At 56.7% G+C, this 57671-nt stretch carries 49 protein-coding genes, 1 tRNA gene and 1 pseudogene (2 of these 51 running past the window's edge); 28 read left to right on the forward strand and 23 right to left on the reverse strand.

Annotation, left to right across the window (positions count from 1 at the left end; all coding sequences use genetic code 11):
* Window positions 1-1329, reverse strand: a pseudogene (locus H6G07_RS02080) (phycobilisome rod-core linker polypeptide); its annotated part reaches 1341 nt to the left of the window's first position; the annotation flags it as partial.
* A gap of 549 nt (window positions 1330-1878) precedes the next feature.
* On the opposite strand from H6G07_RS02080, the gene H6G07_RS02085 reads away from it, so the two are divergent.
* The 9 genes from H6G07_RS02085 (at window position 1879) to H6G07_RS02125 (ending at window position 9303) form a co-directional block, all read left to right on the forward strand.
* Window positions 1879-3105 carry a class I SAM-dependent methyltransferase gene (locus tag H6G07_RS02085; protein WP_073606648.1) on the forward strand — a complete coding sequence of 409 codons (1227 nt, stop codon included), beginning with the start codon at window positions 1879-1881 and terminating at the stop codon, window positions 3103-3105.
* Between the two features lie 128 nt (window positions 3106-3233).
* Window positions 3234-3719 carry a hypothetical protein gene (locus tag H6G07_RS02090; RefSeq protein WP_073606647.1) on the forward strand — a complete coding sequence of 162 codons (486 nt, stop codon included), beginning with the start codon at window positions 3234-3236 and terminating at the stop codon, window positions 3717-3719.
* A gap of 70 nt (window positions 3720-3789) precedes the next feature.
* On the forward strand, window positions 3790-4539 hold the full coding sequence (gene atpB / locus H6G07_RS02095) for a F0F1 ATP synthase subunit A (protein ID WP_073606646.1): 750 nt from the start codon (window positions 3790-3792) through the stop codon (window positions 4537-4539).
* A 150-nt stretch (window positions 4540-4689) separates the two neighbouring features.
* Window positions 4690-4935, forward strand: a complete 246-nt coding sequence (gene atpE / locus H6G07_RS02100; RefSeq protein WP_073606645.1) for an ATP synthase F0 subunit C — start codon at window positions 4690-4692, stop codon at window positions 4933-4935.
* A gap of 115 nt (window positions 4936-5050) precedes the next feature.
* Complete coding sequence (locus H6G07_RS02105; RefSeq protein WP_073606644.1) at window positions 5051-5542, forward strand: F0F1 ATP synthase subunit B'; 492 nt, start codon at window positions 5051-5053, stop codon at window positions 5540-5542.
* A gap of 66 nt (window positions 5543-5608) precedes the next feature.
* Window positions 5609-6130 carry a F0F1 ATP synthase subunit B gene (locus H6G07_RS02110; RefSeq protein WP_073606643.1) on the forward strand — a complete coding sequence of 174 codons (522 nt, stop codon included), beginning with the start codon at window positions 5609-5611 and terminating at the stop codon, window positions 6128-6130.
* A 2-nt stretch (window positions 6131-6132) separates the two neighbouring features.
* Window positions 6133-6690, forward strand: a complete 558-nt coding sequence (gene atpH, locus H6G07_RS02115; protein ID WP_073606642.1) for an ATP synthase F1 subunit delta — start codon at window positions 6133-6135, stop codon at window positions 6688-6690.
* A 75-nt stretch (window positions 6691-6765) separates the two neighbouring features.
* Window positions 6766-8283, forward strand: coding sequence for a F0F1 ATP synthase subunit alpha (gene atpA / locus H6G07_RS02120; RefSeq protein WP_073606641.1), 1518 nt, complete (start codon window positions 6766-6768; stop codon window positions 8281-8283).
* Between the two features lie 69 nt (window positions 8284-8352).
* Window positions 8353-9303 (forward strand): F0F1 ATP synthase subunit gamma, encoded by a 951-nt coding sequence (locus tag H6G07_RS02125; protein WP_073606640.1) that lies wholly within the window; start codon window positions 8353-8355, stop codon window positions 9301-9303.
* 128 nt (window positions 9304-9431) lie between these two features.
* Here the strand turns inward: H6G07_RS02125 and galE are convergent, their stop codons facing one another.
* Window positions 9432-10430, reverse strand: coding sequence for a UDP-glucose 4-epimerase GalE (gene galE / locus H6G07_RS02130; protein ID WP_073606639.1), 999 nt, complete (start codon window positions 10428-10430; stop codon window positions 9432-9434).
* 306 nt (window positions 10431-10736) lie between these two features.
* On the opposite strand from galE, the gene H6G07_RS02135 reads away from it, so the two are divergent.
* The 4 genes from H6G07_RS02135 (at window position 10737) to H6G07_RS02150 (ending at window position 17019) form a co-directional block, all read left to right on the forward strand.
* Window positions 10737-14735: a choice-of-anchor I family protein gene (locus H6G07_RS02135; RefSeq protein WP_073606638.1), complete on the forward strand. Its 3999-nt coding sequence runs from the start codon at window positions 10737-10739 to the stop codon at window positions 14733-14735.
* Window positions 14736-15294: 559 nt separating this feature from the next.
* On the forward strand, window positions 15295-16257 hold the full coding sequence (locus tag H6G07_RS02140; RefSeq protein WP_073606637.1) for a sensor domain-containing diguanylate cyclase: 963 nt from the start codon (window positions 15295-15297) through the stop codon (window positions 16255-16257).
* Between the two features lie 129 nt (window positions 16258-16386).
* A tRNA-Glu gene (locus H6G07_RS02145) sits at window positions 16387-16459 on the forward strand.
* A gap of 152 nt (window positions 16460-16611) precedes the next feature.
* Window positions 16612-17019, forward strand: a complete 408-nt coding sequence (locus H6G07_RS02150; protein WP_073606636.1) for a hypothetical protein — start codon at window positions 16612-16614, stop codon at window positions 17017-17019.
* Between the two features lie 34 nt (window positions 17020-17053).
* Here H6G07_RS02150 and H6G07_RS02155 read toward each other — a convergent pair whose 3' ends face one another.
* Window positions 17054-17479: a VOC family protein gene (locus tag H6G07_RS02155; protein ID WP_242026578.1), complete on the reverse strand. Its 426-nt coding sequence runs from the start codon at window positions 17477-17479 to the stop codon at window positions 17054-17056.
* Between the two features lie 4 nt (window positions 17480-17483).
* On the opposite strand from H6G07_RS02155, the gene nagA reads away from it, so the two are divergent.
* On the forward strand, window positions 17484-18710 hold the full coding sequence (gene nagA, locus H6G07_RS02160) for an N-acetylglucosamine-6-phosphate deacetylase (protein WP_084172832.1): 1227 nt from the start codon (window positions 17484-17486) through the stop codon (window positions 18708-18710).
* A gap of 410 nt (window positions 18711-19120) precedes the next feature.
* Here nagA and H6G07_RS02165 read toward each other — a convergent pair whose 3' ends face one another.
* A complete protein-coding gene (locus H6G07_RS02165; RefSeq protein WP_139296889.1) occupies window positions 19121-19510 on the reverse strand; it encodes a hypothetical protein in 390 nt (129 codons plus the stop codon).
* Between the two features lie 378 nt (window positions 19511-19888).
* Between H6G07_RS02165 and H6G07_RS02170 the strand changes: the two genes are divergently transcribed.
* Window positions 19889-20638, forward strand: a complete 750-nt coding sequence (locus H6G07_RS02170; RefSeq protein ID WP_073606632.1) for a response regulator transcription factor — start codon at window positions 19889-19891, stop codon at window positions 20636-20638.
* Window positions 20639-20923: 285 nt separating this feature from the next.
* Window positions 20924-21886 carry a quinolinate synthase NadA gene (gene nadA, locus H6G07_RS02175; RefSeq protein WP_073606631.1) on the forward strand — a complete coding sequence of 321 codons (963 nt, stop codon included), beginning with the start codon at window positions 20924-20926 and terminating at the stop codon, window positions 21884-21886.
* Between the two features lie 12 nt (window positions 21887-21898).
* Here the strand turns inward: nadA and H6G07_RS02180 are convergent, their stop codons facing one another.
* The 6 genes from H6G07_RS02180 to H6G07_RS02205 form a co-directional block, all read right to left on the reverse strand.
* The gene (locus H6G07_RS02180; RefSeq protein ID WP_171972931.1) at window positions 21899-22387 is read right to left on the reverse strand and encodes a tellurite resistance TerB family protein; all 489 of its coding nucleotides are present in this window, start codon (window positions 22385-22387) and stop codon (window positions 21899-21901) included.
* Window positions 22388-22508: 121 nt separating this feature from the next.
* Complete coding sequence (locus tag H6G07_RS02185; protein ID WP_073606630.1) at window positions 22509-23192, reverse strand: Crp/Fnr family transcriptional regulator; 684 nt, start codon at window positions 23190-23192, stop codon at window positions 22509-22511.
* 106 nt (window positions 23193-23298) lie between these two features.
* Window positions 23299-24189: a 3'(2'),5'-bisphosphate nucleotidase CysQ family protein gene (locus H6G07_RS02190; RefSeq protein ID WP_073606629.1), complete on the reverse strand. Its 891-nt coding sequence runs from the start codon at window positions 24187-24189 to the stop codon at window positions 23299-23301.
* 188 nt (window positions 24190-24377) lie between these two features.
* Window positions 24378-24728, reverse strand: coding sequence for a DUF1257 domain-containing protein (locus H6G07_RS02195; RefSeq protein ID WP_073606628.1), 351 nt, complete (start codon window positions 24726-24728; stop codon window positions 24378-24380).
* 136 nt (window positions 24729-24864) lie between these two features.
* Window positions 24865-26397: a stress-responsive protein Ycf46 gene (gene ycf46 / locus H6G07_RS02200; RefSeq protein WP_073607034.1), complete on the reverse strand. Its 1533-nt coding sequence runs from the start codon at window positions 26395-26397 to the stop codon at window positions 24865-24867.
* Between the two features lie 78 nt (window positions 26398-26475).
* On the reverse strand, window positions 26476-26832 hold the full coding sequence (locus H6G07_RS02205) for a slr0373 family blue light stress response protein (RefSeq protein WP_073606627.1): 357 nt from the start codon (window positions 26830-26832) through the stop codon (window positions 26476-26478).
* Window positions 26833-27273: 441 nt separating this feature from the next.
* On the opposite strand from H6G07_RS02205, the gene H6G07_RS02210 reads away from it, so the two are divergent.
* A complete protein-coding gene (locus H6G07_RS02210) occupies window positions 27274-27651 on the forward strand; it encodes a tetratricopeptide repeat protein (RefSeq protein WP_084172830.1) in 378 nt (125 codons plus the stop codon).
* A gap of 83 nt (window positions 27652-27734) precedes the next feature.
* On the forward strand, window positions 27735-29951 hold the full coding sequence (gene recQ / locus H6G07_RS02215) for a DNA helicase RecQ (RefSeq protein ID WP_073606625.1): 2217 nt from the start codon (window positions 27735-27737) through the stop codon (window positions 29949-29951).
* A 12-nt stretch (window positions 29952-29963) separates the two neighbouring features.
* Here recQ and H6G07_RS02220 read toward each other — a convergent pair whose 3' ends face one another.
* From H6G07_RS02220 to carA, 3 genes are all read right to left on the reverse strand, one after another.
* On the reverse strand, window positions 29964-30452 hold the full coding sequence (locus H6G07_RS02220; RefSeq protein WP_216277805.1) for a Mini-ribonuclease 3: 489 nt from the start codon (window positions 30450-30452) through the stop codon (window positions 29964-29966).
* Window positions 30453-30486: 34 nt separating this feature from the next.
* Window positions 30487-30834 (reverse strand): STAS domain-containing protein, encoded by a 348-nt coding sequence (locus H6G07_RS02225; protein ID WP_338420668.1) that lies wholly within the window; start codon window positions 30832-30834, stop codon window positions 30487-30489.
* A gap of 253 nt (window positions 30835-31087) precedes the next feature.
* The gene (gene carA, locus H6G07_RS02230) at window positions 31088-32251 is read right to left on the reverse strand and encodes a glutamine-hydrolyzing carbamoyl-phosphate synthase small subunit (RefSeq protein WP_073606623.1); all 1164 of its coding nucleotides are present in this window, start codon (window positions 32249-32251) and stop codon (window positions 31088-31090) included.
* 215 nt (window positions 32252-32466) lie between these two features.
* On the opposite strand from carA, the gene H6G07_RS02235 reads away from it, so the two are divergent.
* The 4 genes from H6G07_RS02235 to H6G07_RS02250 all read left to right on the forward strand — a co-directional run bounded on the left by H6G07_RS02235 (window position 32467) and on the right by H6G07_RS02250 (window position 38096).
* Window positions 32467-33306 carry a retropepsin-like aspartic protease family protein gene (locus tag H6G07_RS02235; RefSeq protein WP_199311844.1) on the forward strand — a complete coding sequence of 280 codons (840 nt, stop codon included), beginning with the start codon at window positions 32467-32469 and terminating at the stop codon, window positions 33304-33306.
* Between the two features lie 67 nt (window positions 33307-33373).
* The gene (locus H6G07_RS02240; protein ID WP_073606622.1) at window positions 33374-34276 is read left to right on the forward strand and encodes an alpha/beta fold hydrolase; all 903 of its coding nucleotides are present in this window, start codon (window positions 33374-33376) and stop codon (window positions 34274-34276) included.
* A gap of 181 nt (window positions 34277-34457) precedes the next feature.
* Window positions 34458-37343, forward strand: coding sequence for an aminomethyl-transferring glycine dehydrogenase (gene gcvP, locus H6G07_RS02245; protein ID WP_242026602.1), 2886 nt, complete (start codon window positions 34458-34460; stop codon window positions 37341-37343).
* Between the two features lie 90 nt (window positions 37344-37433).
* Complete coding sequence (locus H6G07_RS02250; protein WP_073606620.1) at window positions 37434-38096, forward strand: HAD-IA family hydrolase; 663 nt, start codon at window positions 37434-37436, stop codon at window positions 38094-38096.
* Between the two features lie 40 nt (window positions 38097-38136).
* On the opposite strand, the gene dapF is transcribed toward H6G07_RS02250, so the two are convergent.
* A complete protein-coding gene (gene dapF, locus H6G07_RS02255) occupies window positions 38137-38985 on the reverse strand; it encodes a diaminopimelate epimerase (protein WP_073606619.1) in 849 nt (282 codons plus the stop codon).
* Between the two features lie 210 nt (window positions 38986-39195).
* On the opposite strand from dapF, the gene H6G07_RS02260 reads away from it, so the two are divergent.
* Window positions 39196-39408, forward strand: a complete 213-nt coding sequence (locus H6G07_RS02260; protein WP_073606618.1) for an Hfq-related RNA-binding protein — start codon at window positions 39196-39198, stop codon at window positions 39406-39408.
* A gap of 160 nt (window positions 39409-39568) precedes the next feature.
* Complete coding sequence (locus H6G07_RS02265; protein ID WP_073606617.1) at window positions 39569-40114, forward strand: late competence development ComFB family protein; 546 nt, start codon at window positions 39569-39571, stop codon at window positions 40112-40114.
* A gap of 101 nt (window positions 40115-40215) precedes the next feature.
* Here H6G07_RS02265 and H6G07_RS02270 read toward each other — a convergent pair whose 3' ends face one another.
* The 7 genes from H6G07_RS02270 to H6G07_RS02300 all read right to left on the reverse strand — a co-directional run bounded on the left by H6G07_RS02270 (window position 40216) and on the right by H6G07_RS02300 (window position 50245).
* Complete coding sequence (locus H6G07_RS02270; protein WP_073606616.1) at window positions 40216-42141, reverse strand: SLC13 family permease; 1926 nt, start codon at window positions 42139-42141, stop codon at window positions 40216-40218.
* A gap of 303 nt (window positions 42142-42444) precedes the next feature.
* On the reverse strand, window positions 42445-43869 hold the full coding sequence (locus tag H6G07_RS02275; protein WP_073606615.1) for an amidase: 1425 nt from the start codon (window positions 43867-43869) through the stop codon (window positions 42445-42447).
* A 2-nt stretch (window positions 43870-43871) separates the two neighbouring features.
* Entirely contained in the window at window positions 43872-45191 is a 1320-nt protein-coding gene (locus H6G07_RS02280; protein ID WP_073607031.1) for a dihydrolipoamide acetyltransferase family protein, read from the reverse strand.
* 128 nt (window positions 45192-45319) lie between these two features.
* Entirely contained in the window at window positions 45320-45769 is a 450-nt protein-coding gene (locus H6G07_RS02285) for a YlqD family protein (protein ID WP_073606614.1), read from the reverse strand.
* 113 nt (window positions 45770-45882) lie between these two features.
* Entirely contained in the window at window positions 45883-47853 is a 1971-nt protein-coding gene (locus tag H6G07_RS02290) for a long-chain fatty acid--CoA ligase (RefSeq protein WP_073607030.1), read from the reverse strand.
* 245 nt (window positions 47854-48098) lie between these two features.
* On the reverse strand, window positions 48099-48467 hold the full coding sequence (locus H6G07_RS02295) for a cupin domain-containing protein (protein ID WP_073606613.1): 369 nt from the start codon (window positions 48465-48467) through the stop codon (window positions 48099-48101).
* 41 nt (window positions 48468-48508) lie between these two features.
* Window positions 48509-50245, reverse strand: coding sequence for a putative bifunctional diguanylate cyclase/phosphodiesterase (locus tag H6G07_RS02300; protein WP_084172828.1), 1737 nt, complete (start codon window positions 50243-50245; stop codon window positions 48509-48511).
* A 357-nt stretch (window positions 50246-50602) separates the two neighbouring features.
* On the opposite strand from H6G07_RS02300, the gene H6G07_RS02305 reads away from it, so the two are divergent.
* A complete protein-coding gene (locus H6G07_RS02305) occupies window positions 50603-52510 on the forward strand; it encodes a serine/threonine-protein kinase (protein ID WP_084172827.1) in 1908 nt (635 codons plus the stop codon).
* An 86-nt stretch (window positions 52511-52596) separates the two neighbouring features.
* Here H6G07_RS02305 and H6G07_RS02310 read toward each other — a convergent pair whose 3' ends face one another.
* A complete protein-coding gene (locus H6G07_RS02310; RefSeq protein WP_073606611.1) occupies window positions 52597-53460 on the reverse strand; it encodes a transglutaminase family protein in 864 nt (287 codons plus the stop codon).
* Window positions 53461-54250: 790 nt separating this feature from the next.
* Between H6G07_RS02310 and codA the strand changes: the two genes are divergently transcribed.
* Together codA and H6G07_RS02320 are read left to right on the forward strand one after the other, a co-directional pair.
* Window positions 54251-55576 carry a cytosine deaminase gene (gene codA, locus H6G07_RS02315; protein ID WP_338420676.1) on the forward strand — a complete coding sequence of 442 codons (1326 nt, stop codon included), beginning with the start codon at window positions 54251-54253 and terminating at the stop codon, window positions 55574-55576.
* 190 nt (window positions 55577-55766) lie between these two features.
* Window positions 55767-56324, forward strand: coding sequence for a CAP domain-containing protein (locus tag H6G07_RS02320; RefSeq protein ID WP_084172826.1), 558 nt, complete (start codon window positions 55767-55769; stop codon window positions 56322-56324).
* Between the two features lie 285 nt (window positions 56325-56609).
* Here H6G07_RS02320 and H6G07_RS02325 read toward each other — a convergent pair whose 3' ends face one another.
* Window positions 56610-57374 (reverse strand): SDR family NAD(P)-dependent oxidoreductase, encoded by a 765-nt coding sequence (locus H6G07_RS02325; RefSeq protein WP_084172825.1) that lies wholly within the window; start codon window positions 57372-57374, stop codon window positions 56610-56612.
* A 190-nt stretch (window positions 57375-57564) separates the two neighbouring features.
* Between H6G07_RS02325 and H6G07_RS02330 the strand changes: the two genes are divergently transcribed.
* Window positions 57565-57671, forward strand: partial view of a CAB/ELIP/HLIP family chlorophyll-binding protein gene (locus H6G07_RS02330; RefSeq protein WP_073606608.1) — the 5' portion only. 106 nt of this gene lie beyond the right edge of the window; 107 of the gene's 213 nt are visible here — the first part of the coding sequence; it begins with the start codon at window positions 57565-57567; its stop codon lies off the right edge, out of view.

Raw genomic sequence — 57671 nt, forward strand, 5'->3', positions numbered from 1 at the left:
GTAGGCCGCAAACAGCGTGATGAACTGCGGCTTCTTGCGGAAGGGAGCGCTGTAGTTAAACAGGTCAAACTGAGGTCCCCAGTTGCGGCATTCCTGAGCTTCTTGACCCAAACCGCGCAGGTAGGGAACGGTTTCCTCGCCGAAGTAGTCGCCGTACTCTTTTGAATCGACCAGAGCATCAACTAGAGCCGCCAGACCGCCGCTGGAGACGATGGAGAAGTAGTTGCGCACCTCTTCGCGAGAGCTAGGTGCCCGACCGAGAATGTGGCGGAAGGCCAGTTCTAGCGCACGGCTGTTGATATAGGGGTCGAAAAAGTTCTTGCGATACAGGGGCGACTTGGCCAGGCGACGCACAAACTCCTTCATGGAGATTTCGCCGTTCTTCACCTTCGACTCTAGGTCGGAAACCGACAGGGAGTAGGCACGGGTGATATCGCGCTCGAAGATCTGACGGTACGCAGCCTTCACAACATCGTTCTTTTCGCCCGCCGACAGCCCTGGCTTCATAGCGTACTTGGGTCGACGCTCAGCAGCGTTGAAATAGATCTGAGGTAGCTGTAGACCTTGCAGATCGCTAGAAGGACGCTGTCGTACCTTATTTGACGGGGTAGGCGCCTTAAACTCGCTCAGCAGCACGTCAAAATACTGATCGACAATGGCCTGAGCTTCAGGATCGCCATTCAGGTAGCGCAGAGACCCGGCCTTCATGGTTTGAATGGCGACGATCGTTGCCGCTGAAGAACAGGCCGTCTCAATGATTTCGCGGAGACCGCGGACGTTGACCGCGATGATGTTGGGGTCACCCGCCACAATGGCGTAGGTCACATAGCGCAGGAACCAGCTCATATCGCGCAGAGACTTCTGCATGTTGCTGGGGCCATAGCGAGACACGCTAATGGGGCGAAACCCAGCGGGCACAGGCCCAGTGGGAGTAGAGCTGAATAGGTTTTGGAACAGACCGCCACCACCGCTGCTCTCGATAAAGGTCGAGGTGCCCAGCCGAGAAGCCTCTGTTTCGTCTAAAACGGTGCCAGCCCGAGTTTTTTCGACGGGTGATTCGCTATCAACTCGCTCCAGGTAGGCCAGAGGAGACCCTCCGGTAAAGATGCGGTTGGCCGCCTGGGAGACAATCAACTCGGAGTAACGGGTCAAGGTTTCGGCAATCTGAACCCGCTTAAGACCAGAACTAAAAAAGCCCGATAGCTCATCTAGCTCTCCGCGGCCCATGTAGCGGTCTTGCTGCTCGGCCTGGGAAATCGTGGCCACCGGCAGAGTTTGGTAGAGCTGGGGCCGCGCCGGTGCACTTCCACCACTTGCTTTAACACTCATGCGTTTTCAAAGGCTCCCTATGCGGACAATGACGGCATCAAAAAAGAATCTATCAATCGGGTTGGAGGGCGTAGGACTCGGCAATGCTCAGGAACGCTCCCTGAACTAGCGCAAAATCACTGAACCCATTTGAAGGTAAAGCGTTGTTAACCTCACCTGCCATGCATTCAAGCAGGGCACCGAATGCGGTATCTATGAATGGCGGGCTGTTCGCTGAACCTGGAATCAGATTAAACCGTTTCAGGACAGCAACACAGATTATTAAAAAGTGTGTAACATCCAACCGGGCAAATGCCTTTGGTCATCATAGAGGATGGCCACGACACCCCTGAGAAGGCGGATAAGTTTTGTAACGTTTCGTGATAAAGCTGAGGCGACTGAGGCTCTAAAGCCGCTTCTGGAGAGGGACTTGCTTGGCTGGCCAACTGTAACGATCGCCCGTCATGCAGCCCCAGCCCCCAGAGCGAGTTTTTTCTAAACCCCCCATCGCAGGGCAGCGCTTTTCTAATGTTTGACCCAACTACGTGAATTGAACCGACAAAATTAGCTATGGACGACTCGATAACAACCCAGGCAGTCAGCGATGCAGTAGCCAGCCTATACAACACCTACCCTTTTCCTCCAGAACCCATTTTGGACGAAGCGCCGCCAGGGTACAACTGGCGCTGGTACTGGCCAACGGTGCACAGCTTTTGCACGGGGGCAGCCCCAGCCAGCAGCAAGGTGCGGGTACTGGATGCGGGATGCGGCACTGGGGTGAGTACTGAATATATCAGCCACCTAAACCCGGAGGCTGAGGTGCTGGGGATTGATCTCAGTGAGCGGGCGATCGCCACTGCCACAGAGCGCTGTCGCCGATCAGGTGCCAACAATGTTCAGTTTCGCCAGCTCAGTATCTATGACGTCGATAAAATCGAAGGCGAGTTCGACTGGATTAATTGCGTCGGCGTCATCCACCACATGCCCGACCCGCTAAAAGGGCTACAGGCTCTGGCTACCAAGCTGGCCCCCGGCGGCTTTATTCATCTATTTGTGTACGCCGCTATTGGTCGGGCCGAAATCTCGCTGATGCAGCGGGCGATCGCCCTGGTTCAAGGCAGCCAGCGCGGCGACTACCGCGACGGCGTGCAGGTGGGGCGGCAGATCTTCGCTAGCTTGCCTGAGGGGAATCGGCTGAAGCAGCGAGAGCGCGATCGCTGGGCCATGGAGAACCACCGAGACGAATGCTTCGCCGACATGTACGTCCACCCGCAAGAAGTGGATTACACCTTAGATAGCCTATTTGAACTCATTGATGCCTCGGGTCTAGAATTCATCGGCTTTTCCAACCCTCAGGTCTGGCAGCTCGATCGCCTACTAGCCTCAGACCCAGAGCTGCTCGATCGCGCCAAGCAGCTACCTGAGAAAGATCAGTATCGCCTAGTAGAACTACTGGATCCTGAGATCACTCACTTCGAGTGGTTCCTAGCTCGCCCCCCCTACCCACAATTCAGCTGGGACGAGGACGCCGCTCTGCTATCCGCCATTCCTACCCGCAACCCCTGCATGGAAGGCTGGCCTAGCCAAAGCATCTTCGACCACAACTATCAGATCATCTCTTTAGATCAGACAGAGTTTGAGTTTTTACAGGCCTGCGATCGCCACAATGGCCCCGCTGCCGATCAGTCCCAAGCCAGCGTTGCCGATCTGCTATCCCAAAGCGGAGGAAGCCTTGAGGCGGTGCGACAGATGCAGCAGCGGCAGCTCATTTTAGTAAAACCATCCCAGCAGACTTGATCAAGATTGGCTGAGGAAAGCGGATTTACTTTTGAGAAGCGTCTATTAAGTATTATTGCCGTGATATTATCGTCTATGGCTCGTTTAGGCGGGCGAAACCCTTTAACGGCTAAGGATTAGGCGCTTTCGTGGCCCCATTGCCCTCCGAACCCACTGACCCTGTTGAGCAGGTCGAGGCAGAAGTAGACCCCGGTAAAACCGAAGGTCAAAGTCTTCCTCCGGCTTCAACGACAGCGATGGAAGAGTATTACCAGCTACAGCAAAATCTGCTGCTGACCACGCTGGCATTTACCGGCGTCATCTTTTTTAGCGTCTGGTTAGCCTACTCTCTTGCAATTGCTCTGAATTATTTAATAGGAGCGTGCGGCGGTGTGGTTTACTTGAGGATGTTGGCAAAAAGCGTGGCCAACATTGGGCGCGGAAGCTCAAGGCTAGGCAGCGGCCGACTGGCCCTAGTGGTTGGTCTGGTTTTAGTGGCTACTGAGTGGCAGCAGCTTCAGGTCGTACCCGTTTTTCTAGGGTTTTTGACCTACAAGGGGGCGTTAATTGCTTACACCCTCTGGACTGCGGTGCTGCCAAAATCACCATCGGGATCTTCCCAGGCGTCTGGTTAACCTAGATCGGTGGTTCCCAAGCATAGCATGCTTTTTCCTGGCAGGTCTTAAGGAGAAGTTGATTTAAGAGATGGCGCTCAATATGCTAATGATTCATCCCTTAGTCCTGGCAAAGCTAGAGGTTGGCCAGCATTTGTACTGGCAGCTCGGCGGCCTTAAACTCCACGGCCAGGTCTTTTTGACCTCCTGGTTTGTAATTGGCGCTCTGCTGTTGGTTTCATTTTTGGCCACCCGCAACATTCAGCGGATACCTTCTGGCCTCCAGAACTTTATGGAGTACGCCCTAGAGTTTATCCGTGACCTCGCCAAAAACCAGATTGGTGAAAAAGAGTACAGGCCCTGGGTTCCCTTTGTAGGCACTCTGTTCCTGTTTATCTTCGTCTCTAACTGGTCGGGGGCGCTGATTCCCTGGAAGCTCATTCATCTGCCGTCGGGTGAGTTAGCCGCTCCAACTAACGACATCAATACCACCGTAGCCCTGGCGCTGTTGACGTCCTTAGCTTACTTTTACGCCGGGTTTAGCAATCGCGGGCTGGGGTACTTTGCCAAGTACATCGAACCCACTCCCATTCTGCTGCCCATCAACATTTTGGAAGATTTCACCAAGCCCCTCTCCCTAAGTTTCCGTCTGTTTGGAAACATCCTCGCTGATGAGCTGGTAGTTGCTGTGCTGGTTTTGCTGGTGCCTCTCTTCGTGCCGCTACCAGTCATGGTCCTAGGTTTGTTTACCAGTGCCATTCAGGCACTGATCTTCGCAACCCTAGCAGCGGCCTACATCGGCGAGGCGATCGAGGGGCATGGTGGTGAAGAGCATGGATGACCCTCAGTAGGGGCATTCAGTTTGATATTGGCTGGTAGGGCAGGTGCTGCCAGCCGACGTGGTCCTAGGGCCGCAGTATAAGAAACGCCTATCGAGCGTTGTCTACGACCTGTTTAACGAGTTGTTGATTGTCCAAATCGAGGTAAAGACATGGATCCTATTATCGCTGCCGCTTCCGTAATTGCAGCTGCTCTAGCCGTTGGCCTAGCAGCTATCGGCCCTGGTATTGGTCAAGGTAATGCAGCTGGTCAAGCGGTAGAAGGTATTGCTCGCCAACCCGAAGCTGAAGGCAAGATTCGCGGCACCCTGCTGCTGAGCTTGGCATTCATGGAAGCACTGACCATCTACGGTCTGGTGGTAGCTCTAGTGCTGCTGTTTGCCAACCCCTTCGCGTAGATTCGAAATCGACAGGCAGGGAAAGGTTCAATACTTTTCCCTGCCTGTCGAAAACCACATTCGCGATGTCACCTTGTAGTGCTGGCCCTGGGCCGAGTGAAAGGGCATACCCACAATGATGAATTTTGTTTGGTTACTGGCGGTTGAAACCGCCGAGGCAGTTGAGGAAGGCGGCGGTCTTTTTGACCTGGATGCTACTCTGCCGCTGATGGCTGTACAGTTCGTGCTGCTAGCGGTGGCGCTCAACGCATTGTTTTATAAGCCCTTGGGCAAAGTCTTAGACGAGCGCGACGGCTACATTAGTTCCAATCAGGTTGATGCAGCAGAGCGCTTGGCTAAAGCTGAGCAAATTGCCAAGCAGTATCAGCAAGAACTGGCTGAAACCCGCCGCCAGGCCCAAGCAGTGATTGCCGAAGCCCAGGAAGAAGCGCAAAAGATTGCGGCTCAAACCGTTTCTACGGCTCAGCAAGAGGCTCAAGCCCAGCGAGAGCAGGTGCAGCGGGAACTGGATGAGCAGAAGAATCAGGCCATGGCTACCCTGGAGCAGCAGGTAGATGGGCTGAGCCAACAGATTTTAGACAAGCTGCTGGGTTCTTTAGCGGCCTAAGCTATCGGTGATGACGGGGTGATTTAGCCCCTGGAGTTGCCCGCGTCGTTGACGGAAAGTAGGGATATGACTATTGGTTGGTTACTAGCGGCGGAAGAAGGCGGGTTTGGTGTGGATTTCAACATCCTAGAAACCAACCTGATTAATCTGGTCATTATTATTGGTGTGCTGTATTACTTTGGCGGCAAGTTTTTAGGGAAGACTCTATCAACTCGCCAATCGGCCATTCAAACAGCGATCACAGAGGCCGAGCAGCGCAAGAAAGAAGCCGCCGCCGCTTTGGCAGAACAGCAGCAAAAGCTGGCTCAGGCGCAGGCAGAAGCCAAGAAAATTTTGTCTGAGGCTCAAACCTCGGCAGAGCGTACTCGCGAGGCCATTTTAGCTCAGTCTCAGACTGATGTAGAACGCATGCGGGCCACCGCTGCCCAGGATCTAACTTCCCAAGAGGCGCGGGTGATGCGAGAGCTACAGCAGCGGATTGCGGCCCTGGCCATTGAGCGCAGTGAAGCCGCTCTACCAGGCCAGCTCAATGACGACTTGCAGCGGCGTCTGGTTGATTCCAGCATCGCCCTGCTCCAAGGAGAATAGCCATGAACGACACAACGCTAAATTCTGAGATTGCGGCTCCCTACGCCAAGGCACTGATGTCGGTTGCCGCCGACAACAACGCAGTTGACCAGGTGGGTGTCGAGGTGGCTGACCTGCTGGAGGTGCTGGACAGCTCCAAAGAGCTCACCGGCTTTTTGATGAGCCCTCTTATGTCTGCCGACGCCAAAAAAGGCGTGCTGCGCCAGATTTCGGAAGGCAAAGTGAGCGGCTTTCTGCTGAGTTTTTTGCTGCTGCTGGTTGATCGCAGCCGCGTGGCGTTCTTAAAGCCCATTCTTCAGCAGTACCAAGCCCTGCTGCGGGAGCGGAACAACACGATTTTGGCCGATGTTACGGCGGCAGTTGAGCTGTCTGAGGATCAGCAAAACGCCATCCGCGATCGCGTTAAGTCCATGACCGGTGCCAATAGTGTTGAGCTGTCTGTCACCGTTGATCCTTCCTTGATTGGCGGCTTGATCATCAAGGTTGGCTCTCAGGTAATTGACGCTAGCCTGCGGGGCCAGCTGCGCCGCATTGGTATGCAGCTAGCGGCAACCGCCTAGCACCTAAGCTTGCCCCCTGATTGGGCAGTTTCTCTGACGTCTCGTGTTTATGTAGGTTTATCCAGAGCAAGTCCTATGGTTAGTATCAGACCTGACGAAATTAGCAGCATTATTAAGCAGCAGATTGAGCAGTACAACCAGGAGGTCAAGGTCTCCAACGTGGGTACGGTGCTGCAGGTGGGCGACGGTATCGCCCGCATCTACGGCCTCGAAAACGCCATGTCTGGCGAGCTGCTGGAGTTTGAAGACGGCACCGTAGGTATCGCCCTCAACCTGGAAGAGGACAACGTGGGCGCGGTGCTGATGGGCGACGGCATCAACATCCGTGAGGGTAGTGCTGTTACCGCCACCGGCAAAATTGCCTCGGTTCCCGTCGGTGAGGCCATGCTAGGCCGCGTAGTCGATGCCCTGGGTCGCCCCATTGACGGCAAGGGCGATGTGCAGACCACCGAAACCCGCCTGATTGAGTCTCCGGCCCCTGGCATCATTGCCCGGAAGTCGGTGTACGAGCCGATGCAGACCGGCATTACCGCCATCGACGCCATGATTCCCATTGGCCGGGGCCAGCGCGAGCTGATCATTGGCGACCGTCAGACCGGCAAGACCGCGATCGCCATCGACACCATCCTCAACCAAAAGTCTGAGGACGTTGTCTGCGTCTACGTGGCGATTGGTCAGAAGGCCTCTTCTGTGGCTCAGATTGTGGACGTGCTGCGCGATCGCGGTGCCCTTGACTACACCATTGTGGTCACCGCCAGCGCCAACGACCCCGCTCCGCTTCAGTACCTGGCCCCTTACACTGGCGCTAGCCTAGCTGAGTACTTCATGTACAAGGGCAAAGCGACTCTGATCATCTACGATGACCTCACCAAGCAGGCCCAAGCCTACCGCCAGATGTCGCTGCTGCTGCGTCGTCCGCCCGGTCGTGAAGCCTACCCTGGCGACGTGTTCTACCTGCACTCTCGCCTGCTAGAGCGGGCCGCTAAGCTCAGCCCCGAGCTGGGCGAGGGCAGCATGACCGCCCTACCCGTGATTGAGACCCAGGCGGGTGACGTTTCGGCCTACATTCCCACCAACGTGATTTCGATCACCGACGGTCAAATCTTCCTATCTTCTGACTTGTTCAACTCGGGTCTGCGCCCCGCTATCAACGCCGGTATTTCGGTATCTCGGGTAGGCTCGGCGGCTCAGATCAAGGCCATGAAGCAGGTGGCCGGTAAGGTGAAGCTAGAGCTGGCCCAGTTCGACGAACTTCAGGCCTTCTCCCAGTTTGCCTCCGACCTGGATGCCGCTACTCAGAAGCAGCTGGCCCGTGGTACTCGCCTGCGGGAACTGCTGAAGCAGCCCCAGTATTCTCCTCTACCAGTGGAAGAGCAGGTGGCGATTATCTATGCCGGCATCAACGGCTTTATGGATGAGGTTCCCGTGGATCAGGTGGTGGCCTTCTCGAAGGCGTTGCGTGACTACATCCGCAACAATAAGCCCAGGTTTGCGGAACTGGTTCGCAGCGAGAAGAAGCTGGGTGACGAAAGCGAAACCCTGCTTAAGGAAGCGATCGCTGAAACCAAGCAAGCCTTTTTGGCGGCAGTCTAACCTCCTGTTCTAGCCGGGGTGTGGCTTAAGTCAACGCCCCGGCTCTCGACGACCCCTTAGGGATCCACTATGCCTAACTTAAAAGCGATTCGAGACCGCATTAAGTCTGTAAAAAATACCCGCAAGATTACCGAGGCGATGCGCCTGGTGGCGGCGGCAAAGGTGCGCCGTGCCCAGGAGCAGGTGATCGCTACCCGCCCCTTTGCCGATCGCCTGGCCCAGGTGCTCTACGGCCTGCAAAGCCGCCTCAAGTTTGAGGAGACCGACCTGCCCCTGCTGAAGCAGCGTGAGGTCAAGACCGTGGCGCTGCTGGTGATCTCCGGCGATCGCGGCCTCTGCGGCGGCTACAACACCAACGTCATTCGCAAGGCCGAGATTCGCTCCCAGGAGCTGGCCGCCGAGGGCTTGAACTACCGCTTTATTTTGGTAGGACGCAAAGCCAGCCAGTACTTTAAGCGCCGCGACCAGCCCATTGAAGCCAGCTTCACCGGGCTAGAGCAAATTCCCATCGCGTCTGAAGCATCTGCTATTGCCGACGAGCTGCTGTCGTTATTTCTGTCTGATGAAGTCGATCGCGTTGAGCTGGTCTACACCCGCTTTGTATCCCTGGTCAGCTCTCGTCCGGTGATTCAAACCTTGCTACCCCTCGACCCCCAGGGTCTAGAGGTACCTGACGACGAGATTTTTCGCCTCACCACCAAAGGTGGCGTCTTTCAGGTAGAGCGGGAGAAGATGGCCGGGCCAGCCCCAGCAGAGTTTCCCCAGGACATGATCTTCGAGCAAGATCCAGTACAAATTCTGGATGCGCTGCTGCCGCTGTACTTGAACAATCAAATTCTGCGGGCGCTGCAAGAGTCTGCGGCCAGCGAACTAGCGGCCCGTATGACCGCCATGAACAACGCCAGCGACAACGCCAAGGAGTTGGCCAAGACCCTGAACCTGACCTACAACAAAGCCCGTCAGGCTGCCATTACCCAGGAAATTCTGGAAGTAGTTGCCGGTGCTAACTCTCTGAACTAAGTCAGTAAAACCTACATTCACGATTCTAGGCCCCTCACAATGGTGAGGGGCTTTTTTGTGCGCCCGGCACTTTCGCCTTGATCGACACTGAGTGAACGACTTCGCGCAGCTATTGAGGCAGAAATTCCCTAGCCGTGGCGCTTTTGGTGCCAGGCCCAGGCGTGGGTCAAGATAGTGTCAATGTCGGCATACTGCGGGTTCCAGCCCAAGGTAGTGCGGGCGCGATCGCTGCTGCCCACCAGCGCTGGCGGATCGCCGAGACGACGTTCCACCTCAACCACCGGGATGGACTTGCCGGTGATGCGCTCTGCCGCATCGATCACCTCTCGCACTGAGAAACCGCTGCCGTTGCCGAGATTAAAGACAGCACTCTCGCCGCCCTTCAGCAGGTACTCCAACCCCAGAATGTGGGCATCGGCCAAATCGCAGACGTGGATATAGTCGCGCACACAAGTGCCATCGGGAGTGGGATAGTCGGTACCAAAAACGCTGATCGACTCCCGCTTACCCAGGGCCGTTTGCAGCACTAGCGGAATCAGGTGGGTTTCAGGATTGTGGTCTTCGCCCAGTAGACCGTTGGGGTGGGCACCAGCGGCATTGAAGTAGCGAAACCGCACCGACCTGAAATCGTAGGCCTTGTCGTAGTCGGCGAGAATGCGCTCCACCATCAGTTTGGTTGCCCCGTAGGGGTTGATGGGATTTTGGGGATGGGTCTCAGTGATGGGCATCTCCTGGGGTACCCCATAGGTCGCGCAGGTGGATGAGAAGACAAACGTTTTGACATCTGCTTCTACCATGGCATCGAGCAGCGACAGGGTGCCCACTACATTGTTCTCGTAGTATTTGCTCGGATCGCTTACCGACTCTCCGACATAGGCATAGGCCGAGAAATGCATAACTGCACTAATGTCGTAGCGGCTAAAGACATCCTTGAGCAGCGACTTGTCCAGCGTGCTGCCAACAATCAGCTCGGCCTTTAAAGCTGTCTCCACGATGTCGCGATGGCCATAGACTAGGTTGTCTAAAATCAGCACTCTGTAGCCAGCCTGCTGTAGCGCCATGACCGCATGGCTGCCAATATAGCCAGCCCCCCCTGTAACCAAAATGGTTTTTAGATCAGTTGTCATAGGAAATTTCTCTAGAGTGTTTAGTGCCGCTAGGGCATTAGCGTAACTGGGATACCCGGTTGAAGCCCATTCTAAAGCGTGGTCTGATACCTGACCTTAGCTCTAGGACTGGGTCATTAACTTTTCATCTCTGACGGTGGCTTCCTCATGGGAATTCAGCTCAGATCGATGGCTAGAACCGCCAGTTAAGCAACTTTTAATCAAAGCTTACCGGCCAGTTAGCCCGGCCATTAAGTGCTGCTGTGAGTAATGGCCGAAGATAACTCCGTAGCATTGGCTACCCGATGTGACCCCCAAGTGTTATCCATGGCTGACTTCACGCTCCAACTCTTCCACGCCGCTGACCAGGAGGGCAATATCACTGCCCTTGACGATGCCCCTCGGTTTTCAGCCGTATTGAATGCTCTCAAAAACCAGGATATTGACGGTGATGGCGTAGCAGGCTTTGCCAATACGCTGATTTTGTCTTCTGGGGATGCGTACATTCCCGGCGTATTTTTCAATGCCAGTGCTGGCGCGTTTGGCGGTGCCGGGCGCGGCGATATTTCAATTCAAAACGCTCTGGGCTTTCAGGCGATCGCCTTTGGCAACCACGAGTTTGACCAGGGTACTGCCCTAGTGGCCGACCTGATTGGCGGTAGCGAAGACGATCCAACTACAGACGTTGACGAATCATTTGCGGGTACCACTTTCCCTTACCTGAGCAGCAACCTCGACTTCAGCACCGACGCCAACCTGGCCGATCTAGTCGTACCCGATGCCGCCGCTCCCCAACCCAACGGCATTGCGGCCTCTACCGTGATTGAGGTCAATGGCGAAAGAATTGGCGTGGTCGGAGCTACCACACCCACCATCAGCAACGTCAACGTGCGCATCTCTAGCCCTGGCACTGTCACGGTGCTGCCCCAGCCGTTTGACAGCAGCCCCACTCCAGACCAGCTCGATGCCCTGGCCGCCGAAATTCAGGCCGATGTCGATGCGCTGCTGGCCGCTAACCCCGACATCGATAAAGTGGTGCTGCTAGCCCACATGCAGCAGATCGCCATTGAGCAAGAGCTGGCCCAGCGGCTATCGAACGTCGATATTATCGTTGCGGGCGGATCTAACACTCGCCTCTTCGACGCGGACGATCGCCCCCGCGCAGGCGATACCAACCAGGGTATTTATCCCATTATTCAAACCGGGGCTGACGGTAACCCCGTCGCCGTGGTCAACACCGACGGCAACTACAAGTATGTCGGTCGCCTGGTGATCGACTTTGACGAAAACGGTGTGCTTTTGCCCGAGAGCTACGACCCAACCATCAGCGGAGCCTACGCCACCGACGATGAGGGCGTTGCTGCCGTCGGTGGTACAGGGCTGGCGGATCCGGCGATCGCCGCCATCACCGCCGCTCTGCGCGAGGCCGTGATCGCTACCGAGAGCAACGTGTTTGGCGTCAGCGAGGTGTTTCTCAACGGCAACCGGGGCGCGGTGCGGACCCAGGAAACCAACCTGGGCAACCTCACCGCCGATGCTAACCTGGCGATCGCCAAGGAGATTGACCCGACGGCAGTCATTTCGCTCAAAAACGGCGGCGGGATTCGCAACAACATTGGCCAAACCTTAGTGCCCGCGGGGGGTACGGGGGAGGCAGAACTGCTGCCCAACGAAGCCATTCCTGGTGTGAAACCCGCTGGCGGCATCTCTCAAAACGACATCGCCAATGCCCTGTCGTTTAACAACGCGCTCTCATTGATCACCGTCACCGCTGAGGAACTGCTGGCGCTGGTTGAACACGGCGTTTCGGCCAGCAGCCTCGATGACAGCGTGTCTCCCGGTCAGTTTCCTCAAATCGGCGGGTTTTCCTTTAGCTTTGATGCTACGGCTGAGCCTGGCAACCGCGTGCAGTCTCTGGCGATCGAGGCCGAAGACGGCACCGACATCGACGTGGTGGTGCAGAACGGCGCAATTGTCGGCGACCCCAGCCGCACCTTCCGCATGGTAACCCTGAGCTTTTTGGCCGACGGCGGCGATGGCTATCCCTTCCCCACGGGTGCAGCAACCAACCGCCTTGACTTGGTAGATGAAACCGCACCTGCCACGGGCAATGCCACCTTCGCTCCCAATTTCAGCGAGCAGGATGCCCTAGCGGAATATCTGTTCGACAACTTTGATACCGACACGCCTTTTACCGCCGCTGAAACGGGGCGCGAGCTAGATAGCCGCATTCAAAACCTGGCCTTCCGCAGCGATGGCGTGATTGATGCCCTTGGCCCCGTTAACCCAACGGATCCTACCGACCCCACGGAACCTGGCGTCGATCCGGCATCGTTGCTGGCACCCTTGGGCACCTATGAAACTGAAGTGTTTGACACCAGCGCCGCTGAAATTGTGGTTTACGATCCGGCTACCCGGCGGCTGTTTGTGGTCAACGCCCAAGTTCCGGCGGTGGAGGTGCTGGATATTAGCGATCCCAGCAACCCCACCAAGCTGTTTGACATTGACCCCTCGGCCTACGGGGCTGGGGCTAACAGCGTGGCCATTAGCAATGGCATCGTAGCTGTAGCCATTGAAAGCACCGAAAAAACCGACCCCGGCAGCGTTGTCTTCTTCGACATCGACGGCAATTTTTTGAATGCCGTTACCGTGGGCGCTCTGCCCGACATGCTCACCTTTACCCCCGACGGCACCAAGGTGCTGGTGGCCAACGAAGGCGAACCCAACGCCGACTACAGCATCGACCCCGAGGGTTCGATCAGCATTATTGACCTTTCCGGGGGCGTAGAAAACCTCACCCAGGCCAACGTCACCACCGCTGGTTTCACTGCCTTTAACGACCAGCGCGACGCCCTGATCGCCGACGGAGTGCGCATCTTTGGCCCCAACGCCACCGCAGCTCAAGACGTTGAGCCAGAATACATTGCGGTAACGGACGACTCTCGCACGGCCTATGTGGCCCTGCAAGAGAACAATGCCCTGGCCGTAGTGGATATTGCCTCCGGGGCCGTCACCGACATTCTGCCGCTGGGGTATAAAGATCACTCGGTGGTGCCGCTGGATGCCAGCGATCGCGACAACGCCATCAACATCACCACTTACCCCAATCTGTTTGGCCTATATCTGCCCGACGCAATCTCGCTCTACGAAGCCGGTGGTGCGACCTACATCGTCACCGCCAACGAAGGAGATGCCCGCGAGTACGACACCTTTGCCGAAGAAGCGCGGGTGAAGGACTTAGTGCTAGACCCTGTGGCGTTCCCCAACGCCACAGCGCTTCAGGCTGACGAAGCCCTAGGTCGTCTAACAGTGACCACTACCCTGGGCGATGCCAACGGCGACGGGCTCTACGAAGAGCTCTATGCCCTGGGTGGGCGCTCCTTCTCGATTTGGGATACCCAGGGCAACCTGGTCTACGACAGCGGCGCGGAGTTTGAGCAGACGATCGCCGAGCTGTTCCCCACCGAATTTAATGCCGACAACAGCGAGAATGGCTCCTTCGACAGCCGCAGCGACGCCAAGGGGCCTGAGCCTGAAGGCGTGACCATCGGTGAAGTCAATGGGCGCACCTATGCCTTCATCGGGCTAGAGCGGTTTGGCGGCGTCATGACCTACGACATCACCAACCCCACCGAGGCGTTCTTCGTCGATTTCGTCAACAACCGCGATTTTGGAGGCAATGCTGAAGACGGTACCGCTGGCGATCTAGGGGCTGAAGGGCTGACATTTATCCCGGCTGCCGATAGCCCTAACGGCAATCCTTTGGTGGTGGTGGCCAACGAAGTGAGCGGCAGCACCACGGTATTCGATGCCAGCGCCCTTGAGGCTCTCGCACCCGACGGTAGCGACCCATCTGACCTATTCCTCGACTTGCGCGACCTGACCGGCGAAGTAGCCACCACCTTCACCGTCAATCGAGAGGCAGCCTTCGATAACTTCGTGGGCTTCTACCGCATTGCCGATCGCAACGGCGGCATTGACCTCAACGGCGACGGTATTGCCGATGTGACCCCCGGCCAATCAGGGTATACCGAGGCAGCGTTGGCAAACCGCGCCAGGGCTGTGGCGCTGACCACCGCCAACCTCACCACGTCGGTTTTTGAGTCAACGGTAGCGGGGGGTAGTCTCTACGCCCCCTTCCTCATCGCCAATGGCAATTTGGACAGATTTAACTCTGACGAGGTGTACTTTGCCTTTGGCAGCGCCAACACCGATGGGGTTGAGCACATTCGCATGAGCGAGGGCGCGATCGGATTTGAGGATCTGTTTGGCGGCGGCGACAATGACTTTAACGACATCGTTGTGAAGGTTGCCGTGTCCGTCTAAGGTCGGCAGCAACCCAGTGTCAACCAACAGCTAAACGCTAATTGGCCTCTGGCTAAATAAACCGCGTACAAAAGCAGGCTCAAAATTTGAGCCTGCTTTTGTGTTATCAGCACAACACAATCTTCATAGCCTTTATCAGTTAGATTAGGAGGGCTTAGCACAAGCTGTAGCAGCCCTAAAATTCTGCGATCGCAACAAATCATTACGTCATTATCAAAATATGAACCGCAAGGATAATAGTTCTTTAATCTAGTCGATCCATCTTGGGCTTAAGCCATTGTTTTTACCATTAAACAGCAAAATTTTGTCGGCGATCGCCTCATCTTTGACGACAGTTTTTACACTGCTTCTCAAAACTAAAACGGCGTCAATACATTAGTCTCAATCCCTCTTGCTCAGACATTACAGACCGCAAAATACCTATATTTGCGCCTCAGCTACTCATTTTTGCTCTCGGAAAGGTTTGCCCAAAGGATGCTGCTCTTTGTAGCTTATTGAAATAATGAGCAATATTTTTATAAAAACATTGCTTTGAAAACTGACTTTAAAAGCACCATTAATGACACCTATACCTACTATTGATGCTAGTCAGCTGCTTGACTTCAATAGCGCAGCCCTAGCCGTTTTAACCCATCTTCACGAGCGGCTTGGATTTGACCTGTGGATGGTAACGCGTACCGAGGGTGAAGACTGGATTGTCTTACAAGCCAACGACACAGGCTATGGTGTCAAAGCCGGAGACGTTTTTCGCTGGTCTGACTCCTTCTGCTCTCGCATGATCAAAGGAGAAGGCCCTCGCATTGCTCCCTCCTCTGAAACGGTAGTGGCCTACGCCGAAGCCCCCATCGGGCAACAAGTCAAAATCGGGGCCTACGTGGGCGTCCCCCTTCTGAAGGAAGATGGCACCCTATTTGGCACCCTTTGCGCCATCGACCCACTGCCCCAGCCCCAGGTCATTCAGCAGGAGCTGCCCTTAATTGAGCTTTTAGCCCGGCTGCTCAGCCGTATTCTCCACGCCGATCTAAAATTTGCAGAGCAGGCACGATTAGCCGAACATCTGCAAACAGAAGCCTTAACCGACGGCCTGACTGGGCTCTACAACCGTCGCGGTTGGGATCAACTTTTAGACAGCGAAGAAGAACGCTGCGCCATCTACGGCTACCCTGCCAGCATCATCGTCATTGACATTGATGGTCTCCAGGCAATCAACGACAGCCAGGGCCAAGCCGCTGGAGACCAGATTTTGCGGCGCACTAGGGATCTGCTTAGGCAAATAACCCGCAAACAGGATACCGTCGCCCGCACTGGTGGCAATGAATTTGCCATGCTCTGTGTGGAGTGCCCCCTAGTCGAAGGAGAGTTGATTAAACACCAACTCGAGAAAGTCCTAGGCGAAAGCCAACTTCACGCCACGGTGGGAATTGCGGGCCGCCACCCTAGCCAAGGACTGCGGTGGGCTTGGGCCAATGCCGATCGCGCCATGTACAGCCACAGGTCGACTAGCCAACAAAAAAACCATTAACTGCGTGATTAAAAGTGCTCACAGGCAGTTATAGTAATATTCAGTTGGTCACCACCGTTGGCCACAGCAACACAAATCAGTTTGACAAGGGTACACCTGTTATCTATACTGAGGAGTGTTGAAAAATAGGCCCCCATCGTCTAGAGGCCTAGGACACCTCCCTTTCACGGAGGCGACGGGGATTCGAATTCCCCTGGGGGTATAGCTTTAATAGCGCTAGAGCCTTGCAATTTTTGTTGCAAGGCTTTGTTTTTCTCACGGTGCAGACCTAACTCTAGGTCAGGTGACAAGCTCTGTCACTTCCAGTACTGTAAGAATCACCCAACGGGTTCAACCTTTTGCAGAGGGGAATCTATGACCTTCATTACGCTATTAGCAACCGCAGTCGGTATTGTCTCGGCGATCGTGCTAATCATCGTGGGATTAGTAGAGGCTCCTTGGCAGCTACTGCTGTTTGGTCTCCTGGCCGCCCTCTATGGATTGCAGCGGCAGATTTGGGCCTGTGAATCAGTCATTGAAATTGACGGTGCCATAGTGCCAACCGATGTGATTGCCCAGAAAACCACGGCTATGCCCCAGCCAAAACAGGCGGCGGAGGCAAGCGTCACAGACAATTCCTCAGCCCCCGCATCTGAGAGTTCTGAGAGCAAGGAGCTGATTTACCGAGGCATTCGCTATCGCGCTAGCCAGCCCGAGAATCCGTCATCGCCGCCCGATCAGAAACTCGAAGGCATCTATCGAGGGCAACCCTGGGAGCGCTAGATCTGGCATCAACGAGCTGTAATATTCCCCTGTTTTACAACACCTCCGCTGGAGCAAAAATACTTTCGTCTCGGGCAAAAGCTTTGAATTCTAGGGCGTTACCGCTTGGGTCAGTGATAAACAACGTGAACTGCTCTCCGACCTCGCCCACAAACCGCTGGTATGGCTCAATTAGAAACTCTACCTGGGCCTGACGCAGGCGATCGGCCAAGGCGTGCCATTCAACCGGGGTAAGAATGACTCCCCAGTGGCTAACCGGCACGTTATGACCATCCACCGCATTAGTCGGCACGATGGATTGGGGCTCAGCCCGATGAGCCGTAATCTGGTGACCAAACAGATTAAAGTCAATCCAGGTCGATGACGTGCGCCCCACCGAGCAGCCCAGCACGGTTTCATAGAAGTGACGCGTGCTGTTCAAGTCGTACACTGGAAACGCCACATGAAAGGGGCGAAGCATTGCCATGTCCTCTAGGTTTACGACGGGGTTTAGCGCCGATAGTTCTAGGCTCGCTACAGAAGCCATTTACTCTCGCTATGCCCTCAACCACTGTACCCTCTACACTGGTCGTAGGGTGCTACAAAACCACGCACTGGTTATAGACGGTAGCCGTATTTTAGACCTTGTCCCTGAGGCCCAACTTCCGTCAGACTTGCCTTGTCTCGATGGTCAGGGCTGGACGGCGGCTCCCGGCTTTATTGATCTACAGCTCAACGGCTGCGGTGGCGTGATGTTCAATGACGACATTACCGCTGGCACCCTTGAAACCATGCACCGCACCAACCTCCAAAGCGGCACTACGAGTTTTTTGCCCACGTTAATTACCACTACCGACCAGGCGATGAACGACGCTATGGCCCTAGTTGCTAGGTACCGTCAGCAGCAGCCACATCAAGTCTTGGGGCTCCATTTAGAAGGCCCCTACCTCAACGCCAAGCGAGGGGGAATTCATAGTCAAGCCTATATTCGCTCTGCCGACGGGGCCATGATCGATCGCATAGCCCAGGCTGGGCCAGAAGTGGTCAAGCTGGTCACATTAGCCCCAGAAGTTGTTGCCCCAGAATACATTCGGCAGCTCGCTGAAGCAGGCATTTTGGTTTCTGCTGGACACTCTGAGGCTAGCTTTGAGGAAGCAGTAGTCGGCTTTGAAGCCGGGGTTAGCATGGTCACACACCTGTTTAACGCTATGTCTGGATGGCAAGGGCGTAGTCCTGGGCTGGTTGGGGCGGTGTTAAACCAGGCCGATGTCTATGCCGGCGTCATTGTGGATGGACACCACGTTCACTACAGTTCTGTTGGCCTAGCGCATCGGGTAAAACAAGACCATCTGGTGCTCGTTACTGACGCTACACCCCCGGTGGGCACCACGCTAGAATCCTTTGTCATTGGTGGCCAGGAGGTGTTTTATCGAGACGGCAAGTGCGTCTCTGCCGACGGCACCCTTGGGGGGGCAGCACTGACCTTAATCGCTGCGATCGAGAACTGCGTGCGTCGAGTGGGCATTCCTCTAGCAGAAGCCCTACGGATGGCGACTCTGTACCCAGCCCGAGCCATCGGCGTCGATCACTATCTAGGGATGTTGTCTCCGGGCCACCAGGCCACCATCACCCTGTTTGACGCTGACACATTCACTGTCAAAGGGGTAATCGACCAAGGCGTGCTGGCTTGGTCTACAACAGACCTGGGATAAACGGTCAGACTCCTTAGATGTGAGGACGAGGTAGGCCTGCTACTCGCTGCTGAAGCAATTGCGCGGCTATTTTCTGGCTACGCAAACTAATCCACAGGCTGCACTGATCCTCGGCAACAGACACTAGTGCTCCAGCTCGCTGCTCTGAAAATTTACAGGCTAGGTGATACAGCCTTGTCCGCTTGTCGGCTTCGACAGTTAAGGCCCGATAATACAGTTCGTTATAGTGATGGGTGCCGTCCTGTAGGGCGCCATTAAACCAAAACTTAAATACCTGAACTCGACTTTCGGGCAAAACTTTTGGCAGCATTGAGGCTCTCTCTTGACCTAGTTTCAGCATACCCAGTTGGTCTAGGGAATGCTGAAACCAGGTCAAGGTAGGGCTGTGGGCTAAGATATGGCAACTCAATTTACTGGCAGGTCGTGCGGGCAAAGGCAGACTCAACTAGCGATCGCAAGATGTCCATGCTGAGGGGCTGAACCAGCAACCCATCGAGTCCTGGAATATCTTCGCTGTAGTTCCATTGGGGGCTGGTCGAGTCTGTTAGGGCCACGATGGTCATATCGGGAGCCTGCCCATGCTGTCGCAGGTGATTGACTAACGGCGGTGACCAATCGTGAAAATCATTGCCGACCAGAATCACCAGACAGGGGGCTCCCTGGCTAACACGAGTAACCGCTTGCTCGGTGGAACTGGCCACAAACACGGGGTACTGCAGGTCAGTCTCTAAAGGATGGGCGTCGTCATGGTGATCACATTCTGGATCGAGCACAAGGATATAGTCACGAGTTAAGGTCATGGCTGAAAACGACGCAATTGCTTTCATCTTACCTAGAACAAAAATAGCGTTTTACCACCATAAAGCCGCTTTTTTGGACTGTAGACTAGGGTTTTCATGCCTTTTTAGAAACTTATACTTATTTCAATCTTCCGTTTTTTTTAGTCTGTCTAAAGGTATGCCAAAGCCTTAGCGTTGCAAAAGCAAAACTATAATTAAGTTATGCAAATAATCAATCTAAAACTCGCCAGTTGTTCAGCTATTGATAACGTTTTGTACGATTAGCCCGCGATCGCGCCCGCAGACCCTAGCTCAGAGTTGGGTAACTCTAGCTACAAAAACCCCCAGGGGCTTTTGCTATGTTTAGCAAATAAAATTTGCCGTTTATAACGAAACCCAGTGGGCGCTGTATCCGTACAGATTATTGAGGGCAACCCCCATTTGCGATCGCTTCTGGGCTGGCATCTTCAGCAAGCTGGCTACAGGGTTTTTCAGGCGGCAGACCTAGTTCGCACTCGCGACCTTTTTCAGAGCCGCCAGCCAGACTTAGTGATCTTAGACTCGCAGTTACCCGACGGGGACGGCGTGGAGCTGTGTAAGTGGTTGCACAGCCAGGGGCAGCCCCTGATCATGATTCTCTCAGCCTGCAACACAGAGACCGATATCGTGACCGGACTACGGGCCGGGGCCGACGACTACATGACCAAGCCCTTCGGCATGCAGGAATTTTTGGCCCGAGTCGAGGCGCTAACTCGGCGCGTACGGCTTATGAGCGCGCCAGCGTCGCTCACCTATGGCGACTTAAACATTGACCTAGTGCAGCGGCGCGTCAACTTTCGCGGCGACTATATCGATCTAACGCCCCAAGAATTTAGCCTGCTATACGTGCTGACCCAAGCGGCTGGGTCACCTTTGAGCCGGACCGATTTACTGCGGCGGGCCTGGCCCGATGCGATCGACAATCCCAGAACCGTTGATACCCACATCCTCTCCCTACGCAAAAAAATCGAGGTTGACCCGAGGCAGCCCAACATTATTCAAACCGTGCGCAATGTAGGCTATCGCTTCAATATTGAGCGGGTTTCCGCTGAGTCTAACGGCCATAGCCCTCGGATGAGCGCACCCCTAGCCTCTTCCTCCCTGATCTAAGGCAGCTTAGATTGGCCATCGCGCTAATTCAACCAAAGGTAGCCGGGTAAAGCGTTTAGCCGAGCTATGGCGGAAGCTTGATGGCGATCGCCCTAGAGCGCCAGAGGTTCAGTTCAACAGAAGTTGTCTCAGATGATCAGGGGCCTAACGAAGTTGGCTCCTGCCATAGTCCCAGGCTTAAGAACCGTACCGCAGCCTAAATAGATAGGCCCAAAACCAGCCGTGGCTAGTTTTGGTGAATTAGACTATAATTCAGAAATCCTTTCATGCTGCCTTGCCAACCCTGTGTTTACAACTCTCTCGCCCGTTGTCGCTTCCCCAACTCACGATTTGGTCAACGCCATCAGCGCTCTCAAACAAGAGCTAAATGCCGTTGTTTTAGCGCACTATTACCAAGAGTCTGATATTCAAGATGTAGCCGACTACATTGGCGATTCTTTGGGATTATCTCGCCAAGCAGCAGATACCTCTGCCGATGTGATTGTGTTTGCGGGAGTACATTTCATGGCTGAAACGGCCAAGATTTTAAATCCCCACAAGCAAGTCCTGCTGCCCGACCTCAATGCTGGCTGCTCTTTGGCTGATAGCTGCCCTCCCGATGCCTTCGCGGCATTCAAGGCTGCACACCCCGATCACATTGTGATTTCATACATCAACTGCACGGCTGCCATCAAGGCCATGAGCGACATCATTTGCACCAGCTCCAACGCGGTCAGCATTGTGCAACAGCTGCCGCCTGAGCAAAAGATTATTTTTGCCCCCGACCAAAATCTGGGCCGCTACGTCATGCAGCAGACCGGACGGGAGATGGTGCTGTGGCAGGGTAGCTGCATGGTGCACGAAACGTTTTCCGAGAAAAAGCTGGTACAGCTTCAGATGAATCACCCCCAGGCTGAGGTGATTGCCCACCCCGAGTGCGAAGCGGCGGTGCTGCGCCATGCCCATTTTGTTGGGTCAACAACGGCCTTGCTGAAGTACGCCCAGCAGAGCCCTAAGACTGAGTTCATTGTGGTGACAGAACCAGGTATTATTCACCAGATGGAGAAACAGGCCCCGGGTAAGGTCTTTATCCCGGCACCGCCCACAGCGTCCTGTGCCTGCAACGAATGCCCCCATATGCGCCTTAACACCTTAGAAAAGCTTTACCTGGCGATGAAGAATCGCCAGCCTGAGATTGTTTTAGACCCAGAGCTACAGCACCAGGCACTGAAGCCAATCCAACGGATGCTAGAGCTCAGTGCACCTTAAATTTAGCTAACCCTAAGATCCTTGAACAAAGCTCTTCAACTCGGCAGCAAGCTGATCAATTAAGCTGTCGTGGTCTATATCTAATGAGCTGCTGTCTTGCTCAATGCGCTGCACGACCTCATCGGGCAGGTTAAGCAATGACACCAAACGGTTGTAGGCATCTGCTTCCTCTTGGTTGATTAGCTCTTCACCGGGAGTACGGGCGCTAGCGCTGATTACCTGGCGACCCAGTTTAAGCACTAGCTCTCGCTCAGCGGGGCGGGTCAGCTTGGGCACCAGTTCTTCGAGGGGCAGGTTTTGCATTAAGTAGTCGCGCAACTCAGCTCGCAGCGCAGCCTGCTGACCAGCATCGCTGGCAAACAGACGGCTGAACTGATCGAGCATAAGACCCACTTCTTCATCGGCCAGGTGGCCGTCGCTCCAGGCCATAGTCGACGCGATGCGCAGCAGAGTCATCTGGCTGGGGGTGATGGACGGAGGCAGGGGAGGTTGAATAGGCATAGCAATCTCCGGGGTAGTGAACTACGTCGGGCAGCTGATGATGACAACCTACCACGGGGATTTAGAGAGGCTGGCTAACTTTAGCAATCTCTACAAATTCAGGAGGATGAGGGGCAGATTGCTATAGCCGCCCGGCCAAATGGGCTAGCTGGCGAGTATTTTTGAGGCGCAGCACCGAGCGATCGCTGTCTTCAACAATCCAGCCTTTTTCAACTAGCTTGGCCATAATTTTGTCGGCTTCGTCAGGGGAGATGTCGGCCAAGTCGGCGAGGTCTTTGCGGGGAATGTTGAACAGGTCAACACCATCATCGACTGGCTCACCATAGGCTTCCTGAATCGCCGTTAGGGTGGCAGCCAGTTTAACCGCAGGGGGCTGATGACGCAGTTGAAAACGTAAGTTGGTCTGGCGCAACCGCTGCACCATGATTTGCAGCAGCCGATGGTGTAGCTGAGGGTCTTTAAATAGAGTTTGAAGAAATCGCTGCGCTGAAATGCTCATCAGCTTAACAGCGGTCAGAGCAACGACGTCAGTGGAGCGGGGCGACTCGTCTAGGATGGCCATCTCGCCAAAGAAGTCGCCTCGACCCAGCACCGCCAGCGTCATAGAACTCTCTTCAGCATGGCGGCGAACCTTAACCCAACCAGCTTCTATGAAGTAAACAGCATTGCCCCAGGCATCTTCCATCACTACAGCTCGGTCAGCCGGGTAGTCATGGTGAGTAGCCACAGACAACAACCACTCTACGGTTTCGGGGCTCGCCGCTTGAAACAGAGGATATTGTTCGCTCAGCGTATCGGCTTGCATAAAAGGCATAGTGAAGGGGTGACGGCTCAGGATCAACAAAGCAGGCCACGATCGGCCCATACCTGTTCATGGTACCCAGAATTTTAAATCGACCGAAATAGCTGCACTACCTGGGCAGGCCGATCGCACTGACAACGTCATTCAGGGGCGATCGCAGCGCCTCTACGTAGCGGGGCCAGCCCACCACAATGGGCTGATGGTGAGCTAGGGTATGGGGAGCCACATCAGGCTCCGTAAATCGAATTGGTTCCCCCGCCAGATCGCAGCAAACCAAGCCCGCCGCCTCGGCCAGGGCCAGTGGCCCCGTGGTATCCCACAGCTTGACGCGACCGTTGAGGTAGATATATAGGCCCGCCTGGCCAGTGATTACCGCCAGCACCTTCAGGCCAAAGCTGCCCAAAGAGAGAAATTGAACCGTGGGAAAACGGCGGGCGATCGCAGCGCCAAACCGACGCTCATCCTTGTCGCCAATTACCATAGACCAGGCCTGAGCCGGGTCAAAAACCGGCTCTTTAGGCTTTAAGGGCTGGGGCGCGCCACCATCCGTTTGCTCAAATAAGCCCCAGCCGGGGCCGCCCCACACCAAATGCCTTGACACCGGCGCATAGATCCAGCCCGCTTGGGGTATGCCATCCACGACTTGCCCTACCATCACCGCGTAGTGGTCTCCGCCTTGAATAAATTCGTCGGTGCCATCAATAGGATCCACGAACCACAAGGGGCGATCGCCGTTAGAAGACAGCCTTTGACCATTGCCCTGCCGAAACTGCTGCACCGTGGCCCGGTTTTCTTCAGTAATAATGCCGTCTTCCGGAAAGATCGCCTGCATACCCGTTAGCAGCTTTTGATCTAGCAGCTGATCGACCGTAGTGACATAGTCATCCACGCCTTTTTCAAACACCTGAAACGAATGTTTAGGCTGCTGGCTGGCATAGTCGCCACAGACAATCAAGAGCTGATGCAAGGCCGACAGATCGGCGGGGCAGATGGGCGGCATACCAGACTAGACCACAGAACCCCGATGCTGGGGAGATAGAGATAGATCAGGGGCGATCGCCCAGTACAAAGATCTGATCACTCCGTTAGTGTAATCTGGCCCGGTAGCAGAACACTACCGACCATAGACACAAAAAATGGGCCGATCAGCACGTGCTGATCAGCCCACTTCGGGAACGCGATGCAGACTTACTGGAGCACCAGCTTAACGTTGGCGTTTTGCAGGCCAGGACGCTTAACCTCAGCCAGGGTCTTGTTGACCGCGTACTTTTGGTTGATGGAGTTGATCAACTCAGTCTGGTTGTGCTTTTTGGCCACACCCCAGAGGTCAGCGATCAGATCAAAGGAGCCATCGGCATTACGAGACCAACCCAGATCGTACTCACCATCCAGAACGGCGACAAGGTCGGCGCGCACACGCTGGCCGTTGTAACCGCGAACATCAGCTTCGGTCTTGGTAGCAATACCCAAGTCAGACAGCGACTGCTTGAGAATCTCAGCATCGGTCACTTTCGTGCGAAGGGTGCTGAAGTGAGACATGGTGTTTCCTCCTGTAGGGAAATTGAGAGAGACAACGAGGTTTGAGAGAGACAAAACCAGTTAGCCACGGGCTATCTGGATACTAACTGCTAGCAAACGCTAGCCCTTCCCCCGGATACCGCCGGGAGGAAAGCCTTTAAAACTCCATCCGCTGATATTCAGCGACGGAGGCTGCCGCCGGACGTGCCCGCTGGCGGGCCCAGTCCCGCAGGGCGGTCACCTGCTCACTCATCGTCTTCGACAGCGGCATCGTGGCGCGAATGGCCGCAATAATGTCGAGCTGAGTGAACTCACGTCCTTGGGCAAACGCTTCATACATAGCCGAAATCAGCCCCTGCTCGATTTCAGCTCCCGAAAATCCATCGCAGACCTTGGTTAACTGGTCGAGGTCAAAGCGCTCAATGTCGCGACGGCGCTTTTGCAGATGGATTTGAAAAATATCCTTGCGCTCTTCTGCGTTGGGCAAGTCGACAAAGAAGATCTCGTCAAACCGGCCCTTGCGTAGAAACTCACCAGGTAGTTTTTCGACCCGGTTGGCTGTAGCCATGACAAACACAGGGGAGGTTTTCTCCTGCATCCAAGTTAGGAAGGTGCCAAAGATGCGGCTTGAGGTACCACCGTCAGAGTCAGAGGAACCACCTGCTCCACCAAAGGCTTTATCAATTTCATCGATAAAGAGAATAGCGGGAGAAATCGACTCAGCGGTGCGCAGGGCGTTGCGTAGGTTGGCCTCAGAGCGGCCCACTGTAGAACCGTCGTACACTCGGCCCAAGTCTAGGCGCAGCAGAGGCAAGCCCCAGAGTCGAGAGGTAGTTTTAGCGATCAGCGACTTACCGCAGCCTGGCACTCCCAAAATGAGCATGCCCTTAGGCTGGGGTAGGCCGTACTCCCGCGCCCGCTCGGTGAAAGCATCGGAGCGTTGCTGAAGCCAGTGCTTAAGTTCTTCGAGACCACCTACGGAATCTAGAGTTTCATCCACATCCATGAACTCGAGAATACCGTTGCGGCGAATCAGCTGCTTTTTCTCAGAGAGAACAATATCAACCTCTTCGGCAGTGAGGCGCTTAGCCATCACCCGAGCCTTGCGGTAGACTTTCTCAGCTTCGTCACGGGTTAGGCCCAAGGCAGCCTTTAGAAGCTTTTCGCGCTCTTCGGTAGAGATGCTGTTGCCGCGAGCGCGGTTCATCTCTGTAGAGAGCACTTCGTCGAGCTCCGCCATATCGGGCAGGGGAAAGTCGAGCAGGACAACCTCTTTCTCAAGCTCAATGGGAATTTCCTGCACCGGCGACATCAACACAATGGTTTTGCGGGTGCCTTTGAGCGCCACAATGGAGTCACGCAGACAGCGAGTTACCGCTGGGGAATCTTTGAAGGGGTGCAGATCTTTGAAGATGAAAATGCCGGGTTCCCGCTGCCGGATGACCCACTCCACAGCCGCCTCAGGGGAAACCGTGTTGTTATTCTGGGTACCTGTGCCCTGGGCACCAACCTCGACCATGCCTCGGGTCATTGTCCAGGTAAAGACTCGCATAGGAGCCTTAATCTCGGGGTCCCTAGCAAGATGACGCGCCACGGCGGCGATGGTCTGCTCAGCCCGCTCTTCCTCGAAGGTGACCAAATAGATCAGAGGATATTGGGCTTGTACCAGTACATTCAGATCCTCTCGCATGACCATATCCCTTCTCAGGCGTGTGGGGCAATGAAACTGCTGTCTAGCTAACTACAGCTAGAGCAGCCAAATCTGTACCTAGCAAACAACCAGCTCTCCTTCCTCACGGGAACCGGGACTGGCAACAACCTCAGGCACAATGGCATCACTCAGAGGGCTACCCTGAGCCGCACCTACGCTGGCAATCTCAACCAGCTCACCCTCACGCAGCACCACAGGGGATGCACAGCTCGGACAGCTGTGGATACGATGGGTCTGACCAAAGGAAGACTCTAAGCTCTCAGCAACCATGTCACCGTGAGCCAGGTAAAAATCAATGGCGCGCTTAGCAAGGGAAGACATCGCTTCGCCCTCGACAGCAGAGCGAATCTTTAACTGACGGTGCAGGTCGGGGGGTAAATACAGCGTGACCTTGGTAGCTTTCTGCTCTTCCATAGCGCTTTTCTAAATAGGTGTGACCCGGGTATGTAGTCACCTTAAGCGGGCTGCCCCATGCTGTCAAGCCAGCATACTGTCATGACGTCATTCTTGTAATATTGCTTTACATACAACAATGTTCCTTAATCTCTGTTGCCTAACCAACTGGGTGTGCCCGTGGCTCTAAACCCAGACAGAGATAGGGTTTGGCTAAAGCGATAAAGTTACTCTAGCGAGAGAATCGCCCTTTGGGCAGGGACGTAAACTTATACGACAGCCAGAGAATTCTCCTTGGACAGGCCGATATGCTCGTTAAAGTGGCCAAGCCGAAGCGATTTACAGGGTAAAGGTTCCCGCAGTTGTCGCTATGGTCATGGCTTGAAATCGGTTCTCACAGTGGGCTATGCCGCTGAGAGTAGGGAATGCTGTGGTTGTTCTGTATCTGTGTCTCCGCTGACTATGAAATCTACTGCCGCCCAAGGTATGCCCTCTACCTTAAACTCTCAGGTAGTAACGCCATCTTCACCCCAGGATGGTGGCTTTCAACAGTGGTATGGGGAGGGGGAAAGGCTGGCTGACGCTGGGGCCTACGATCGCGCCCTGCGGTGCTTTGAAGAGGCCGCCATTCTTATCCCTGGCCAGGTGACGGCTCTGGTTTATCAAGCGGTGTGTTTGATTCATTTGGGGCAGCCGCAGCAGGCTTTGGCAGTCGCTGAGCGCGTTTTGGCGATCGCTCCCGATCATTCCCAGGGCTGGCTTTACCGAGGTGTAGCCTTACATCGGCTGGGCCAGTACAAAGAGGCCTATGCCAGCTACGCCCAGGTTAAGCCATCCTAATTAATTCAGGCTTCATTAAGGGTATCCCATCCCCCTAAAAGAGTACACTTGAACGCACGAAGATCATTCTCTGAGCGTTGGCTATGGTTGGGGTCGCATCACCCACAGCGGCGTTTCCCTCGTTGGAAACGGCCCTAAAACATCATTTTGGCTACGACCAATTTCGCCCAGGGCAGCGATCGGTGATCGAGGCGGTGCTCAAGAACCAGGATGCCCTGGTAATTATGCCCACTGGGGGCGGCAAGTCGCTGTGCTACCAGCTGCCTGCTCTGCTCAAGCTAGGGGTAATGGTGGTCATCTCGCCGCTGATTGCCCTGATGCAAGACCAGGTCGATAGCTTGACTGACAACGGCGTAGCCGCCACCTGTCTAAACAGTTCTCTCGACTTCGCCACTATTCGCCAGCGAGAAGCCGACCTGCTAGCGGGCAAAATTAAGCTGCTCTATGTGTCGCCTGAGCGGTTGATGAGTCCGGGCTTTTTTGGACTGCTGGGTCAGCTGCTCCAGACTGTAGGGGTAAGCGGCTTTGCCATTGATGAAGCCCATTGCGTGTCGGAGTGGGGGCATGACTTTCGCCCCGAATACCGGCAGATGTCGGTGCTGCGGGAGAAGTTTCCCCAGATTGGGGTGATGGGGCTAACGGCCACTGCGACTGAGCGGGTGCGGGTCGATATTGCCCAGCAGTTGCGGCTGCGCGACCCGCTGGTGCAGGTGTCAAGCTTTAACCGGCCCAATCTATTTTACGAAGTGCGCCCCAAGAGCCGCGACGGCTATCTGGAGCTGAGGCAGCAGGTTAAGCAGCACCAAGGATCTGGGATTATTTACTGCCTCAGCCGCAAGCGGGTCGATGAGTTGGCCCAGCGACTGACGGCGGATGGGGAGTCGGTGCTGCCCTACCACGCTGGGCTGGCAGACGATGTGCGACGGGAGAACCAAACGCGGTTCATTCGCGACGATGTGCGCCTGATGGTGGCGACGGTGGCCTTTGGCATGGGTATTAACAAGCCTGATGTGCGGTTTGTGATCCACTACGACATTCCCCGCAACATTGAGGGCTACTACCAAGAGAGCGGGCGAGCAGGGCGCGACGGCGAACCGGCTCACTGTACGCTATACCTGGCCTACGGTGACGTAGCTACGGCAGACTATCTAATTAGCCAAAAGCCCGATGAAGCCGAGCAGCGCATTGCCCGCCAGCAACTTAGGCAGATGGTGGACTACGCCGAAACCACGGTGTGTCGACGCCGAGTGCAGCTGAGCTATTTTGGCGAATCCCTAGGCGAACACATAGAAGGGCTGTGTCACCAGTGCGATAACTGCACCAATCCGCCGCCGGTGGAGGACTGGACTGTTGAGGCGCAGAAGTTTCTCTCCTGCGTGGCCCGCTGCCAGGAGCGGTTTGGCATGGCCCACATCATTGATGTGCTGCGGGGCTCAAAAAAACAGAAGATTGTGGATCTGCGCCACGATCAGCTCTCGACCCACGGCATCGGAAAAGATCGATCGGTAGACGAGTGGCGGTTGCTGGGGCGATCGCTCCTCCACCAGCGACTAGTCGATGAAACCACCGATGGCTACCCGGTGCTCAAACTCAATGCCGCCAGTTGGCAGGTCTTGCGTAAGCAAATTTCTGTAGAGGTAGCCGTACCGAAGGATCTTACCCCTGGCCCCGCCGAAGCGTCCACGCTTGAAGACACTCCTGAGGTGGCCCAGCTCTTAACTGTGCTCAAAGCCCTGCGCAAAAAGCTAGCGGATCAGCAGAGTGTGCCCCCCTACGTCGTTTTCCCAGAGTCGGCCCTGCGGCAAATGGCCCAAACCCGCCCCCAGACCATGGAGGCTTTTGGTCAGGTTTCGGGGGTGGGCAGCCGCAAATTGGCTCAGTATGGCGAGGTGTTTACCGATGCCATTCGCCAATTTTGCGCCGACTACGGGCTAGAGTCTGACCCCGGAGCCGCCAAAGGCAGGTCTCGCCCAGCCCGAGAACGCCGTCAAACCGTGGGCGACACCCACCGTCAAACGCTGGAGCTTCACCGCCAGGGGCTATCTATCCAAGAGGTTGCCGCCCAGCGCGGGCTCAAAGTTACCACCGTCGCCAGTCATCTAGAGCAGCTAATTCGCCAGGGTGAAACGGTGGATATCGATCAGTTGGTCAACGCCGATCGCCAGCGGGCCATTGTTGATGTGCTAACAGAAATGGAAAATGCGTCGCTGACAGCAATGCGCGATCGCCTCGGCCCCACCTTTAGCTACGAAGATATTCGCCTGGTACGCGCTGCTTGGCAGATGGAACAACAGCCATAGATCAAAACACTCTCAACCAGGTGGGATATCTGAGGCAGATTGGGTAGAAGGCGTAACTGACAGCTCTAGGGTGCTGAGCAGCTCTGCGAGACGGTTTTGATCGGTGAGATAGAGATAGCCGATCAGAGCCTCAAATGCAGTGGACTGCTGATAAATTTGGCTATCTACCCGTCGGGGACCACGAGACGAAGCGTTGCGTCCCCGGCGCAGTAGGTCTTGTTCAGCAGCGGTGAGCAGCGGCAAGAGCTGCTGTACTTGACGGGCCTGTTGCTCAGCTCGAACCTGGTTGACAACCTGCTGATGAAAGGCCTGAATACGTTTGGGAGGCAGCAAAAAACTGCCCCGCACAAAGAGTTCATAGACCGCATCACCGATGTAGGCAAGGGCCACGGGGGATAAGGCATTGACCTGCTCTAGGGTAAGAGACCCAGCAGGACTATGAGCACCAAACTGTCGCAGCCCCAGCAGGCTGGCCGAAGGCTCGGGAGTTAGGTCAGCCACAGCTACCTCTGGCTAAGCCAATAGAGACCTGGGGCTATTCACTGGGCGGGTTTTCGAGGTGGGCGATCGCATCTTCTACTGAGGGCTGTAGCGACAGAAACTTTTCTAGCCGCACCAGCTTCACAGTTTGGGTAACGCGGGGGTTGGTCACCACCTGCACGGTGCCACCTTCGGTGGTTGCTTTTTTGACAAGCTGCACCAGTGCACCAAGACCGGAGCTATCGACAAAATCGATAGTTGCCAAATCTAAAATGATGTTGTTCGGCCCCGCTTCGACGTACTTGGTCATTACCTTGCGAAACGCAGGTTCTGAGAAAGCGTCTAACAAGCCCGTGAGGCGAAAAAGTTGATAGGTTCCCCTGACATCGCGGGTGCCTCGCAAGCTTACGGTCAGGGTTAGAGATTCAGCGATGGGAAACCTCCTTGTGCTCCAATTCGACGTTAAATATAGGCCAGGATACTGCTGACCGCAAGGGGTGAAACCGTACCCCAGCCAATTGGCTGCCAGGTCTGTAGCCCGAGCAAGACCTAAACCAGAGTTACTGCCCTACTGTAGACAGATAGCATATAGCGGTTTGGCTAGATTGTGCCAACCTGATCGAGAAACCGCTCAACTGGCGCTGCGCTAGGCACCGTTAGACGGGTAACTGTTGCTGACGATGGCTGCGCATGGAGTCAACAAACTTAGCAAAGAGGTAGTCGGCATCGTGGGGACCAGGGCTGGCCTCAGGGTGATACTGCACCGAGAACAGGGGTAGAGTCTTGTGGGCTAGCCCGGCCACGGTCTGATCGTTGAGATTGAGATGGGTCACCCTAACCGTGTCTTCAGGAATTGAGGCGGCGTCGAGGGCAAAGCCGTGATTTTGACTGGTGATTTCCACCTGACGTTCTAAACCGCACGGCTGGTTTAACCCCCGATGGCCAAATCGCAGCTTAAACGTCGATGCCCCCAGCGAGAGCCCCAAAATCTGATGGCCCATGCAAATACCAAAGGTGGGGAGCGAGTAGTTTAAGAGCGCCTGCACCAGCTCTGGGGCCTTGGTCACCGCTGCCGGGTCGCCAGGGCCATTGGACAGGAAAATACCGTCGGGCTGATAGCTCATAATTTGCTCTGCCGTCGCGCTGGCGGGCACCACAATCACCCGACACCCATAGCTGGCCAGGCGGCGCAGGATGTTGCGCTTTACGCCAAAATCAACGGCAACTACGGTCAGCGGAGCGCCTTCACCTGGGTCTGAAACGGTGGGGCCAAAGGCCCAGGCCTCGTCGGTCACCTCAGTCCACTCATAGATTTGATCGGTGGTCACCTGATCGACCAGGTTGAGTCCAGCCATAGAGGGCGCGTCTTGCAACTGGCGCAGCAGCTCTTCGGGATCGAGCACAGTGGTAGAAATAGCCCCATTCATCGCCCCTGCCGTACGCAGTTTGCGAGTCAGGGCACGGGTGTCGATGCCAAAAATGCCGGGAATTTTGTGGGTCTTGAGGTAGTTGGGCAACGACTGGGTGGAGCGCCAATTGCTGGGAATTTCACAGATATTGCGGGCGATCGCACCCCTAATATGGGGCCGACTCGACTCCTCATCGTCGGGGTTAACGCCGGTATTGCCCAGCTCGGGGTAGGTAAACGTGACAATCTGGCCACAGTAGCTAGGGTCGGTCATGACTTCTTGATATCCCGTCATGCCGGTGTTGAAGACCACCTCTCCCATCACGGTGCCCGGTGCCCCAAACGACCAGCCTCGAAACACCGAGCCATCGGCCAACACAAGCACTGCGGGAGGGGCATCAGGGAAAACCATGGCGAGTTGCTCAGCGCTAAGAATCGCTATTATCCTAAGGCCAAAGGCCAACTTTCAGCTATTCCATCACAGACTAAATCGTTCTCCAGCTTCCCAGTCTGGCGCGGTTCTCGATCCGCTTTGGTGCAGACCCAGATCAACCGTGACGGTCACAGGATGTGAATGGGGCATCTTATGTTTTAAGACTAAGCACTTAAGCGACTGGAGCAGCAGCTATGGAAAGAGCCGGGGCGATCGCTAATCGGTTGGTGCTGGCAACGATGGCCCTGGGCTTAGCAGGCTGCGACCTGTTGGCCAGTACGATAGTGCCGAGCATTCCCAACGAGGATGCTATGGGAACCTCTCAGGCCGCGATCGCCGAACCAGTCGTTTTACCGATCACGGCTGAGCCAGCCCCAGTGCCGTCCCCCGCTCCAGATTCCTTTCGTGAGGCGGTGAATCGGGCGACCAGCGCCGTGGCGATTGGCCAGTCGGCCCAGTCAAAGGCCGATTGGCAACTGGCTGCCAGCCGCTGGCAGCAGGCGATCGCCCTGATGGAGCAGGTGCCGAGCAGCAGCCCCAACCAAGCCCAGGCCAAGACTAAAGCCCAGGAGTATAAGCAACACCTGGCCAGCGCCCAGCGTCGGGCCACGGGCAGCATCGTGCCAGCCTCAGCTGCGATCGCTGCCGCCCCAGCCCTCCCCGCTGGCCTGGCCGCCCAAATTCCCATTCAGCGGCGGCAGGGGGGCACGCCGGTCGTCGCTGTTACCCTCAGGGCAACCACCGGTAGCCAGACGTTTCCGATGCTGTTTGACACGGGGGCAACCGGCACCCTAATCACCGCTGAAATGGCCCAGGCCGTGGGCGTCACTGTAGTCGGCGAAACCCAGGCTAGAATCGCTGACGGCAGCGTAGTCACACTTCCCGTTGGCCTTGTGAACGCGGTGGAACTGGGCGGCCTACGGCGGGAGCAGGTCGTGGTGGCGATCGGCGGCAGTTACGGTCTGCTGGGCCAAGATATCTACGGCGAGTACGGCATCGCCATTGGCTCTCACATGATTCACCTGCATCAGTAGGTTCAGGAGCCTATGCCAGCCCAGTTTGTGAGAATATGCAGCAGGTTTTGATCGTTTTCGGTGCCCTATGACTGCTTCTGTGCTGCCTGTTGCCTCTACCGCTTTAAGCGAAGCTACCTCCATTGAGCTGGCGGCAAATGTGCGTATAGCTGCGGTCAACACCCCGCTTCTGGCAGCCCCAATTCCCACCGCCTACGTGGCCGCTGGGGAAGACTCAGGCACACCACCCCTGCTCCTCATCCACGGCTTTGACAGCTCACTGTTTGAGTTTCGTCGCCTGCTGCCTCTGCTAGAATCCCGCACCTGGGCTGTGGATCTGCTGGGGTTTGGGTTTAGCGATCGCGCCCTCGTTCCCGACCTCTCCCCTGGGGCCATCAAGCTACACCTGCACAGCTTTTGGCAGCAGCAGATTGGCCGTCCGGTGGTGCTCGTCGGAGCCTCCATGGGCGGGGCCGCCGCCATCGACTTTGCCCTCACCTATCCCGATGCGGTAGCTGGCCTGGTGCTGATCGATGCCGCTGGCTTTGCCGCTGGCCCGGCCATGGGCAACCTGATGGTGCCACCATTAGATAGCTGGGCCACAGCCTTTTTGCGCAACCCCAGGGTGCGGCGCAGCATTAGCCGTCAGGCCTACTTCGACAAAACCTTGGTCACCGCCGATGCCGAACTGTGCGCCGCCCTGCACCTCCAGTGTCCCGGCTGGCAGGAGGCTCTGATTGCTTTTACCAAAAGCGGCGGCTACAACTTTCTGACCACCAAAGTTCCTAAAATCGCCTGCCCCACCCTGGTGATCTGGGGCGAGCAGGACAGAATTTTAGGCACGAAGGACGCGCGACGGTTTGAGCGCGCGATTCCTCACAGTAAGCTGGTCTGGATTGCCAACTGCGGCCATGTGCCCCACTTAGAGAAGCCCCAAGAGACGGCGGCGGCGATCGCCCCCTTCATCGCCCAACTGGCCCCAACCGCCTGAGCATTCCTTGTAGATGGTGCCAACGGGGCAGCAAATTTATCGCCAATGTTTCAAGATATGTAATGAAGAGTCGCGCAGCCTTGGGGCGCGATCGAGGCAATCCTAACCATTTTGGAGCCATCCGCAAACGGGTATGACGCAACTTTTTCCCCAGACCAGCACCGTTGATGCCGAAACCGTCATGCCAATGAGCAACGGCACCGCCCCTGCTGCCCCCCTCAGCCCCTTTGCGGCGCGCCATTTAGGGCCGATCGCTGACGACACCGAGGCGATGCTCACCGCCCTGGGCTACACCACCTTAGATGAGCTAATCGATGCCACTGTGCCTGCGGCGATTCGGCTACCCCATGCCCTCAAGCTGCCCCAGGGGCTAGACGAGGCCACGGCTCTCGCCCAGCTAAAAACCCTGGCCAATCAAAATCAGGTGTGGCGATCGTACCTGGGCCTGGGCTACGCCAACACCCTGACCCCGGCGGTGATTCAGCGCAACGTGCTTGAAAATCCCGGCTGGTATACCCAATACACCCCCTACCAGCCCGAAATTTCCCAGGGGCGGCTAGAGGCACTGCTCAACTTCCAAACCCTGGTGAGCGATCTCACGGGGATGGAAATTGCCAACGCCTCCCTGCTCGACGAAGGCACCGCCGCCGCCGAGGCCATGACCTTGGCCTTCAACGCCCGCAAGCAAAAAGACGCCAAAACCTTTTGGGTTTCGTCCGCCTGCCATCCCCAGACCATCGACGTGGTGAGAACCCGCGCCCTGCCCCTGGGCATTGAGCTCGTCGTGGGCGATCATCAAACCTTTAGCTTCGACACCCCAGTATTTGGCGTGCTGCTGCAATACCCCGCCACCGATGGGGCCGTCTACAGCTACGAAGACTTTGTCACCCAGGCCCACAACCACCACACCCTCGTCACCGTTGCCGCCGACCTGCTCAGCCTCACCCTGCTGCGCCCCCCCGGCGAATTTGGTGCTGACATTGTGGTCGGCAACACCCAGCGCTTTGGCGTGCCCCTGGGCTTTGGCGGACCCCACGCTGCCTTCTTTGCCACCCGCAACAGCTTTGCCCGCAAGTTGCCCGGTCGCCTAGTGGGCGTCTCCAAAGACACCTACGGCAACCCCGCCCTGCGCCTCACCCTGCAAACCCGCGAACAGCACATTCGCCGCGATGCCGCCACCAGCAATATTTGCACCGCTCAGGTGCTGCTGGCGATCATGGCCAGCATGTACGCGGTGTATCACGGGCCGGAGGGGTTGAGGGCGATCGCATCCCGCATCCACCACCAGGCCCAGACCCTCGCTGTCGCCCTCACCGAGGCTGGCTTTGACCTAGGCACAGAGCCTGTGTTCGATACACTGCGAGTGACAGTGGGCAATGCCCAGGCCGCCATCCTCGACCGCGCCGCCGCGCACCACATCAACCTGCGCGTGCTCGATGCCCAAACACTGATCGTCGCCCTCGACGAAACCGTCACCGACGCCGATCTTCAAGACCTGATTACCGTTTTTACCGACGAGCCCAATTCAGAATTCAAAATTCAAAATTCAAAACTTCCCCATTCCCCACTCCCTCACCCCCTCACTCGCACCACCCCCTACCTCACCCACCCCACCTTTAACCGCTACCACTCCGAAACGGAGATGCTGCGGTACCTCTATCGCCTACAAAACAAAGATCTCTCCCTGGCGACGGCAATGATTCCGTTGGGCTCCTGCACCATGAAACTCAACGCTACCGCCGAGATGGTGCCTGTCACCTGGCCCGAGTTTGGCCAGATTCACCCCTTTGCCCCCGCCGAGCAGACCGCAGGCTACCGGCAGTTGTTTGCTGACTTAGAAACCTGGCTGGCCGAAATCACTGGGTTTGACGGCGTTTCGCTCCAGCCCAACGCGGGTGCCCAGGGCGAATACGCGGGCCTGTTAGTGATTCGTGAGTATCACCAACAACGGGGCGACCACCACCGCAACGTCTGCCTGATTCCCCAGTCGGCCCACGGCACCAACCCCGCCAGCGCCGTCATGGCCGGCATGAAGGTCGTCCCCGTCGCCTGTGATGAGGATGGCAACATTGATGTGACCGACCTGCAAGCCAAAGCCGAAAAGCACAGCGAGAATCTGTCAGCGCTGATGGTCACCTACCCCTCCACCCACGGGGTGTTTGAGGCGGGCATTGCCGAAATCTGCGCCATCATCCACACCCACGGTGGTCAGGTCTATATGGATGGAGCCAATATGAATGCTCAGGTGGGTCTCTGCCGCCCCGCTGACTTTGGAGCCGATGTCTGCCACCTCAACCTGCACAAAACCTTCTGCATTCCCCACGGTGGGGGCGGGCCAGGGGTCGGGCCGATTGGGGTGAAAAGCCACCTGGTACCCTACCTGCCGGGGCACAGCCTGGTGAATGAAGTCGGCGGCGACCGGGGCATTGGCGCAGTAACCTCGGCCCCCTGGGGTAGCGCCAGCATTCTGCCAATTTCATGGATGTACATCGCTATGATGGGCGGTGCGGGGCTGACAAGAGCCACAGAAATCGCCATTCTCAACGCTAACTACATTGCCCAGAGATTAGCGGGGCACTACGACATTCTCTACACCGGGCAGAACGGACGAGTAGCCCACGAGTGTATTCTCGATGTGCGCCCCTTCAAAAAATCGGCGGATATTGGGGTAGAAGATGTGGCCAAACGGCTGATTGACTACGGCTTTCACCCACCAACGATGTCGTGGCCGGTGGCGGGCACGCTAATGGTCGAGCCTACCGAAAGTGAAGCAAAGGCAGAGCTCGATCGCTTCTGCGATGCGATGATCGCCATTCGTGAGGAGATTCGCGCTATTGAGGCTGGGGAGAGCGATCGCGACAACAACCTGCTCAAAAACGCGCCCCATACGGCGATCGATCTGGTCTCTGACTGGAATCGTCCCTACAGCCGAGAGCAGGCGGTGTTTCCGACACCGTTTACCCGCAGCGCCAAGTTTTGGCCAGCGGTGAACCGCATTGATCAGGCCTACGGCGATCGCAACCTGATTTGCTCCTGCATCGGCATGGATGCCTACAGCGAAGCCTAGGGGGTTTCTCTCTGGAAATTCTTCAAATTCGCTGCAAGCCACGGCTTTGCCTTTAAGCTAAAGCTGTTAAGTTGCTAGACGTTCAACGTAATGGCTAATTCTCCGCAACCTCGGGTGATTTTTTTAGATGCGGTTGGCACGCTGTTTGGGGTGGCGGGCAGCGTTGGCGCAGCCTACGCCGATATGGCCCAGCACCACGGCATTGAGGTCGATGCTGCGACCTTAAATCAGGCATTTTTTCGAGCCTTTAGAGCTGCCCCAGAAATGGCTTTCCCCGGTAGCGAGCCAACCACAATACCCGAGCAGGAGTATCGCTGGTGGCGGGTGATTGCCCAGCAGACCTTTAGCAGTGCCGGGGTGCTCGATCGCTTCGTCGATTTCGACAGCTTTTTTGCCGACCTCTACGCCCACTTTGCGACCGCCGCCCCCTGGGAACTCTACCCCGACGTGCCCCCGGCCCTCGATCGCTGGCGGCGACGCGGCATCACCCTGGGGGTGATCTCAAACTTCGACACCCGGCTCTATCAAGTGCTCGAAGAACTCAACCTGGCCACCTATTTCAGCTCAGTCACACTGTCGTCTGAGGCCGGGGCCGCCAAGCCCGACCCGCTCATTTTTGCCACCGCCCTGCAAAAGCACCGCTGCGACGCCAGCCAAGCCTGGCACGTCGGCGACAGCAAAACCGACGATTACGAAGGAGCCAAAGCCGCTGGGCTGCACGGCATCTTGGTCAAACGACCTGTGAATGGGTAGGTTCCTCGGCGTTACCTACCCACCCTCGCCATCTAGCAACCTAAGCTCTGGTGCCCCTAAAGGCCAACTCCGCCGGGCCAGTCATATAAACGCGATTATCGGCGGCTGACCACTCAATATAGAGGGGGCCACCGGGGAGTTCTACTGTGGCAGCGCGATCGCACACCCCATTCAGCACCCCCGCCACCAGCGAGGCACAGGCCCCGGTGCCACAGGCCAGGGTGACACCTGCTCCCCGTTCCCACACCCGCATTTTGAGGTAGTCGGGCCGCACGACTTGAATAAACTCGGTATTGATGCGCTGGGGAAAGACCTCATGGTGTTCAAACTGGGGGCCAATAGACTCCAGCGCGATCGCCGCCACATCCTCCACAAACGTGATGCAGTGCGGGTTGCCCATACTGACGCAGGTCACGTCCCAGGTCTGTCCAGCTACCGTCAGCGGTACAGCCACCACCTTGTCCTCAGCCGCCGCCAGGGTAGTCGGAATCTCCCGTGCCAGCAGGTAGGGCGGCCCCATATCCACCGTCACCTGGCCATCGGGTTGCAGGGTGGGCGAAATCAGTCCCGCCAGGGTATGAATTCGGTAGGTGTGGGGTGCCTGGGGTGCCTTGCCATCAGCGGTTTCTAAGGTTTCTAAGAACTTGGCCATACAGCGGATGCCGTTGCCGCACATCTCCGGCTCAGAGCCATCGGAGTTGTAGATGCGCATGGTGTAATCGGTGCCCCCCTGCCCCGGCAGCGCAAAGATCACTCCATCAGCGCCAATGCCAAAATGGCGATCGCACCACTGCACCGCCATCTCAGGGCTGATCACCGGCTCCACCTGGTGACGGTTATCCACCAAAACAAAGTCGTTGCCCAAGCCGTGGTACTTGCTGAATTCCATAGTGCGCTGTTGCTGAATAAGTGAGCCTTAATTATCGACCAAAGTGGGGAGTAAGGAGTGGGGGGTAGGGAGTAGGGATTTATGGGTTTATCACTCTAGCTATCCCTTACCCCTCGCCCCTCACCTTCCTTAATAAATTCCCTCCCCTTGTCACCTAGCCTCGCTAAACGGGGTACCGTAAGACCAGCATAAGTTCAGTGGCCTAGCACCATGTCTCAAGAATTTGCCACCGGGTTGCCGAGCGTTCGCCAGGTTCAAAATCTAATTCGCGATCACGCTCCGATTGAGGTCAAGCTCATCACCGGCGACGTTATTACTGGTCGTGTCGTATGGCAAGACCCCCAATGCATCTGCATACAAACCGAAGACCAGAGCAAGCACCAAATCTGGAAGCAGGCCATTGGCTTCCTAAAATATTCTTAATTCATCGCTGCCCCCTAAGCAGTCTTCACATGTTCCTGTGGTCTGCCGAATTGATTGGGGCAAACTAAACCCAGGTGGATGCCTACCCCTATTGATATTTCGGTCCCCTAATTTCCAGTAAAAGCCGTTAATCCGCCAGTTTCATGGAGCTTTTGACTAAATGACTATCGAAAAAATTGTTGAACAAGCCTTGCAAGACGGCTACCTCACCCCCGCCATGGAGGCCGAGGTAGGTCGCATTTGCGACACCGCTGCCGAGCTTTCAATCGAAGAATATATGGCGCTCGATCGCCTGATGGGAGCCCTGCTCACCGGCGAAGTCGTAGCCGTGCCCCGCAAGCAGTTCATCAACGTGATGGAAGAACTGGTGCTGACCGAAGCGATTTCACGGGTGGCCGAGATCGAGTCTACCTCTGACAAAACCTTGGATCTGGGCGATATTGCCGCCTACGCCCTCAACCGGCTGCCGCCCCTCTACGCCACCACCGAAGAAGGTGCTAACTTTCAGCGGGAAAGTGCTCGAGGTGAGCTGTCTGCCCTAATTGCCGACCAGGTACAGCAGGCGATTTCCCGCAACCTCGACAAGCCCGACTTTTACCCCGAGCGCCAGATCATCCAGAAGAAAACTGGCGACAACGTGCTCAGCCAGGTCAGCTCGCTGCTGCAAGATCACGCCCACAAGTTTGAGCCAGCACCCAAGGCGTAGCGATCGCCCCAAGGCAGGTGGCCATTCTCATTCCACAGTTCTTTGCCCAGGGCCTAGATCGCGCCAAACCGCAGATCTAGGCCCTGGTTTGTTTTTGCAGATTAAAACGGGTACACCCGTGGGGTGATTAGCACCGTCAGTAGCCAAAAGGCTAGGTTAAAGGGAATGCCCACCCGCATGAAGTCGGTGAACTTATAGCCACCGGGGCCGTAGACCATGAGATTGGTCTGATAGCCAATCGGGGTGCTAAAGCTGGCCGAAGCCGCAATCATCAGCGCCACCACAAAGGGAATGAAGCTCACCCCTAAACTCTGGGACAGCGACAGTGCAATGGGAAACACCACCGCCGCCGCCGCATTGTTAGTAATCACCTCGGTAAGGACGGTGGTCACACCGTAGACAATGGCCAGGGCCACCCAGGGGTTGTCGCCAGCCAGGCCCAGCACCCCACCGGCCAACACAGCGGCGGCCCCGGTGACCTCCAGCGCCTTGCCCAGCCCCAGGGCGGCGGCCACCACCAGCAGCACCGACCAGTCAATGGCGCGCACCCCCTGCTGAAACGAACAGCAGCCGGTGATCACAATCAGCAGAGCAGCTAGGGTGGCCGCATTGAGCATCTCCATCCAGCCGGAGGTGGCCAGGGCCACCATTAGCACTAAAACAACCAGGGCTATAGGGGCGCGATCGTGACGCAGCGGGTCAGAGTTGGGCACCTCGCTGACCAGATAGAAATCACGGGAGGCTCGACGCTCCTCTAAGAACGAGGGATTGGCTTCTAAAAGTAAGGTATCGCCCGTCTGAAGCCGAATATCACCAATTTTGCCCGACAAACGTTCACCATTGCGGCCCACCGCCAGCACCACCGCCCCATAGCGGCTGCGGAATTTGCCCTGGCGAATGGTAATCCCCACCAGCGGACAGGTGTTCGACACCACCGCTTCCACCAGGGTGCGCTCGGTGCGAGGGGTATCGAGCTTAAACACCTGGTCGGTGGCGGGCTGCAACCCCCGAATTTGGTTGAGGTCGACAATCGAGTCGACCATGCCCACAAACACCAGTTGATCTTGCTCTTGCAGCATCTCCTGGGGGCCAATGGCGGTCAGCAACCGCCCCCCTCGCTGAATTTCAGTTAGGTACAGCCCCGGCAGATGGCGCAGACCGGCCTGCTCTACAGTTTTACCCGCCAGGGGGCTGTGGTTTTCGACCACCATTTCGACGGTGTACTCTCGCGGATCGTCGGTGTCGGTAATGGCGGGTTTGCGCTGGGGCAGCAGCCAGCGCTGAGCTAAAACTAGCATCAGGGTACCGGCGATCGCACAGGGCACCCCCACCGGCACCAGATCAAACAGCTTGAGGCCGGGGTAGTCGGTTTCAGACACCAACAGCCCGTTGACCACCAGGTTGGTACTGGTGCCAATCAGCGTACACATGCCCCCCATAATCGCCGCATAGCTGAGCGGAATCATGAGCTTAGAAGGGCTAATGCGCAGTTTGCGGCACCAGTCGCTGACTACCGGGATAAACATCGCCACAATGGGCGTGTTGTTGAGAAAGGCACTCATGCCCAGTACCGGCAGAATGAGCCGCAGTAGCGCTGTGGTTTGCCCCTTAGGCAGTCCCAACACCGTGCGCGAAATTATATCTAACCCGCCGGTTTGCTGTAGCCCAGCGACAACGACGTAGAGCACGCCCACCGTCATCATGCCGGGGTTGCTAAACCCAGCCAGAGCAGTAGCCGTATCGAGCACCCCAGTCAGCAACAAAATAGCCAGGGCCGCCAAAAAAATAGCGTCAGCGGGTAGGGCGGTGAGAGCATTGAGCAAAAAAGCGCCCAGCGTCACTCCAATCGTCAACCAGCCCCCCCAGGTGAGTTGCTCCGGCAGCGTCACCAGCCCTAGGGCCAGGGCACCCCCCCCAACGATGGCTAACCCAGTGATCAGAGTAGCGGCAAGGACGCCCCTGTGAACCGTGTTTTTTACCAAAAATGTATCGTGCCGTTGCTTATCCTGGAGCGGGTCGTATTCCATAAAAAGCTAACCGGGGATACCGCTTTAATGATGTGGGAATGAAGCTATAGCGCTAGCTCAATAGCTGAAGCTGTTAGCTGCCCTGATCGACGCCTGTGAGTCACCACTGCGAGAGCCCACCCAGAGTTAACTAAACCGAGGGTAATTGCGGTGAAATTCATTTTGAAATGAAATGAGCTTCTAATTCCGTTTATTTTAACAGCGCGATCACTGCGAATTCACTCGGGTTGGTATAGCCTTAATCAAAGACCGAACAACAGCGACAGCAGAACCTTCTTTTGCAATCTGAGCGGCGTCTCTGGGTTAGGTGCCGCCAACTTTTGTGGCAAACGCAGGGCGCTGGTGACTCCAAGGGCTAACCTGCTCAAGCTGGGCGGCCAGGGCTAGCAAAGTAGCTTCATCGGCGGGGCGACCCACCAGCTGCACACCAATGGGCAAACCGTTGGGGGCAAAGCCCCGGGGAATCGCCAGGGCGGGTTGTCCGCTGGCGTTGAAGGGGGGACAGGGAGCCACCCAGTTAATGACGTTGTCGAGCACTTGGGGCGATCGCAGCCTCTTCCACTCGCCAACCTTGATCGTGGGGTGCATATACACCGGCAAAATCAGCACATCATAGGGCTGACAAAATTTCACGATCTGGCGGGCCACTTGCTGGAGCTTAGCCACCGATCGCAGGTAGGCACCGCTGTTAATCCGCCAGGCTCGCCAGTAGAGCCAGCGATTCATCTTTTCCATCACCACCCAGGGCACGTCCACCTCGGTCAGCACCGATTGCCACACCACCACAAAGGGATCGATCAAATCTTTCAGGTTGGGGAAGACAACCTCCTCAGCCCTGTGGCCCAGATCTTCGACCTGCTGCACGGTTTCATAGATCGCCTGGCGGCAGATGGGGTCAACCTCGCCGATGGGGTCAAGCCGGGTAGCGTAACCAATTCGCAGCGGTCTAGGCGGCGTATCTAGCCCAGCCAGGAATGACGGCTCTGGATCGGGCAGCCAGTAGGGGTCGCCCGCTTCATAGCCGCTGAGCACATCCAACAGGGCAGCCGTGTCTGCCACCGTACGCCCCAGGGGGCCATTGACGGCCAGCCCGTTGAGCCGCTCCCCTGCGGGTGAAAAACTGATCCGCCCCCGAGCGGCTTTCATGCCCACAAGACCGCAGCAAAAGGCCGGGCCGCGCAGCGAACCGCCACCGTCAGAGCCCTGGGAAATCGCGCACAGCCCCGCCGCTAGGGCCGCCGCGCCGCCGCCGCTGGAGCCCCCCGGCGTGTAGTCTAAATTCCACGGGTTGCGGGCGGGGGGAAAGCCCGGTGGCTCGGTGTAGGGCAGCGACCCGAGTTGGGAAGTAGCGGTTTTGCCCAAAATAATCAGCCCCGACTGGCGCAGCTTGCTGACGATGTAGTCGTCTTCGGGGGCGATCAGATTGCAGGCGGCCTTGAGCCCATAGGCACAGGGCACCCCCCCGACCGGGTTCAGGTCTTTGACCGAGACGGTGACCCCAAACAGCGGCGGCAAATTCTCAGGATTGCTCGCCAAGTGCTCGGTTTTAGCCCTGGCATCGGCCAGAGCCTGCTCCGCCATCACCGTCACGTAGGCTCCCAGAGCTGGGTTGAGCCGCTCGATGCGCTCTAGATAAATTTCCGCTAGCTCTAGGGGGGAGATGTCTTTGTTGCGAATCAGCCGAGCTTGTTCGAGGGCGGGCAAGAAGGCAAGATCGACTGAATTCATAGCTACAGGGTTAAGGACTGGGGATTGTTTTCAATCACGTTGGCCAGATCCTTGAGGAAAGCGGCGGCATCGGCCCCATAGATGATGCGGTGATCGCAGGTAATGTTGACCTGCATCTGGCGCTTGACGCCCATTAGGCCCTCAGCGGTGGCGACCACGGTGGGGCGAGAGGCCCCGATCGCCAAAATTGACCCCTGCCCCGGCGGCAAAATCGCGTCAAAGCGATCGACTCCAAACATGCCCAGGTTTGACAGGGTGAAGGTGCCGGAGGTGTATTCGTCGGGCTGGAGCTGCTTGGAGCGCGATCGCGCCACCAGGTCAGCCCAGGTGCGCGACAGCGAATAGATATCGGCCTGGTCAGCATGCTTCAGCACCGGGGTAATCAGACCGCCCCCTTCCATCGCCACCGCCACGGCGATGTTGATGCCCGAGTGGTACTGCACGCCCTGGTCAGTAAAGCCCGCGTTGAGCAGCGGGTGCTTTTGCAGGGTGACGGCTACGGCCTTGGCCAGCAGCGCCGTCATGGTCACCCCCTTAGACTTGATCTGCTTGTAGAGAGCATCCAAACTGTCGGTGGTGATGGTGTAGCCCACGTGGTAAGTGGGTACCGCCAGGCTGGCCACCATGTTGCGAGTAACGGCCTGCTGGAGGGTGTTGAAGGGCACAACCTGTCCCAGGGGGGCGGCGCTGGGGGCCGGAGCGGCTGGGGCAGCAGATGCTGCGGGAGCCACAGGGGCGGCAGACACTGGTGGCACCACCGCTGCCAAGGGCGTTGCCACCGGCCCGGTAACGGTAGGATTTTTGCCTGCGGCCAGCTCCACATCTTGGGCGACAATGCGACCGTGGGGGCCGCTGCCCTGGAGGGTGCCAAGGTCTACCTTGAGGTCTTTGGCCAGCTTGCGAGCGCGGGGAGAAATCACCACTCGACCGCTGCGGCTGCCAGAGGAAGCCCCGTTTTGGGCGGCAGAGGACGGGGCCTCGACCACGGCCACCGGGGCAGCGGCTTCAGGACTGGGGCTAGAGTCGCCCCCAGCGGCACCGGCCTTGGCGGCGGCCTGCTGTTTGGCGGCCTCAACTTCGGCTTCGGTTTCGGCCAGCAGGGCGATCGCCTCACCCACCGGGGCCGTGCCCCCCGCTTCCACCACAATCGCGGCCAAAATCCCTTCGTGGAACGACTCCACATCCATGTCGGCCTTGTCAGACTCGACAATCACCACCGTTTCGCCTTTTTCTACCCTGTCGCCGGGGGCTTTGACCCAAGACACAATCTTGCCTTCGGTCATGGTTGAGCTGAGGGCAGGCATAAAGACTTCGCGAATCATGGAGGTGACTTCCGAAACAAAGTTAAAACGACAGAGCAGCAGAGATGCCAAGGATTTATTCTATCCCCAAGGCTGAACCGTTCGAGCGTTTAAACGGTCAACCGAGGGCGAGCTAAGACGCGCCTAGACTAAAGTTCGCCGCGAATCTCTTGAATCACGCCATCCTTAATCAAAATTTCGACCTGGAGCTTGCGCACCAGATTGTCGCCCACTGAGACATTGAAAAAGCTCTCGACCTTGCCCTGCTCAACCTCAGCATCGATCGCGATGGTCTGCACTTCCTGGAGCTGTTGCAGGCTCTGGTTTTTTTGCTGGAGCAGCTTGCTCTTGTCTTGATTGAGCTGGTTTTGAATATTGCCCATCTGCTGCTGAATGGTGCCGCTGTTGGGCTGCCCTTCAGCCTGTTTTTGCAGCTCGGCCACCATGCGCTGGCCCTGCATTTCGAGCTGTTGCAAACGACCGTCAACCTGGTTAATTTGGGCCTGGAGCTGCTTCTGCGCCTCTTCTTTCCACAGGGGAGTCACAATGGCTTTAATGTTGACCACCCGCTTGAGCAGCAGCGTTTGATTCTCATCCATAATCTTTGACGTAATAAAGAAATTACCAATACCGACTACGGCCATCGAGCACCGTGGCCGGACTATTTCACCGCATGCGGCTGAGGTTAGTGAAGTCTTTACACCACCCGCAGCTACACAAACATCGCGTCAATCATATCGCGATACCGAGTCGTAACCACGGGACGGCGGACTTTTAGGGTCTGGGTGAGCAGGCCGTTGTCAATGGAGAAGGGTTCGAGCACCAGGCGAAAGGGGCCAACGCGATCGTCGGGACGGTAGCCGGGGCGATCTTTCACCTCGCGGCCCAGCTCATCGCGAAACAGCCTCTGCACGCGCTCGTCGTCGAGGGTGATGGCGGTGCAGTCGGCGGGGGCGGGGGTGTCATCGCCCGGCACCGCCACAAACAGGGAGTGAGTGGCCGCCCAGGCCTGCAAAGCCTCTAGGTTAGGGACGATTAGGGCACCGAGCGATCGCTGATCTTGCCCCACCAGCATGATCTGGTCGATGTATTTGCTGCGAATGCAGGCGTCTTCGATAGGTTGCGGCTCAATGTTTTCGCCGTTGGTGAGCACGATGGTGTCTTTAGCTCGCCCGGTGAGCACTACATTGCCGTCGCGGCTAATCCAGCCCAGGTCGCCCGTGTCAAACCAGCCCTCGGGGTCAATTGCCTTTTGGGTGGCCTCAGGGTTGCGGTAGTAGCCCTCCATGATCTGCGGCCCCCGCGCCAGCACCAGCCCCTGCCCGCCCTGGGGCAATTCCTGCCGGGTTTCCAGATCCACCACCTTGATTTCGGTAAAGGGGATGGGCTGCCCCGCTGCCCCCCGCAAATTCCGCCAGGGGCGGCGAGCCGAGAGCACCGGGGCCGTTTCGGTGAGACCATAGCCCACGATGAGTTGGACGCCGATGATTTCAAAGAAGATATCAATGTGTCGAGCCAACGAACCGCCGCCGCTGATTAGCTGCTTGACCTGTCCCCCAGTGGCTTCACTGACTTTGCCGTAGACCAGCTTTTTGCCCAGCTGGTGCAGGGGCCACAGAGCCAGGGCGACCAGTCCCGAACTGAGGCGCTTCGGAGAGGGCAGGTCAGGCTCGTCGATTTTCATATCCTGGTAGCGCCAGAGGTTTTCGACGTAGCGCTGGCTGAGGCCAAAGAAGGTGAAGATCAGCTTTTGCTTGCCGGGACTCTGTTCGCGAAACTGCTTTTGTGCCCCCTCGTAGATCGACTCCCACAGGCGGGGCACCCCCACCATGTATTGCGGTTTGGTGGCCTTGAGGTCGGCCTTGAGGTGGCGAATGCTGCTGTAGGTCTGGGTGCAGCCCCGCGAAAACAAGAAATATTCGGCGGTGCGCTCAAAGCTGTGCCAGGAGGGCAAAATGCCCACCACGCGATCGCCCGGCTGCGGCTGCACCACCGCCTCCAGGGTGTTGATCTGGTGGAGCAGGTTGCGGTGGCTGAGCATCACCCCCTTGGGCTGGCCGGTGGTGCCGGAGGTATAGATCAGCGTGGCCAAATCTTCGGGCTTGATGGGCACGGGGGTGTAGGGACGCTCAGACCCCAGGGCCATTAGCTGACCAAAATTGAGAATCTTAAGGCGATCGCCCTCGGGCGGCGCTTCGTCCGACAGCAAAATCACCAGGGAAATGGGCAGAGTCTCGATGCGATCGCGCAGTCGAGTCAACAGCGCCAAGGTCTCGACCACCAGCACCGTGCTCTCGCTGTGCTCGGCAATGTAGGCCAGCTCTTCGGTTTCGGCGGTGGCGCTGCGGACGGCGTTCATGCCGCCAGCGGTCATGATGCCCTGGTCGGCAATAAACCAGCGGTGGCTGTTGTCGGCAAACAGGGCCACATGGGCGCGGTTTTCGACCCCGAGGGCCTGCAACCCGCTGGCAAAGGTGCGAATCGCCTCGGCCATTTGGCGATAGGTGAGGTTGGCGGCGGGCTTGTAGTGGGGGTCGTTGAGGGCCACCGTATCGCCGTATTTCTCCGCTACAATCGGCCAAATTTCGTGCAGAGCCTGGAGCCGTTCGTAGGGATTGTGGGCTTCTAGGCAGGCGCGATCGCGCTGTCGCACCGCTTGCAATGCAGTTGTAGATACGGGCATAGCGGCCACCAAGAGTTTAGAAAAAACCTGCGGTAATCCTACCGCAGCCTGACTCAAGGCTATCCCTAAAGCTGATGAGCCTTAACATTACCCCTTCCAGAAATTCAACTGGCCAAAGTTGAATTGGCCAAAAGTTGAACTAGGAAGAGCGGGAGTGCGATCGCAGACCTTCAGACTAGACTCAGTTGATCAAAACTACGTTTCGCCCAGCCCTTTGGAAGCACCTGGATCTACAGTCACGCTAGCTAGTCCGCTTCAAACACCGTCTCGTCTTCCTGTCGCCAAGCGGGGTCGACCAAACAGATAAACACCAACGGGCCATCTCCCGTATTGCGAAGGTGCTGGCGGGCATGGGGCGGAATGTACACCGCATCCCCCGGCTCGACCGGGCTAGTTTCACCGTCAATAGTCATTTCTCCCTGACCCGCCAGAATGTAGTACACCTCAGAGGTGATCAGGGCATGGGGGGTAGACACCTGCCCGACTGGCAAAACGGCGTGGGCCAAACTGTAGCGCAGCGCCAGGTCTTGCTTGTCGGGGTGCAATAGCTCTCGCAGCTGGGTACCGTCACCCGCAACAAATTCAGGGCAGTCAAACAGTTTACGAATCAGCATGGCAGCAGCAGTTACAGTAACCCTTCTGCCATCTGCACCCCTTAGGTGGGGTGGGTGACAGTGGGCAGGTCAGACAAGAGGGCAGTCTTCTTCGCCATCATAGCCTCCACGGCGGCAGGCGCTAGGGGACGCGAGAACAGATAGCCCTGGCCCAGCTCACACCGCAGCGCCTTGAGCTGAGCATGGTGGCGCGGTGTCTCGACCCCTTCAGCCACCACATCGAGGCCCAGGTTCCAGGCCAAGCGCACCACCGACTGCAAAATCTCTAGCTTTTCAAAGTCTTGGTCAGCGTTTTCAATGAAGGAGCGATCGATCTTGAGGCAGTCAAAGGGGAAACGGTGCAGATAGCTCAGGGAAGAATAGCCCGTGCCAAAGTCATCCACCAGCAGTTTAATGCCTAGGGATTTGATCTGCTGGAGGGTGGCAATAATGCTGTCGGAGTGGTCGATCAGCACCCCTTCGGTCAGTTCGATTTTGAGCCGATTGGCTACAAGGCCGGTGTCGTTCAAAATTTTCTGCATTCTTTCGACGATGTGCTGCTGCGAAAACTGTTTACTCGACATGTTGACGCTGACCGTAAACTCAGCCATGGCCGGGTACTGCTCAGTCCACACCTGCATTTGCCGACAGGCTTCGGTCAGCACCCACCAGCCCAGGGGAATAATCAGCCCGCTGGCCTCGGCAATGTGGATAAACTCCCCTGGCATCAGCAGTCCCCGGGTGGGATGCTGCCATCGCACCAGGGCCTCAAAGCCGCAAATTTCTTCGTTGCTGAGGGTGACAATGGGCTGGTAGTGCAGCCGGAGTTCGCCGCGATCGATGCCCTGGCGGAGGTCAACTTCGGTTTGCAGGCGCAGGTCTTGTTGCACCCTGAGAGAACTGTCAAACACCTGCCAGCCCAGGTCAGGATGGTCTTTAACTTGATCCATGGCCGCATCGGCATCGCGCAGCCAGTCGAAGGCGCTTTGGTAGGTCTTGGGACCAAAGGCAACCCCAATGCTGGCATTGACAGAAACCTGCTGCTGATGCCCAAAGGGTTGCTGCACCACCGCGTGAATGGTTTCAGTCAGCGCGATCGCGCTAGCGTGGGTGGTCAGATCGTCTACAAATACAGCAAACTCGTCTCTCCCCAACCGCGCAACGGTGTCGTTGGGGCCAACCTGGGCCTGGAGCCGGGTTCCTAGCTCGACTAGCAGCTCGTCGCCCACCTGGTGTCCTAAGGTGTCGTTGATCAGCTTAAACTGCTTTAGACCGATGACCAGCAGCGCCATCACCCGTTGCGGGTTCGGTTCATCCTGGGCGCAAGCTAGGGCCTGGCCCAGACGATCGATCAACAAATGGCGGTTGGGCAGGCCTGTGAGCAGGTCATAGTAAGCCTGCTGTACCAGACTGGCTTCCTGCTGTTTGGCGGCGGAAATATCGCGCAGAGTCAGCAGCGCCATACCAGAAGATCGTTCACCGCTACAGGCCACCCAGTGGGTCTGGGGGGGCAGCCCCACGGCCAGCATCAACTCTTCGTTGTGCAGGCGCTGGCCGGCGAGCACTCGATTTAAGGGCAGCTCAGGCGCGGCTAGGGGCTGCTGCTGCGGATCGAGCACCTGATAGTTTGGCTGATTACCGCTGCCTCCTAACCCGGCAATCCCTCCTGGGAGCAAGGCCTCGGCTGCCGCATTGCAAAACAGCAGCGCCCCGCCCAGGTCAACCACAACGACCGCATCGGGCAGGGCGCTCAGCACGGCCAGGTACATCTCGGCATCGAGGCAAGGGGGCTGTGACATAGGGCCAGAGGTGAACGAAGGGAAGGTTAGCGAAAATCTAGAACGGTCTATCGACAGGGGCGATCGCAGCGGGTAGATTTAGCTTGCCCAAAATACCAGCGTGGGCTCGCCTGGGGCGATCGCTCCCTTAAGCGTAAAGCCCGGACCTAGCTTGAGAAACTTAAGATAAAGTGCTGTAAAGGATGTGTAAGGTCGCCAGGGGCTACCTCTGGGGCCAGCTCAAGGAAGCCAGTCAAGCCCTAAACTAAAGCTGGTGCATCGGTGGCGAGATTGATGCGACAGTTCAACAAAGCAGACTGACCTTGGGGTTCAAAAAATTCCTAAGTCGGCCCGATCGCCTGGGGCTCTGCTGCTGCTATGGGCAACCAGCCAGCTGGCCTACCACTGGGCACCAGGCTATTGAGTCTGTGGTTAAATGACCAGGCTGACAAAGACATTCTGGGCAGCATGGAGCAAACACTACTGGGAGGACGGTACCAAGTTGTCCGACGGCTGGGGTCAGGGGGATTCAGCCGCACCTTTTTGGTGACCGACATCCACCTGCCGAACCACCCTCGGTGTGTGATCAAGCAGCTCAAGGTACAAGACAAAGACACAGGCACCCTCGACATGGCTCGACGGCTGTTTGACACCGAAGCGCGGGTGCTCTATCAGCTGGGCAACCATCCCCAAATTCCGTCGCTGATGGCCCACTTTGAAGAGGATCAAGAGTTTTATCTGGCTCAAGAATATATTGAGGGCAGCCGCCTCAACCGCCAGGTTGAGGAGGGCAAACCCTGGTCTGAGACGCGAGTAGTGCTGCTGCTGCAAGAGGTGCTGGAGATTCTCTCCTTTGTGCACCGCCAGCAGGTGATCCACCGCGATATTAAGCCCTCTAACCTGATCCGTCGCCACCGCGACGGGAAGTTAGTACTCATTGACTTTGGGGCGGTCAAGCAGGTGACCTCATCCCCGTTGCTCGACGCCGAAACTGGGGCCACCAACATCACTGTGGCCATTGGCACCCACGGCTACATGCCCAACGAACAGTATGCGGGCAAGCCGCGCTTTAGCAGCGATGTTTATGCCGTCGGCATTCTCGGCATTCGAGCTTTGACCGGCATCCATCCCCAAAAAATTGAAGAAGACCCCATTACCAGCGAGTTGTCCTGGCGCCACCATGCTCCGACAGTGTCATCGTCGCTGGCAGCCGTGCTCGACAAAATGGTGCGCTACGACTTTCGCGATCGCTACCCCACGGCCCAAGAAGCCCTCGAAGCCCTGCAAAATCTGCCCAACCCTCTGCACGGCTTGCTGGGTACCCAAATCTACCAAACCTGGATGAAGGGAGCCAACGGTCGGGGGCCAACCTTTCCGGGGGACGACAGCGACACCGCCATCGGGCCCACCGAGACTTCAGAGCCCACAGCCTTTGCCGACGACCAAGACTCCACGTCACTGTTTCCAGTCGATTTTGCCTATGGTGCTAGTGAAGCAGTGCCGCCAGTGTCTTCAAACTTGGCGATAGAGGAGCTAAAACCCTATGCCCGCCGGCGCTCGATAGTGGTCGGCAGCCTGATGGGAACGCTCAGTCTGCTAGTACTCTGGCGCAGCAGCCTCACCATTGCCTTTGAGCCCAGTCCGGGGGCTGTCGTGCCGTTTCAGGCAGCGGCGATTCCTACTTTGACCACCGACTTTGGCCTGCTGCTGCCCCCGGAAGAAAAAGCAGCCTACCTGACCCGCCAGGGCGATCGCCTGCGCTACCAGGGCCGCTACCCCGACGCCCTGGCCACCTACAACCAAGCCGTCGAGAGCCAGTCGGATTATGCACCAGCCTACCTGGGGCGCTGCCGAGCCCTGATTGCCCTCAAGCGTCCCCTGGAAGCCATTGTGGCTTGCGACGATGCCCTAGCCTACAGCACCTACTATCCCGAGGCCGTGCGCAGCAAGGGCAATGCCGAAGAACAGCAGGGAAAGCTGCTGGCCGCCCTAGCGCTCTACGAGAGCACCAACCGCCTCATGCCCGCCATGTTTGAGGCCTGGCTCGACCGGGGCCGCGTGCTGCAAAAGCTAGGCCGCTCCGCCGAGGCCATTGCCGCCATCGACCAGGCGATCGCCCGCAACCGAGAGTCAGCCGAAGCCTGGACCGTGCGCGGCGAAGCCACCTGGGCCCTCCAGCGCTACGACCAGTCGATCATCGCCCTCGAAAAGGCCTTGCAGATCAACCCGGACTACGGCCCGGCCAAGGAGTTGCGGAAGCGTGCCCAGCAGACTTTGGGGAGATAGAGGTGATGGGGAGTAAGTGTTGAGGGTTGAGGGACAAAATTCAAAATTCAACACTCTCCTCCCACCGTTCCCACCCTCCTCACCTCCTACTCCTCTAACACCTCCACCCGAATCTCGGTCTCCAAACTAGACCCCACCTGGCTCCCCTCTTGAGTCGTGCCGCTGATAGGCAGGGTTTGTGCTGGAAAGGGGCTGGCCACTAGGGCAATGTGGCGATCGCTCACCGCTAGCCCGTGGGTGGGATCAAAGGCGCGCCAGCCCCCGCCGGGCACGTAGGCCTCGGCCCAAGCGTGCAGGTCGCGATCGCGACTTGCGCTGTCGCCCTGCTCATAACCACTGACAAAGCGAGCGGCTATCCCCACCGCCTGGCAGGCCTCCATAAACAGCACAGCAAAGTCACGGCAGCTACCCAGCTTTTTGCCCCAGGTAATGCTCCCCGGCCAGGGAGCGCCCGTTGGCCGGTTGGTATACTTACAGGTTTCGTAGATGCGGCCCACCAAAGCGGTCAAGAAAAGACCCACGTTGCCCTCTACCTGGTGGGCCAGCGCCTGGGCCAGGTCAACCACTCCAGGCCCAAGGGCAGGGGCACTGGCTGACGCCAAGTAGGGCAATAGCGTGGTTCTTAGGCTAGTGGGATAGTCGAGGGGCAGGGTGGTGGCCCAGGGCTCCGCCAGGTAATCAAAGGGGTTGGTGCGGTAGGTTTCTACCTCAGCAGTGGTGATAATTTCAAACTGCTCTATAGAGTGAGGCGCAAACCACAGACCGACAGTGCTGTTGCCATCGGTATCGGCGATCGCGCTCTGCTGAGTTGGTTTTGGGGTGACCTCAAGGGTAAAATGCCGCAGCTGCTGAGCGCCGTCACTCCGGGGTCGCAGGCGCAGAGTGTGGGGCCGCAGGGTAACGGGCTGCTGATAGCAGTAGCGAGTTAGGTGGCGAATTTGATAGCGCATAGCCGAGTAAGAATTGAGCAGAACCGAGCAGAGCACAGATAGACAATAACGTCACAGCAAGCTCGAAAAACCTAATTTCTGTTTCCTGAGCCTAACGACAAGAGTTAACAAAAAATAGCGATCCCCAAAATCAGAACAAAAAGACGGGATCCCAAGCCAGAGATCAAAGATAAGCACGATAGCCGGTCGCCATCCATCGATTTAGAATTGTAAACATCGGGATCAATCTCCAGTCTGCCAGCTCTATCTAAAGGCGGGGATCATTGCTCCAGGCTTGATCCCAAGATTAAGGATTTATAAAATAGAGTTGCGCCTCTCAATAAACAAGGCGATAATAAACACCAGGGAAGATAAGATTTTGGCCCACGACTTTTGAGGGTCGCCCAAGTAATTCTCGTGATGTTTTGTCCATTACGAGAATTCTTTTTAATAAGATCTAACCCAAATAATATCCCTTAATTGTTCTGCCAAAAAGCTGCCGGAGTTACAAAATGATTGGTCATTCTCAACAAGTACACTGCCCAAACTGTGGACATCTAGCCGAAAGGCACCACACTTACCCCGAGCAGCAGGTGCAAACTCAGTGCGCCGCTTGCGACTACCTCATGATCACCTGCGCCGTCACCGGCAATGTGATCGAGGCCCACGCACCGGGTATATTCGCCGCTTCAGCTTGCTAGCTTAGGCTTGACCAATCGACCGGCAACCCCTGGGGTTCTTCCCCCCTAGGTCGTCTCAAATTCGTTATCCCCGGCCTTGCCTCAGCGGCAGCGTCGGGGATTTTTAATTGGTGATCGCCGCTGGAAATGTCTTTGGCTGGGACGAAGTTGGTATAGTCGAGGCCGTAACGACAGGGCAAACTGCGCCAAAGGGGCTAGCCATGGACATGATTTTGCGAAACGGTCAGCTACCCAACGGCGAGCCAGTCGATATCGGCTTAGCAAATGGCCGCATACAGGCAATAGAACCCCACTTAGCTATCTCAGCCACCCAGGAACTTGCCCTGGGCAGTAGGCTAGTAAGCCCGCCCTTCGTAGAATCGCATATTCACCTTGACTCGGCACTGACGGCGGGACAGCCCCGCTGGAACCAGAGTGGCACCCTGTTTGAGGGCATTGAGATCTGGCGCGATCGCAAACAGTCCCTCACCCTAGAGGACGTCAAAGCACGGGCGATCGCCACCCTCAAACTCCAGGCCCAGCAGGGAGTGCTCTTGGTGCGTACCCATGCCGACGTCAGCGAAACCAGCCTCACCGCCCTCAAAGCCCTGCTCGAAGTCCGCGACACCGTCAGAGACTGGATCACCGTGCAAGTCGTTGCCTTTCCCCAAGACGGCCTCTACGGCAGCCCCAGCAATCTTGAACTGATGGAAGAAGCCCTAAAATTGGGCGCTGACGCTGTCGGCGGCATCCCCCACTACGAGATGACCCGCGAAGACGGCGTGCAGTCAGTACACCGCATTTTTGAGCTAGCCCAGCAGTACGATCGCCTGATCGACATTCACTGCGACGAAATTGACGACGACCAGTCGCGCTTTTTAGAAGTGGTCGCCGCCTGCGCCGTGCGATCGGGCCTTGGGCCACGGGTCACCGCCAGCCACACCACCGCCTTTGCCAGCTACAACAACGCCTACGCCTTCAAGCTCATGGGTCTGCTGGCGCGATCGCAGATCAACTTCATCGCCAACCCCCTGATCAACATCACCCTCCAGGGCCGCACCGACACCTACCCCAAACGCCGCGGCGTCACCCGTGTCAAAGAACTCTGGCAGCAGGGCATCAACGTCAGCCTCGGCCACGACTGCGTCCAAGACCCCTGGTACAACCTGGGCACCGGCAACATGCTCGACGTCGCCTCCATGGCCGTCCACATCTGCCAAATGACCGGCCAGGAAGAAATCGCCGCCTGCTATGACATGATCACCACCAACGGCGCTAAAACCCTGGCCCTACAGGATTCCTACGGACTTGAAGTCGGCAAACCCGCCAGCTTCATTGTTCTTGATGCTGACAGCCCCTACGACGCCATTCGCCGCCGCGCTACCGTCACCCACGTCTTCTCTCAAGGCAAACTGCTGGTGCAGACATCGCCCGCTGAGGTGAACTGGCATGGATAGGAAGATAAAGTAGCTCTGGATTCTGTAGTTATAGAGCCAGCCTGGAAACCTTCTCTGATCGCTGATGTTTCTAGCGGTGCTCAGGAAGTCTACGGCATTTCTAAAAGTAGACTTTTGCGGAATCTAAATTTTTTGGCGGGGATGATAGCCCTAGCTATATCATGCTGGTAACGCTTGACGGTTAAGATCCATGAGATTACAAGACTTAGCAGTTGTAGTGCCAGCGATTGGATTGACTGTTCTTGTAGGATGCACAGCCCCAAATCCTAGCCCAGAATCCGAGCCGACTCCTAGCCCAAGCCCAGTTCCTACCAGTAGCTCACGGTCAGACAGCCTACTGGAAGCTCACAACCTTTATCGTTTTGAAGTCGGGGTGCCACCTCTAGAGTGGTCAGAAAGCCTAGCCAACTCTTCTCAAGCCTGGGCCGATCGCTTGGCGGCTACCAATACCTTTGCCCATAGTGATAGCAATGAATATGGGGAAAATCTGTGGAAGGGTACTGCAGGGGCTTATTCTTTAGCTGACATGGTGAAGTTCTGGGGAGACGAGAAGCAGTACTTTATTCCAGACACAGCCTTTCCAAACCTCTCAACAACCGGCAACTGGGCTGACGTAGGGCATTACACCCAAATTATCTGGAGAGATACTACTGAGGTTGGTTGTGGATTAGCTACCGGCAACGGCCAGGATGTATTGGTATGCCGTTATTCACCTCCTGGCAATTACCAAGGGCAAAAGCCTTTCTAAGGCAAAATCATCTCTAGGCCTAAGTCTAGCCACGAGAATGTTTGAGTTGAGAATTTTGGGCGTTGCGTAAGCAAGTATGATTTGCCCCTCCACCCCCATTGTGGGGAGAGACTGAGTTTCAAAGTCCCCCAGAATTGAGGGAATAGGGGGGCGTGCAGAGCCTAAGGTTTTGCCAGTTCATTCCCCGATTCAGCAACGCCTAATTGAGCTTCTCCTAAAAACAGAAGCGCCATGCTCCTGTCTGGCATATTTTCTTTTAGCCTGATGTGCTGATCGGTGCGCTGGCTAGTGAAAATACGACGCCCCATTGACATCAAACGTTGCCCCCGTCGCATGGGGCGCTAACCCCGCCACCAAAAACGCCACCAAATTAGCAATATCCTGCGGCTCCGCCGGAGCCCCCATGGGAATATCTCGCGTCACATAATCCGCCCCCCGCTCCGCCATCACCTGCTCAATGCGATCGGTACGCACAAACCCCGGTGCGATCGCATAGGCCCGCACCCCATCCGCCGCAAACCCCTTCGCGATCGTGCGGGTCAGCCCAATCACCCCGCCCTTCGACGCCGCATAGGCCATAAATTCTGGCCCATCCCCCCGAAACGCCGCCCGGCTGGCCAGATTAACCAACGTGCCACCCCCCTGAGCCTGAAAGTGGCAAATCGCCTCTCGACACAGATCAGCCATGGCTACAAGGTTGACCTGAAGCGTCTCTTGCCAAGCGATCGCCCACTGATCCCACTCAGCGGTCACTGAGGCGGCGGGCATCGTCGCGGCATTGTTGATCACAGCATTCACGCTGCCTCGCCAAGCTAGAGACTGTGCCCATAATGCTAGGGCCGCCCCCGGCACCGCCAAATCAGCCTGAACCAAGTGAGTGCGCTCATGCCCTAAGTCAGCGGCGAGCTGTTTCGTCTCGGCCTCACCTTGACTGTAGTGAAGAATAACCGCCGCTCCAGCCCCGTGCAGGGTTCGGGCGATCGCCGCCCCAATCCCCCGCGACGCTCCCGTCACCAACACCGTGCTGCCTTGCAAATCAATCAAAGTCATGCCCTTTGCCGTTAGTAGTTGAGTGCCCAACGTTCTGCCACCGACTCACTCCCGCACTCGGAAAGCCAAGACAGCCATCGCCAATGTATAGCGCAGCTTAATTCCTCAAAAATGTAAAAATGTAAATAAGATTGCAATATTTGTTTACATTGCGTTACAATAGAACCACAGAAGCAACGGAGAACATCCTATGACCACTAACGGTTACACCACCGAAGAAGGCGGTCGTCTGAACAACTTTGCCGTTGAACCCAAAGTTTACGTCGATGACAGCCAGCAGTTCGGCTTCAATGAATA

This window comes from Phormidium tenue FACHB-1052, from assembly GCF_014696675.1.
Classification (GTDB): domain Bacteria; phylum Cyanobacteriota; class Cyanobacteriia; order Phormidesmidales; family Phormidesmidaceae; genus Nodosilinea; species Nodosilinea tenuis_A.

Excerpts from the sequence above, each read along its gene's own strand:
- H6G07_RS02110 (WP_073606643.1), top strand. The coding sequence starts at position 5,609 with ATGACTATTGGTTGGTTACTAGCGGCGGAAGAAGGCGGGTTTGGTGTG.
- H6G07_RS02185 (WP_073606630.1), bottom strand. The coding sequence starts at position 23,192 with ATGCAAGCCGATACGCTGAGCGAACAATATCCTCTGTTTCAAGCGGCG.
- H6G07_RS02275 (WP_073606615.1), bottom strand. The coding sequence starts at position 43,869 with ATGAATTCAGTCGATCTTGCCTTCTTGCCCGCCCTCGAACAAGCTCGG.
- H6G07_RS02150 (WP_073606636.1), top strand. The coding sequence starts at position 16,612 with ATGACCTTCATTACGCTATTAGCAACCGCAGTCGGTATTGTCTCGGCG.
- H6G07_RS02325 (WP_084172825.1), bottom strand. The coding sequence starts at position 57,374 with ATGACTTTGATTGATTTGCAAGGCAGCACGGTGTTGGTGACGGGAGCG.
- H6G07_RS02210 (WP_084172830.1), top strand. The coding sequence starts at position 27,274 with ATGAAATCTACTGCCGCCCAAGGTATGCCCTCTACCTTAAACTCTCAG.
- galE (WP_073606639.1), bottom strand. The coding sequence starts at position 10,430 with ATGACAACTGATCTAAAAACCATTTTGGTTACAGGGGGGGCTGGCTAT.
- H6G07_RS02155 (WP_242026578.1), bottom strand. The coding sequence starts at position 17,479 with ATGCTTCGCCCCTTTCATGTGGCGTTTCCAGTGTACGACTTGAACAGC.
- H6G07_RS02270 (WP_073606616.1), bottom strand. The coding sequence starts at position 42,141 with ATGGAATACGACCCGCTCCAGGATAAGCAACGGCACGATACATTTTTG.
- H6G07_RS02195 (WP_073606628.1), bottom strand. The coding sequence starts at position 24,728 with ATGTCTCACTTCAGCACCCTTCGCACGAAAGTGACCGATGCTGAGATT.
- ycf46 (WP_073607034.1), bottom strand. The coding sequence starts at position 26,397 with ATGCGAGAGGATCTGAATGTACTGGTACAAGCCCAATATCCTCTGATC.
- H6G07_RS02235 (WP_199311844.1), top strand. The coding sequence starts at position 32,467 with ATGGAAAGAGCCGGGGCGATCGCTAATCGGTTGGTGCTGGCAACGATG.
- H6G07_RS02205 (WP_073606627.1), bottom strand. The coding sequence starts at position 26,832 with ATGGAAGAGCAGAAAGCTACCAAGGTCACGCTGTATTTACCCCCCGAC.
- gcvP (WP_242026602.1), top strand. The coding sequence starts at position 34,458 with ATGCCAATGAGCAACGGCACCGCCCCTGCTGCCCCCCTCAGCCCCTTT.
- atpH (WP_073606642.1), top strand. The coding sequence starts at position 6,133 with ATGAACGACACAACGCTAAATTCTGAGATTGCGGCTCCCTACGCCAAG.
- H6G07_RS02140 (WP_073606637.1), top strand. The coding sequence starts at position 15,295 with ATGACACCTATACCTACTATTGATGCTAGTCAGCTGCTTGACTTCAAT.
- H6G07_RS02320 (WP_084172826.1), top strand. The coding sequence starts at position 55,767 with ATGAGATTACAAGACTTAGCAGTTGTAGTGCCAGCGATTGGATTGACT.
- atpA (WP_073606641.1), top strand. The coding sequence starts at position 6,766 with ATGGTTAGTATCAGACCTGACGAAATTAGCAGCATTATTAAGCAGCAG.
- H6G07_RS02190 (WP_073606629.1), bottom strand. The coding sequence starts at position 24,189 with ATGCCGCCCATCTGCCCCGCCGATCTGTCGGCCTTGCATCAGCTCTTG.
- H6G07_RS02125 (WP_073606640.1), top strand. The coding sequence starts at position 8,353 with ATGCCTAACTTAAAAGCGATTCGAGACCGCATTAAGTCTGTAAAAAAT.
- H6G07_RS02285 (WP_073606614.1), bottom strand. The coding sequence starts at position 45,769 with ATGGATGAGAATCAAACGCTGCTGCTCAAGCGGGTGGTCAACATTAAA.
- H6G07_RS02265 (WP_073606617.1), top strand. The coding sequence starts at position 39,569 with ATGACTATCGAAAAAATTGTTGAACAAGCCTTGCAAGACGGCTACCTC.
- H6G07_RS02105 (WP_073606644.1), top strand. The coding sequence starts at position 5,051 with ATGATGAATTTTGTTTGGTTACTGGCGGTTGAAACCGCCGAGGCAGTT.
- H6G07_RS02260 (WP_073606618.1), top strand. The coding sequence starts at position 39,196 with ATGTCTCAAGAATTTGCCACCGGGTTGCCGAGCGTTCGCCAGGTTCAA.
- H6G07_RS02295 (WP_073606613.1), bottom strand. The coding sequence starts at position 48,467 with ATGCTGATTCGTAAACTGTTTGACTGCCCTGAATTTGTTGCGGGTGAC.
- H6G07_RS02290 (WP_073607030.1), bottom strand. The coding sequence starts at position 47,853 with ATGCCCGTATCTACAACTGCATTGCAAGCGGTGCGACAGCGCGATCGC.
- atpE (WP_073606645.1), top strand. The coding sequence starts at position 4,690 with ATGGATCCTATTATCGCTGCCGCTTCCGTAATTGCAGCTGCTCTAGCC.
- H6G07_RS02240 (WP_073606622.1), top strand. The coding sequence starts at position 33,374 with ATGACTGCTTCTGTGCTGCCTGTTGCCTCTACCGCTTTAAGCGAAGCT.
- carA (WP_073606623.1), bottom strand. The coding sequence starts at position 32,251 with ATGGTTTTCCCTGATGCCCCTCCCGCAGTGCTTGTGTTGGCCGATGGC.
- dapF (WP_073606619.1), bottom strand. The coding sequence starts at position 38,985 with ATGGAATTCAGCAAGTACCACGGCTTGGGCAACGACTTTGTTTTGGTG.
- H6G07_RS02300 (WP_084172828.1), bottom strand. The coding sequence starts at position 50,245 with ATGTCACAGCCCCCTTGCCTCGATGCCGAGATGTACCTGGCCGTGCTG.
- H6G07_RS02280 (WP_073607031.1), bottom strand. The coding sequence starts at position 45,191 with ATGATTCGCGAAGTCTTTATGCCTGCCCTCAGCTCAACCATGACCGAA.
- atpB (WP_073606646.1), top strand. The coding sequence starts at position 3,790 with ATGGCGCTCAATATGCTAATGATTCATCCCTTAGTCCTGGCAAAGCTA.
- H6G07_RS02165 (WP_139296889.1), bottom strand. The coding sequence starts at position 19,510 with ATGACCTTAACTCGTGACTATATCCTTGTGCTCGATCCAGAATGTGAT.
- H6G07_RS02250 (WP_073606620.1), top strand. The coding sequence starts at position 37,434 with ATGGCTAATTCTCCGCAACCTCGGGTGATTTTTTTAGATGCGGTTGGC.
- H6G07_RS02135 (WP_073606638.1), top strand. The coding sequence starts at position 10,737 with ATGGCTGACTTCACGCTCCAACTCTTCCACGCCGCTGACCAGGAGGGC.
- H6G07_RS02180 (WP_171972931.1), bottom strand. The coding sequence starts at position 22,387 with ATGCCTATTCAACCTCCCCTGCCTCCGTCCATCACCCCCAGCCAGATG.
- H6G07_RS02085 (WP_073606648.1), top strand. The coding sequence starts at position 1,879 with ATGGACGACTCGATAACAACCCAGGCAGTCAGCGATGCAGTAGCCAGC.
- recQ (WP_073606625.1), top strand. The coding sequence starts at position 27,735 with ATGGTTGGGGTCGCATCACCCACAGCGGCGTTTCCCTCGTTGGAAACG.
- H6G07_RS02305 (WP_084172827.1), top strand. The coding sequence starts at position 50,603 with ATGGGCAACCAGCCAGCTGGCCTACCACTGGGCACCAGGCTATTGAGT.
- nagA (WP_084172832.1), top strand. The coding sequence starts at position 17,484 with ATGTCCTCTAGGTTTACGACGGGGTTTAGCGCCGATAGTTCTAGGCTC.
- H6G07_RS02310 (WP_073606611.1), bottom strand. The coding sequence starts at position 53,460 with ATGCGCTATCAAATTCGCCACCTAACTCGCTACTGCTATCAGCAGCCC.